The 53755-nt window shown below is 70.3% G+C and carries 69 protein-coding genes (2 of these 69 cut by a window edge); 59 read left to right on the forward strand and 10 right to left on the reverse strand.

Annotation, left to right across the window (positions count from 1 at the left end):
* The 6 genes in view from ACLJPY_RS38965 to ACLJPY_RS38990 are tightly spaced (at most 55 nt apart) and all read left to right on the forward strand, a layout consistent with a single transcriptional unit that may run on beyond the window.
* On the forward strand, positions 1-1629 hold the 3' portion of the coding sequence (locus ACLJPY_RS38965) for a hypothetical protein (RefSeq protein ID WP_410596000.1). 219 nt of this gene lie to the left of the window's left edge; only the last 1629 of its 1848 coding nucleotides appear in the window; its start codon lies beyond the left edge, outside the window; the stop codon is at positions 1627-1629.
* A 5-nt stretch (positions 1630-1634) separates the two neighbouring features.
* Positions 1635-3341 carry a hypothetical protein gene (locus ACLJPY_RS38970; protein WP_410596001.1) on the forward strand — a complete coding sequence of 569 codons (1707 nt, stop codon included), beginning with the start codon at positions 1635-1637 and terminating at the stop codon, positions 3339-3341.
* A 28-nt stretch (positions 3342-3369) separates the two neighbouring features.
* The gene (locus tag ACLJPY_RS38975) at positions 3370-3576 is read left to right on the forward strand and encodes a hypothetical protein (protein WP_410596002.1); all 207 of its coding nucleotides are present in this window, start codon (positions 3370-3372) and stop codon (positions 3574-3576) included.
* Positions 3577-3588: 12 nt separating this feature from the next.
* Positions 3589-3816 carry a hypothetical protein gene (locus ACLJPY_RS38980; RefSeq protein WP_410596003.1) on the forward strand — a complete coding sequence of 76 codons (228 nt, stop codon included), beginning with the start codon at positions 3589-3591 and terminating at the stop codon, positions 3814-3816.
* Between the two features lie 55 nt (positions 3817-3871).
* Complete coding sequence (locus ACLJPY_RS38985) at positions 3872-4339, forward strand: hypothetical protein (protein WP_410596004.1); 468 nt, start codon at positions 3872-3874, stop codon at positions 4337-4339.
* A gap of 44 nt (positions 4340-4383) precedes the next feature.
* Positions 4384-4608, forward strand: coding sequence for a hypothetical protein (locus ACLJPY_RS38990; RefSeq protein WP_103350700.1), 225 nt, complete (start codon positions 4384-4386; stop codon positions 4606-4608).
* On the opposite strand, the gene ACLJPY_RS38995 is transcribed toward ACLJPY_RS38990, so the two are convergent.
* From ACLJPY_RS38995 to ACLJPY_RS39010, 4 genes are read right to left on the reverse strand one after another with little or no spacing between them, the layout of a single operon-like run.
* Positions 4589-5206: a hypothetical protein gene (locus tag ACLJPY_RS38995; protein WP_410596005.1), complete on the reverse strand. Its 618-nt coding sequence runs from the start codon at positions 5204-5206 to the stop codon at positions 4589-4591. The two genes, ACLJPY_RS38990 and ACLJPY_RS38995, sit on opposite strands and share 20 nt — an antisense overlap.
* 2 nt (positions 5207-5208) lie before the next feature.
* Entirely contained in the window at positions 5209-6435 is a 1227-nt protein-coding gene (locus tag ACLJPY_RS39000) for a hypothetical protein (protein WP_410596006.1), read from the reverse strand.
* A gap of 10 nt (positions 6436-6445) precedes the next feature.
* On the reverse strand, positions 6446-6778 hold the full coding sequence (locus ACLJPY_RS39005; protein ID WP_410596007.1) for an ESX-1 secretion-associated protein: 333 nt from the start codon (positions 6776-6778) through the stop codon (positions 6446-6448).
* The gene (locus tag ACLJPY_RS39010; protein ID WP_410596008.1) at positions 6778-7314 is read right to left on the reverse strand and encodes a YbaB/EbfC family nucleoid-associated protein; all 537 of its coding nucleotides are present in this window, start codon (positions 7312-7314) and stop codon (positions 6778-6780) included. Before ACLJPY_RS39010 ends, ACLJPY_RS39005 begins: the two co-directional genes overlap by 1 nt.
* 157 nt (positions 7315-7471) lie before the next feature.
* Between ACLJPY_RS39010 and ACLJPY_RS39015 the strand changes: the two genes are divergently transcribed.
* From ACLJPY_RS39015 to ACLJPY_RS39215, 41 genes are all read left to right on the forward strand, one after another.
* A complete protein-coding gene (locus tag ACLJPY_RS39015) occupies positions 7472-7627 on the forward strand; it encodes a hypothetical protein (protein WP_003102117.1) in 156 nt (51 codons plus the stop codon).
* Positions 7628-8522: 895 nt separating this feature from the next.
* Positions 8523-8897 (forward strand): 30S ribosomal protein S12, encoded by a 375-nt coding sequence (gene rpsL, locus ACLJPY_RS39020; RefSeq protein WP_003102113.1) that lies wholly within the window; start codon positions 8523-8525, stop codon positions 8895-8897.
* On the forward strand, positions 8897-9367 hold the full coding sequence (gene rpsG / locus ACLJPY_RS39025; protein ID WP_003102106.1) for a 30S ribosomal protein S7: 471 nt from the start codon (positions 8897-8899) through the stop codon (positions 9365-9367). Before rpsL ends, rpsG begins: the two co-directional genes overlap by 1 nt.
* Positions 9368-9430: 63 nt before the next feature.
* A complete protein-coding gene (gene fusA, locus ACLJPY_RS39030; protein WP_410596009.1) occupies positions 9431-11530 on the forward strand; it encodes an elongation factor G in 2100 nt (699 codons plus the stop codon).
* A 129-nt stretch (positions 11531-11659) separates the two neighbouring features.
* Entirely contained in the window at positions 11660-12853 is a 1194-nt protein-coding gene (gene tuf / locus ACLJPY_RS39035) for an elongation factor Tu (RefSeq protein ID WP_043781921.1), read from the forward strand.
* Between the two features lie 409 nt (positions 12854-13262).
* Positions 13263-13568 (forward strand): 30S ribosomal protein S10, encoded by a 306-nt coding sequence (gene rpsJ / locus ACLJPY_RS39040; RefSeq protein ID WP_003102098.1) that lies wholly within the window; start codon positions 13263-13265, stop codon positions 13566-13568.
* A gap of 31 nt (positions 13569-13599) precedes the next feature.
* Positions 13600-14256: a 50S ribosomal protein L3 gene (gene rplC, locus ACLJPY_RS39045; RefSeq protein WP_043781926.1), complete on the forward strand. Its 657-nt coding sequence runs from the start codon at positions 13600-13602 to the stop codon at positions 14254-14256.
* On the forward strand, positions 14253-14942 hold the full coding sequence (gene rplD / locus ACLJPY_RS39050; protein ID WP_410596010.1) for a 50S ribosomal protein L4: 690 nt from the start codon (positions 14253-14255) through the stop codon (positions 14940-14942). The genes rplC and rplD overlap by 4 nt, the downstream gene beginning before the upstream one ends.
* Positions 14939-15250, forward strand: a complete 312-nt coding sequence (rplW, locus tag ACLJPY_RS39055; protein WP_003102087.1) for a 50S ribosomal protein L23 — start codon at positions 14939-14941, stop codon at positions 15248-15250. Before rplD ends, rplW begins: the two co-directional genes overlap by 4 nt.
* A gap of 15 nt (positions 15251-15265) precedes the next feature.
* Positions 15266-16102 carry a 50S ribosomal protein L2 gene (gene rplB / locus ACLJPY_RS39060; RefSeq protein ID WP_003102084.1) on the forward strand — a complete coding sequence of 279 codons (837 nt, stop codon included), beginning with the start codon at positions 15266-15268 and terminating at the stop codon, positions 16100-16102.
* An 18-nt stretch (positions 16103-16120) separates the two neighbouring features.
* Positions 16121-16402, forward strand: coding sequence for a 30S ribosomal protein S19 (rpsS, locus tag ACLJPY_RS39065; protein ID WP_003102083.1), 282 nt, complete (start codon positions 16121-16123; stop codon positions 16400-16402).
* Between the two features lie 29 nt (positions 16403-16431).
* The gene (rplV, locus tag ACLJPY_RS39070; RefSeq protein ID WP_410596011.1) at positions 16432-16866 is read left to right on the forward strand and encodes a 50S ribosomal protein L22; all 435 of its coding nucleotides are present in this window, start codon (positions 16432-16434) and stop codon (positions 16864-16866) included.
* Positions 16866-17705, forward strand: coding sequence for a 30S ribosomal protein S3 (gene rpsC, locus ACLJPY_RS39075; RefSeq protein ID WP_013222607.1), 840 nt, complete (start codon positions 16866-16868; stop codon positions 17703-17705). The genes rplV and rpsC overlap by 1 nt, the downstream gene beginning before the upstream one ends.
* 3 nt (positions 17706-17708) lie before the next feature.
* A complete protein-coding gene (gene rplP / locus ACLJPY_RS39080; RefSeq protein WP_004558864.1) occupies positions 17709-18128 on the forward strand; it encodes a 50S ribosomal protein L16 in 420 nt (139 codons plus the stop codon).
* Positions 18128-18376, forward strand: coding sequence for a 50S ribosomal protein L29 (gene rpmC / locus ACLJPY_RS39085; RefSeq protein ID WP_013222608.1), 249 nt, complete (start codon positions 18128-18130; stop codon positions 18374-18376). The genes rplP and rpmC overlap by 1 nt, the downstream gene beginning before the upstream one ends.
* Positions 18373-18651, forward strand: a complete 279-nt coding sequence (rpsQ, locus tag ACLJPY_RS39090; RefSeq protein WP_013222609.1) for a 30S ribosomal protein S17 — start codon at positions 18373-18375, stop codon at positions 18649-18651. Before rpmC ends, rpsQ begins: the two co-directional genes overlap by 4 nt.
* A gap of 93 nt (positions 18652-18744) precedes the next feature.
* Positions 18745-19113 (forward strand): 50S ribosomal protein L14, encoded by a 369-nt coding sequence (gene rplN, locus ACLJPY_RS39095; protein WP_004558867.1) that lies wholly within the window; start codon positions 18745-18747, stop codon positions 19111-19113.
* Complete coding sequence (gene rplX, locus ACLJPY_RS39100) at positions 19113-19427, forward strand: 50S ribosomal protein L24 (protein WP_013222610.1); 315 nt, start codon at positions 19113-19115, stop codon at positions 19425-19427. The genes rplN and rplX overlap by 1 nt, the downstream gene beginning before the upstream one ends.
* Positions 19427-19990 carry a 50S ribosomal protein L5 gene (gene rplE / locus ACLJPY_RS39105; protein ID WP_004558869.1) on the forward strand — a complete coding sequence of 188 codons (564 nt, stop codon included), beginning with the start codon at positions 19427-19429 and terminating at the stop codon, positions 19988-19990. Before rplX ends, rplE begins: the two co-directional genes overlap by 1 nt.
* A 4-nt stretch (positions 19991-19994) precedes the next feature.
* Positions 19995-20180: a type Z 30S ribosomal protein S14 gene (locus ACLJPY_RS39110; protein WP_004558870.1), complete on the forward strand. Its 186-nt coding sequence runs from the start codon at positions 19995-19997 to the stop codon at positions 20178-20180.
* Between the two features lie 90 nt (positions 20181-20270).
* Complete coding sequence (gene rpsH / locus ACLJPY_RS39115) at positions 20271-20669, forward strand: 30S ribosomal protein S8 (protein ID WP_004558871.1); 399 nt, start codon at positions 20271-20273, stop codon at positions 20667-20669.
* 16 nt (positions 20670-20685) lie between these two features.
* On the forward strand, positions 20686-21225 hold the full coding sequence (rplF, locus tag ACLJPY_RS39120; protein ID WP_410574179.1) for a 50S ribosomal protein L6: 540 nt from the start codon (positions 20686-20688) through the stop codon (positions 21223-21225).
* 2 nt (positions 21226-21227) lie between these two features.
* Complete coding sequence (rplR, locus tag ACLJPY_RS39125) at positions 21228-21626, forward strand: 50S ribosomal protein L18 (protein ID WP_410596012.1); 399 nt, start codon at positions 21228-21230, stop codon at positions 21624-21626.
* 31 nt (positions 21627-21657) lie between these two features.
* Positions 21658-22302, forward strand: a complete 645-nt coding sequence (rpsE, locus tag ACLJPY_RS39130; RefSeq protein WP_086675494.1) for a 30S ribosomal protein S5 — start codon at positions 21658-21660, stop codon at positions 22300-22302.
* A gap of 1 nt (position 22303) precedes the next feature.
* A complete protein-coding gene (gene rpmD / locus ACLJPY_RS39135) occupies positions 22304-22489 on the forward strand; it encodes a 50S ribosomal protein L30 (protein ID WP_410596013.1) in 186 nt (61 codons plus the stop codon).
* A complete protein-coding gene (gene rplO / locus ACLJPY_RS39140) occupies positions 22486-22932 on the forward strand; it encodes a 50S ribosomal protein L15 (protein ID WP_086842934.1) in 447 nt (148 codons plus the stop codon). The genes rpmD and rplO overlap by 4 nt, the downstream gene beginning before the upstream one ends.
* 128 nt (positions 22933-23060) lie before the next feature.
* Positions 23061-24065: a hypothetical protein gene (locus ACLJPY_RS39145; RefSeq protein ID WP_410596014.1), complete on the forward strand. Its 1005-nt coding sequence runs from the start codon at positions 23061-23063 to the stop codon at positions 24063-24065.
* A gap of 4 nt (positions 24066-24069) precedes the next feature.
* The gene (locus tag ACLJPY_RS39150) at positions 24070-24684 is read left to right on the forward strand and encodes a LysE family translocator (protein ID WP_410596015.1); all 615 of its coding nucleotides are present in this window, start codon (positions 24070-24072) and stop codon (positions 24682-24684) included.
* A 252-nt stretch (positions 24685-24936) separates the two neighbouring features.
* Positions 24937-26244 (forward strand): preprotein translocase subunit SecY, encoded by a 1308-nt coding sequence (gene secY / locus ACLJPY_RS39155; RefSeq protein WP_410596016.1) that lies wholly within the window; start codon positions 24937-24939, stop codon positions 26242-26244.
* Complete coding sequence (locus ACLJPY_RS39160) at positions 26241-26795, forward strand: adenylate kinase (protein ID WP_410596017.1); 555 nt, start codon at positions 26241-26243, stop codon at positions 26793-26795. The genes secY and ACLJPY_RS39160 overlap by 4 nt, the downstream gene beginning before the upstream one ends.
* Positions 26796-26839: 44 nt before the next feature.
* Positions 26840-27616 (forward strand): type I methionyl aminopeptidase, encoded by a 777-nt coding sequence (map, locus tag ACLJPY_RS39165; protein ID WP_410596018.1) that lies wholly within the window; start codon positions 26840-26842, stop codon positions 27614-27616.
* A 267-nt stretch (positions 27617-27883) separates the two neighbouring features.
* Positions 27884-28105 carry a translation initiation factor IF-1 gene (gene infA, locus ACLJPY_RS39170; RefSeq protein WP_004558881.1) on the forward strand — a complete coding sequence of 74 codons (222 nt, stop codon included), beginning with the start codon at positions 27884-27886 and terminating at the stop codon, positions 28103-28105.
* A 34-nt stretch (positions 28106-28139) separates the two neighbouring features.
* A complete protein-coding gene (gene rpmJ, locus ACLJPY_RS39175; RefSeq protein WP_004558882.1) occupies positions 28140-28253 on the forward strand; it encodes a 50S ribosomal protein L36 in 114 nt (37 codons plus the stop codon).
* A gap of 206 nt (positions 28254-28459) precedes the next feature.
* Entirely contained in the window at positions 28460-28840 is a 381-nt protein-coding gene (rpsM, locus tag ACLJPY_RS39180) for a 30S ribosomal protein S13 (protein ID WP_410596019.1), read from the forward strand.
* Positions 28837-29022 (forward strand): hypothetical protein, encoded by a 186-nt coding sequence (locus tag ACLJPY_RS39185; protein WP_004558884.1) that lies wholly within the window; start codon positions 28837-28839, stop codon positions 29020-29022. Before rpsM ends, ACLJPY_RS39185 begins: the two co-directional genes overlap by 4 nt.
* Before the next feature lie 18 nt (positions 29023-29040).
* Positions 29041-29448: a 30S ribosomal protein S11 gene (gene rpsK, locus ACLJPY_RS39190; RefSeq protein ID WP_004558885.1), complete on the forward strand. Its 408-nt coding sequence runs from the start codon at positions 29041-29043 to the stop codon at positions 29446-29448.
* A 23-nt stretch (positions 29449-29471) separates the two neighbouring features.
* On the forward strand, positions 29472-30077 hold the full coding sequence (gene rpsD, locus ACLJPY_RS39195; protein ID WP_410574172.1) for a 30S ribosomal protein S4: 606 nt from the start codon (positions 29472-29474) through the stop codon (positions 30075-30077).
* A gap of 106 nt (positions 30078-30183) precedes the next feature.
* Positions 30184-31254 carry a DNA-directed RNA polymerase subunit alpha gene (locus ACLJPY_RS39200; protein WP_091304679.1) on the forward strand — a complete coding sequence of 357 codons (1071 nt, stop codon included), beginning with the start codon at positions 30184-30186 and terminating at the stop codon, positions 31252-31254.
* Between the two features lie 41 nt (positions 31255-31295).
* Positions 31296-31862 (forward strand): 50S ribosomal protein L17, encoded by a 567-nt coding sequence (rplQ, locus tag ACLJPY_RS39205; RefSeq protein WP_410596020.1) that lies wholly within the window; start codon positions 31296-31298, stop codon positions 31860-31862.
* A 73-nt stretch (positions 31863-31935) separates the two neighbouring features.
* A complete protein-coding gene (gene truA, locus ACLJPY_RS39210) occupies positions 31936-32769 on the forward strand; it encodes a tRNA pseudouridine(38-40) synthase TruA (protein ID WP_410596067.1) in 834 nt (277 codons plus the stop codon).
* A 90-nt stretch (positions 32770-32859) separates the two neighbouring features.
* Entirely contained in the window at positions 32860-33054 is a 195-nt protein-coding gene (locus ACLJPY_RS39215) for a hypothetical protein (RefSeq protein ID WP_410596021.1), read from the forward strand.
* 61 nt (positions 33055-33115) lie between these two features.
* On the opposite strand, the gene ACLJPY_RS39220 is transcribed toward ACLJPY_RS39215, so the two are convergent.
* Positions 33116-33835 (reverse strand): hypothetical protein, encoded by a 720-nt coding sequence (locus ACLJPY_RS39220; protein ID WP_410574170.1) that lies wholly within the window; start codon positions 33833-33835, stop codon positions 33116-33118.
* The gene (gene eccE / locus ACLJPY_RS39225; protein WP_410596022.1) at positions 33832-35067 is read right to left on the reverse strand and encodes a type VII secretion protein EccE; all 1236 of its coding nucleotides are present in this window, start codon (positions 35065-35067) and stop codon (positions 33832-33834) included. Before eccE ends, ACLJPY_RS39220 begins: the two co-directional genes overlap by 4 nt.
* On the opposite strand from eccE, the gene ACLJPY_RS39230 reads away from it, so the two are divergent.
* The 4 genes from ACLJPY_RS39230 to ACLJPY_RS39245 all read left to right on the forward strand — a co-directional run bounded on the left by ACLJPY_RS39230 (position 35052) and on the right by ACLJPY_RS39245 (position 38665).
* Positions 35052-35495, forward strand: coding sequence for a hypothetical protein (locus ACLJPY_RS39230; protein WP_410596023.1), 444 nt, complete (start codon positions 35052-35054; stop codon positions 35493-35495). The two genes, eccE and ACLJPY_RS39230, sit on opposite strands and share 16 nt — an antisense overlap.
* 164 nt (positions 35496-35659) lie before the next feature.
* Positions 35660-37300, forward strand: a complete 1641-nt coding sequence (gene eccB, locus ACLJPY_RS39235; protein ID WP_410596024.1) for a type VII secretion protein EccB — start codon at positions 35660-35662, stop codon at positions 37298-37300.
* Between the two features lie 67 nt (positions 37301-37367).
* Complete coding sequence (locus tag ACLJPY_RS39240) at positions 37368-37688, forward strand: hypothetical protein (protein ID WP_410596025.1); 321 nt, start codon at positions 37368-37370, stop codon at positions 37686-37688.
* Positions 37685-38665 (forward strand): WXG100 family type VII secretion target, encoded by a 981-nt coding sequence (locus ACLJPY_RS39245; protein ID WP_410596026.1) that lies wholly within the window; start codon positions 37685-37687, stop codon positions 38663-38665. The genes ACLJPY_RS39240 and ACLJPY_RS39245 overlap by 4 nt, the downstream gene beginning before the upstream one ends.
* 174 nt (positions 38666-38839) lie before the next feature.
* Here the strand turns inward: ACLJPY_RS39245 and ACLJPY_RS39250 are convergent, their stop codons facing one another.
* Positions 38840-40468, reverse strand: coding sequence for a S8 family serine peptidase (locus tag ACLJPY_RS39250; protein ID WP_410596027.1), 1629 nt, complete (start codon positions 40466-40468; stop codon positions 38840-38842).
* A 20-nt stretch (positions 40469-40488) separates the two neighbouring features.
* On the reverse strand, positions 40489-41853 hold the full coding sequence (gene eccD, locus ACLJPY_RS39255) for a type VII secretion integral membrane protein EccD (RefSeq protein ID WP_410596028.1): 1365 nt from the start codon (positions 41851-41853) through the stop codon (positions 40489-40491).
* A gap of 305 nt (positions 41854-42158) precedes the next feature.
* Here eccD and eccCa point away from each other — a divergent pair, with 305 nt between their 5' ends.
* The 5 genes from eccCa to ACLJPY_RS39280 all read left to right on the forward strand — a co-directional run bounded on the left by eccCa (position 42159) and on the right by ACLJPY_RS39280 (position 49572).
* Complete coding sequence (eccCa, locus tag ACLJPY_RS39260) at positions 42159-46172, forward strand: type VII secretion protein EccCa (RefSeq protein WP_410596029.1); 4014 nt, start codon at positions 42159-42161, stop codon at positions 46170-46172.
* Positions 46173-46275: 103 nt separating this feature from the next.
* Entirely contained in the window at positions 46276-48282 is a 2007-nt protein-coding gene (locus ACLJPY_RS39265) for a type VII secretion-associated protein (protein ID WP_410596030.1), read from the forward strand.
* A gap of 14 nt (positions 48283-48296) precedes the next feature.
* Positions 48297-48644, forward strand: coding sequence for a hypothetical protein (locus tag ACLJPY_RS39270; RefSeq protein ID WP_410596031.1), 348 nt, complete (start codon positions 48297-48299; stop codon positions 48642-48644).
* A gap of 251 nt (positions 48645-48895) precedes the next feature.
* On the forward strand, positions 48896-49222 hold the full coding sequence (locus tag ACLJPY_RS39275) for a WXG100 family type VII secretion target (protein WP_013222638.1): 327 nt from the start codon (positions 48896-48898) through the stop codon (positions 49220-49222).
* A gap of 56 nt (positions 49223-49278) precedes the next feature.
* Complete coding sequence (locus tag ACLJPY_RS39280; RefSeq protein WP_410596032.1) at positions 49279-49572, forward strand: WXG100 family type VII secretion target; 294 nt, start codon at positions 49279-49281, stop codon at positions 49570-49572.
* 130 nt (positions 49573-49702) lie between these two features.
* Here the strand turns inward: ACLJPY_RS39280 and ACLJPY_RS39285 are convergent, their stop codons facing one another.
* Complete coding sequence (locus ACLJPY_RS39285; RefSeq protein ID WP_410596033.1) at positions 49703-50449, reverse strand: DUF4333 domain-containing protein; 747 nt, start codon at positions 50447-50449, stop codon at positions 49703-49705.
* 29 nt (positions 50450-50478) lie between these two features.
* Positions 50479-51372, reverse strand: coding sequence for a hypothetical protein (locus tag ACLJPY_RS39290; protein WP_410596034.1), 894 nt, complete (start codon positions 51370-51372; stop codon positions 50479-50481).
* A gap of 261 nt (positions 51373-51633) precedes the next feature.
* Between ACLJPY_RS39290 and rplM the strand changes: the two genes are divergently transcribed.
* The 3 genes from rplM to glmM all read left to right on the forward strand — a co-directional run.
* A complete protein-coding gene (rplM, locus tag ACLJPY_RS39295) occupies positions 51634-52086 on the forward strand; it encodes a 50S ribosomal protein L13 (protein ID WP_004560141.1) in 453 nt (150 codons plus the stop codon).
* Between the two features lie 14 nt (positions 52087-52100).
* Positions 52101-52622 carry a 30S ribosomal protein S9 gene (gene rpsI / locus ACLJPY_RS39300; RefSeq protein WP_364284751.1) on the forward strand — a complete coding sequence of 174 codons (522 nt, stop codon included), beginning with the start codon at positions 52101-52103 and terminating at the stop codon, positions 52620-52622.
* 283 nt (positions 52623-52905) lie between these two features.
* Positions 52906-53755: the 5' portion of a phosphoglucosamine mutase gene (gene glmM, locus ACLJPY_RS39305; RefSeq protein WP_410596035.1), read on the forward strand. The gene runs 485 nt beyond the window's last position; only the first 850 of its 1335 coding nucleotides appear in the window; it begins with the start codon at positions 52906-52908; its stop codon lies off the right edge, out of view.

Below are 53755 nucleotides of genomic sequence, written 5' to 3' on the forward strand. Positions count from 1 at the left end.
ACGCGCAAGAAGTGGCTGCTCGTCTGGGCCGGTGACGAGAACATCGCCGACACGCTGGTGAAGGACGTCAAGAACCTGCCGGGCACGCTCGGCGGCGGCCTGAACAAGCTCAAGAACGCCCTGCCCGGCCCGGACTTCCTCGCCGTGATCGACGCGACGCAGGGCTCGCCGACGTACGGCAAGGTCGTCAACACCGCCACGGTCGGCCCGCTGGTCGAGAACGAGCCGCACCACATGCAGTACGTGTGGCACAAGGGCGACACGATCTACGCCGGCGCGTTGTTCGCCGCCGCGACCTACGCCTTCGACGTCAGCGCGCTGCCGCAGCTGAAGCTCAAGGGCGTCAGCCTGCCGACGAACACCCTCGGCGGCAGCGTCCCGGACGCCTACTGGGTGCTCAAGGACGGCACCGCGTACGGCACGTACATGGGCGGCCCGGTCGCGCCCGGCCCGCACTCGTACGCCGACGGCTCCACCCAGATCGGCAACGGCTTCGCGGGCAGCCCCGGCGAGGTCGTCCACTTCGGACAGAACGCGCAGGTGCTTTCGGAGTCCCCGGCGGCCACGCCGCAGGGCGACAACGCCAAGCTCTGCGACAACCTGCCGCAGCTGGGCAAACCGACCTGCGCCAACCCGCACGGCATCCAGGCCCGCGAGGACCTGAACACGCTCGTCACGAGCGACTACGCCGAGCCGCGCAACATCATCCTCGACCCGGTGAAGCAGCCGTCGCCGTACCTGCGCCGGCCGACCGTGCGGACCTGGGACATCTCCGACCGCAACCACCCGAAGCTGAGGGCGGTGTCGTACCTGCAGGACGGCCCGCGCGCCGATCCGGCCGACCCGCTGCACGCCGAGAGCCGGGCGGTCATGGAGACGACCGTGACGAACCTGCCCGGCCACAAGGGCGCGTTCGCCCAGACCATGCAGGGCGGCGCGGTGTTCTACACGCCGGACATCACCGCGGCCGAGCCGCACTGGATCGAGGTGTTCGACGACGGCACCGCCAACAAGGCGATCTACGCGAACAACGACTCGAACGGCGCCAGCTCCAACGGCGGCTGGATCCAGACGAGCCCGGACGACAAGTACCTCTACCGCGCGATCGTCGGGCGGCAGAAGGGCACCCTCTCGGCCGACGACCCCGGCACCACCGGCGGCGTCTACGTCCTCGACATCCAAAAGCTGGTCAACGCCGGCGACCGGATCGAGGACATCGAGGGCCGGGTCGACACGAAGGCGAAGGCGCAGCAGGGCGGGGGCGGCGACCTGCCGACCGTCGTCGGCGCGGCCCCGATCAACCCGGGCACGCCGGGCGCGGGCCCGCACTGGGGCGCCTACGACAACCTCACGCTGGGCGACGACGGCTTCTACCACGAAACCACGTCGCCGCAGCACCTCGCGGTGTCGAACTACTTCGTCGCGCGGTCCGGGCTCGACGGTGACCACAAGGTCAACCTGCTGAACCTCGGGCCGGACGGGAAGGTCACGGTCGACCAGGACTTCCGGGACGAGTTCACCGGCCAGGTCGGCATCAACTTCAACCGCAAGTCGTGGCCGCACGGGGACTTCGGCAACGCCAAGCCGCACTCCGAGCTGTTCGTGGCCGCGGACGCGGACGTGAGGTAGGCACGATGGACCACCACCACGACCCGGGGACCGGATCGTCCACAGTGGACCTGCTCGCGCTCGGGCTCCGGCTGGCGCTGCTGCTGGCCACGGCGTTCCTCGCGGGCGGCGGGCTGCTGCGGCCGCTCGTGGGTGAGCTGACGCGCCCGCGGAAGCTCACGCTGTCCGGCCTCGGCGGGCTGTCCGCGCTGCTCGCCGTCGTGTCGGCGTTCGCGGTCGACGTCAACGTCGTCGCGCTCGCTGTGCACGTCGTGCTCGCGATGGCCGTGCCGCTCCTGCTGCGGTGGCCGCGGGCCGGGCGCTGGGCGTCGGTCGCGTTGCTGGCGCTGGTCGTCCTCGAAACCTCGCTCGGCGGCACGGGCGTCGGCTTCGCGCTCGACTCGGTGTTCGTCGCCGCGACGGCCGTGTGGTTCGGCTTCGCGCTGTTCGGTCCGGTGTCGACCTCGGCCGTCCGGCCGGGACCGCTGGCGATCACCCTCGGCGGGTTGTTCGTCGTCGCCGGGGCGGTGCGGTTCGGGTTGTCCGGGCTCGGGTTCGACCGGCGGCTGGGCACGACGGTCTTCGGGTTCGTGGTGGTGGCCGTGGTGGTCCTGCCCGTGGTGGTGAGCGGGCTCGCGGTCGTGCTGCGGGCCCGCGCCTACCGCCTCGGCGCGGCCGCCGTCGCGCTCGCGTTCGGCGCCTGGAGCGCCCTCGGCGCGGTCCCGGTGCCGCCGCCGCTGCCCGTGCCGGGCGTGCCGCTGCTGGCCGACGAGCCCGGGTTCCCGGTGCTGGTCAGCCCGCAACGGCCGGGGCACAACGTCGTGCACTTCCCGGCGAGCGCGGGCGGCGACCTCGCCGCCGGCGTCCGCGGCGGCCTGATCACCCAGGCCGTCGCGCGACCCGGCGCCGAGGGCACCTGGGCCGACGTCGACCTCCCGCCCGGTCGCAGCGAGCTGGAGATCCACCGCGGCGGCACGACGGCCGTCGTCGAGGTCGACGCGGGCACCGCGCCCGGGCCGCCGATCGACGGCGCGGACGCGCCGGAATGCGCGGCGGCGGCGCTCGGCGGCCTGGTCGCCGGCCGCGCCGACGTGCTGACCGCGTGCCCGGCCGACGCGCTCGCCCCGGAGGACGGGGGAGCGCTGGTCAAGCTGGTGGAGTTCCTCGCCGCCCGGAAGCCGGCCGCGCTCACGCTGGTGTCGGACGACTCGCCGCGCGGTGTCGCGGCGGCGAAGCTGGTGCGGGAAGCCGCGGCGCGGACCGGCTTGGCCGTCCGGCCGGACGCCGGTCCCGACACCGCGCTCGTCGTCGTCTCCGGCTGGAGCGCCGGGTACCTGGCGATGACGCGGGCGGCCGAGCTGCAGCGCCTGCAGCCCACCCACCAGTACGGGCTGTACCTGGCGCCGTGGCTGCTGAACGGGCCGATCGTCAACGCCGTGGCGAGCGCGTCCCTGCCGCTGCGGTTCGACCCCCGCGAAGCCACCGCGGTCGGGTACGCCGTGGCGGTCGGCAACCGCTTCGGCGGCGAAAGCCCGACCCTCGGCGGTTTCCGCAGCTGGCTCGGCGCGGGCGGGGCCGCGGGCGACGTCCAGATCTTCGCCGCGGCCCAGGTCAACGCCATGCCGATGTACCCCACCGAACCCCACGCCACCGGAATGGTGATGGACCGCGACTACGCGGGCCAGTGGGTCCCCGACGGAACCATCGTGCCGATCACGTCGGTTCTCCGCTGAAAAAACCCTTCAGAGGAAAGGAAAGCGCATGAAGCGTCTAGCTGCCCGCGTGCTGCTGCCGCTGGCCGCGGCGACGGCGTTCACCGGCCTGGCCGGCGGCGTCGCCGGTGCGGACCCGGTCCAGGGCCCGGTCTGGCTCGTCCCCGGCGTCGACCTCGGCAGCGTGCTCGGCCCGCTCGGCCAGCCGGTCGGCCTGCTCGCTCCCGTCTTCGGCCTCATCACCGCGGTTTCCTGAAAGGTGCCTGCCATGAAGAAGAACCTCGTCCGCGCGACCGCTGCCGCGGTCCTCGCCGGAGCGGCCCTGTTCGGCGCGGCGGCCCCCGCCCTGGCCGACACCCCGGGTGTCGTGGTGGTCGACGAGCCGGACACGAGCGGCCTGAACAACATCTGGACGTTCGCCCCGCTCGGCGTCCCGGTGCTCGGCCTGATCCAGTCGATCAACGGCGTGCCGGGCAAGATCCTGCCCTCCTTCTGATCCCCGCGGCGGCCCCTCCGCGCGAGGGGCCGCCACCTCTTCCCTGGGAGTCCCCGTGAACCGGCAGCTGCTGGGCAGGCTCGCCATCGCGCTCATCGCCATCGCGGCGGTGACCGCGGGCATCTTCATCCTCGGTGACGACGGGCCGCCGCCGCAGTCGCCGGTGGTCGCGGTGGTCGGCGAGCCGTCGCCGTCGTCGGTACCGCCGCGCACGATCCTCGCCACGGCGACCTACACCTCGGCCCCGCCGGCGCCTTCGGGCTACCAGGTGACGTACGAGCTGACGGGCTCCGGCACGGCGACGGTCGTCTACGACAGCAACGGCCTCGGCCTGGTCCACCAGGAACTCGACGTCCGCCTGCCGTGGCGGAAGGAGCTTTCCTGGGCGGCACCCGGTTCGGTCCAGCTGCTCGGCCAGGGCAGCGGCGCGGTCGGATGCCGCATCTCCCTGGCCGGCCGGGTGGTGACGGCGCAGAAGTCGGCCCCGGGCGAAGTGGCCGCGTGCACGGGACGCCTCGGCTGAGCCGCCGTCCGGCGGATCCGCGCGGTCCCGGGCACCATGAACGCATGACGCCCGTCACGAAACGCCTCACGGTGATCGCCGTCGTGCTGATCACCGCGGGCGCCGTCCTGCTGGCCGTCGGGGCGATCGGCTTCCGGGCCACGTCGGACCAACCCGACGCCAACATCGGCGCGGGGTTCGCCCTCCTCGCCGGGCCCTACGTCGTCGGCCTCGGTCTGGTCTTCGCGTTGTCGGCCGGCCTGACCCACCTCACGACGCGCCGCCGCTGACGTTCCACAGCGTGGCGGGCAGGTGATCGGCCAGGTCGGCGAGGTACCGGGCCTCCGCGACGACGTTCTCCCGCGTCGCGCAACCCGCTCCCCAGGTCCGCGCGGCGCCGTTCTCGACGACGACCTCCCGCTGCCCGAACCGCGGGTTCGCCGCCAGCCACCGCGCCAGCTCGCCGTCGAGCGGCGAGCCCGGGGGCAGCGTCGGCATCGACACCGGCCGGCCCGGGACGATCCGCAGCTGCGGGCCCGGCGGCACGCGCACCTGCGTGACGTGCAGGTCCCGGAAGTACGTGTGGTCGTCGAAGTGCCGGTAGGACTCCCGCGTGTCGATCGCGAGCACCGGCCGGTCGCCGAGGCGGAACTCGGCCCAGGGATCGCTCGGCGGTCCCGTCAGCGGTCGCCCGGTGGGGTGAACCACGCCGAAGGTGGGGCAGCCACCGCCGTCGCCGCTGCCGAACGTGCCGCCCCGCTCCGCGGCGAACGCCCGGAACCAGTGACCCGCGCGGCCCGCGGCGGCCCGCCGCTGCGACCGCCACCAGATCGCGCCGGCCACCGCGGCCACGACCACCAGGACACCGATCGTGAAGAGCGTCTGCATCGTCAGAAGTCCAGCTCTTCGCGGGTCTCTTCGACGGACTGGTCGCGGCCCGTCCCGTCGTAGTCGCTCGCCTTCTTCGCGTTCTTCACGTGGCTGGTGAGCTTGCCGAGGTGGTCGTTCACCGTCTTGGCCGGGTGGTCGCCGGGGGCGGCCGGGTTGTAGCCGAGGATGCCCTTGACCGCCGCTTCGCTGCCCTTCTTCAGCGCCTCGGTGGCGCCGGCCTTCAGCATCGTCTTCCGGTAGTCGACCTTGCCGGCCGCGTCGAGGACCGGGTTCTCGAACGCCTTCGCCCAGCGCTTGCCGATCAGGCCCTGGTCGCCGGCGGCCTTCTGGAGGAGGTCCTTGCCCTCGTTCTCTTCCGCGATCTTCGTCAGCGACTTGCCCAGCGTCGTCGAGGCGAACTTCTGCTGCAGCTTCCGGAGCCAGTCGAGCACCTTCTGCAGGAGCTCGCGCAGCTTGTTCACCTTCTGCGTGGTCTTGGCGGTCGTCTGGGCCGCCTTGACCTCGGTGACCGGCGCGGCGGCGGACAGCGAGGCCCCGCACGTCGGCACCGCGGCGGCCAGCGCCGGCACCCACAGCAGGATCAGCCAGGTCACGAACTCCGTGAGGATGGCTTTGATCAGGTCTTCGGCGAAGCTCATCAACATGCTGTTCAGCTGCAGCATCCGGGCGAGGTCGCCGGACTTGCCCGCGACGCCCTCGATGCCGTGCGCGAACTCGCCGAGCGCGGCCTTCGCCGCGTTGCTCGCGTCGCCCTCCCAGTCCTTCAGCGAAGCGTCGGCGACCTCGGCGAAGTTCTTCGCCAGCTCGTCGAGCCCGGTCGCGATCGCGCCGAAGTTCTCCGCCGCGACGCTCAGCGCGGGCCCGTCGCCGCTGACGAAGTGGATCGCGTCCTGGATCGGCTGAACGGCGTTGACCAGGAAGTTCAGCCCCTGCCCGACCAGCCAGCCGAGCGGGTCGGTCGCGATGTCGGTGATGGTGGCGGAGCTGGACTGGATGAAGCTCGCGGTGTCGGTGGCGATCGTGCCCAGTGCGAGGGTGATGTCCGCGCCGTCGGGGTGCGGCGCGAAGACGGCCTTCGTCACCGAGACCGCGTCCTTGCCGACGGCGACGGCGCCGCCCACGAACGGCGTCGCCTTGACCGCGTTGCCGACGTTGACGCCGAGCACGGTCTCCGGGTCTTCGGACTTGACGGTGATCCTGCTCGCGACGTCTTCGACCTCGGCCATGCGTTCCCCCTCAGTGCTTTCCCGGCCCGTCGAGCAGGGTCTCGACCTGGCCGAAGAAGGTCTTGTGGTCGTCTTCGACGCCTTGGTAGACGTTCGCCGCGTCGGTCAGCTTCGCCTGCGCCGAGGCGAGCCCGTCCGCGATCGACGCCAGCAGGGACTGCAGTTCGCGCAGGGTGTCGTCGTAGCCGCCCTTGGTGAAGACGCCGACCACGCCCCACGACTTGCCGCCGACGTCCGACTGGGCCACCTGCTCGGTGAGCTTCGCGCCCTGTTCACGGTATTTGCCCAGGTCACTGACGTACTCGTGCAGTGCGTCGACCTGGACGCGGTAACCGCCGCCCATCAGTCCACCTCGTCGAACAGGGAGCGCAGGAAGCGGTCACCCGCCGACGGGCCCGCCGCGGGCGGCGCCGGCGGCGGTTCGGCCGGGCGCAGCACCCGCTGCTCCGAGAAGTCCTCGGCCTGCGGCTGGTCTCCCGGCAGCTTCGACCGCAGTTCTTCGACGGTGGTTCCGAACGCCACGGCCTGCGTTTCGAGGACCTGGTCGACGAGGCCGAGGTCGTTGCCCATGTGCGCCTCGACGAGCACGGCCTGCCGTCGCGCCGCCTCGCCGACGGCCTCCCGCAGGGTGGCGAGCAGCGTGGCCGAGAGGGCCTGCGGCCCCTTGGCGAGCGCGGCCTCGGTGAACCGGACGTCCAGGACGGCCCCGCCGGGCCCGGTGACGACGGTGACACCCCCGTCCGCCGACGCGGCGCTCGCCCGCAGCTCGGTCAGCTCCTGCCGCATCGCCCCGAGCCCGCCGAACCGCTCGTCGGCGCTGCGGATGCCCGCCTGGAACCGCTCGAACTCGGCCACCAGGTGCTCGAACTCGCCCGACATGCGCCCGCCTTCCCGTTTCGGAGGACACCCATCGTGACCCCCCGACCGCACTGTGACGCACGGAACGGCCGATCCGATCCCACTGCATCACCCGACCGGGTAATGGGTAGGTTTCCGCCGGAGAGGGAAGCAGGGGACGAAGCGCGAGGAGTGTGTGATGACCAGCACCGAAGGGGCCGGAGGCCCCGCCGAAGAACCGAAGTCGACGGGCAGCCACGCGGCCCCGGAGGGTGCGGGAGTGCACCCGCTGATCGACCTGTCCCGGGACCCGAACCCGGGCAAGCCGGACCACGCCAAGCCGGACGAGGACTGAGGGAGAGGGGCGGCCGCCGCAGCAGGGGCGGCGGCCGCTCACCGGGCTGGCTTCGGCGGGATGACCGGGCGTTGCGCCCGGCGCCTGCCTGGCCCGCGGTCGCCCAGGTGAGGCACTGAAACCGCCGGCCGGGCTCGCCCGGCGCGGACGGGGGAGTGCCCGAGGTCGGCTGAGCCCGCCCAGCCCATCAGGTAATGCCGTGGCCGATGCAGCCCGCCCAGCCGCAGGTGGAAGCCCGCGGCCCGTCGAGTGACACGTGAACGCCGCCGTCGGCCGAGCCCCTGGCCCGCGCCGGGTTGGCTCCGGCGCCGGCCCAACCCGGGGAGCCCGCCGCTGGCCGAGCCTCCGGTCAGCCCGGGTTGGCCCCGCCGCCGGACCATCCGAGAGCCCGCCACTGGCCAAGCCCCGGCATGGCCCCGCCGCCAGCCCACCCGAGAGCGCCCGCCGCCGGTCAAGCCGCCGCCGGTCAAGCCACCGCCGGCCCAGGCCGGGAATGCCCCGCCACCTCCCCGCGTTGACTACGTCAGCGAACCCCGCCCCTGGCGGCCCGGACCACCGTGACCGGCCGCCGACCCGAGGCGTGGGAATGTCCCGCAGCGCGGGGGCGTTGAGAGGTACGCTGGAGGTTCGTCGACCTACAGACCCCCCGCCGCGCTCCTCCCGGACCCGGGCGGGTATCTTTGGAGACCGTGCCCGGCATGCGTCGGGCCGCTCCGCGTGCCGTGCGCATGGGCGGGGTGCTCAGGCACCCGGTCACCGGCTTCGGCAGGTCGGGGTTCCGACGGAAATCCCTCCGGGAAGTTACCGGTCGCGAGACCGTGACGCGGGCCGACACGCCCGACCGCGGGGGCCGGTGAAGACACGAAGAAGCAGATCACGACAGGAAGCTGGTCCATTGCCCACGATCCAGCAGCTGGTCCGCAAGGGCCGCCAGGACAAGGCTGCCAAGCAGAAGACGGCGGCCCTCAAGGGGAGCCCGCAGCGGCGCGGCGTGTGCACTCGCGTGTACACCACGACCCCCAAGAAGCCGAACTCGGCGCTGCGCAAGGTCGCGCGTGTGAAGCTGACCAGCGGCATCGAGGTCACCGCCTACATCCCCGGTGAGGGCCACAACCTCCAGGAGCACTCGATGGTGCTCGTGCGCGGTGGTCGTGTGAAGGACCTTCCGGGTGTCCGTTACAAGATCATCCGCGGTTCGCTCGACACCCAGGGTGTCAAGAACCGCAAGCAGGCGCGCAGCCGGTACGGCGCGAAGAAGGAGAAGAGCTAATGCCCCGCAAGGGTCCGGCCCCGAAGCGGCCGCTGATCTCCGACCCCGTCTACGCCTCCCCGCTGGTCACCCAGCTGGTGAACAAGGTGCTGAAGGACGGGAAGCGGTCCCTGGCCGAGCGCATCGTGTACGGCGCGCTCGAAGGCGCTCGCGAGAAGACCGGCACCGACCCGGTCGTCACGCTGAAGCGCGCCCTCGACAACGTGAAGCCCACCATCGAGGTGAAGAGCCGCCGCGTCGGTGGTGCCACCTACCAGGTGCCGATCGAGGTCAAGCCGGGCCGCTCCACCACGCTGGCGCTGCGCTGGCTGGTCTCCTTCTCGCAGGCCCGCCGCGAGAAGACGATGATCGAGCGCCTGCAGAACGAACTGCTGGACGCTTCCAACGGCCTCGGTGCCTCCGTGAAGCGTCGCGAAGACACGCACAAGATGGCCGAGTCCAACCGGGCCTTCGCGCACTACCGCTGGTGATCACCGCCCGGCTGTCGACCAAGCCATGCCGGGCCCCAAGCTTGAGAACAGGGGAACAGTCTCGTGGCACGTGAAGTGCTGACCGACCTCAACAAGGTCCGCAACATCGGCATCATGGCGCACATCGACGCCGGCAAGACCACCACCACCGAGCGGATCCTGTTCTACACCGGGGTCAACTACAAGATCGGTGAAGTCCACGACGGCGCCGCCACCATGGACTGGATGGAGGAGGAGCAGAAGCGGGGTATCACCATCACCTCGGCTGCCACCACCACCTTCTGGGACGACCACCAGATCAACATCATCGACACCCCCGGGCACGTTGACTTCACCGTCGAGGTGGAGCGCAACCTGCGGGTGCTCGACGGCGCGGTCGCGGTCTTCGACGGCAAGGAAGGCGTCGAGCCGCAGTCGGAGCAGGTCTGGCGGCAGGCGGACAAGTACGACGTCCCGCGCATCTGCTTCGTCAACAAGATGGACAAGCTGGGCGCGGACTTCTACTACACCGTGAAGACCATCGTGGACCGCCTCGGCGTGCGCCCGCTGGTCATCCAGCTGCCGATCGGCGCCGAGAACGACTTCGAAGGCGTCGTCGACCTGGTCCGCATGAAGGCGCTGACCTGGCGCGGCGAGGTCCAGAAGGGCGAGGACTACTCGATCGAGGACATCCCGGCCGACCTGGCCGAGAAGGCCGCCGAGTACCGCGAGAAGCTCGTCGAGACCGTCGCCGAGGCGGACGACGCGCTGATGGAGAAGTTCCTCGAGGGTGAGGAGCTGACGGAGGCCGAGATCAAGGCCGGCATCCGGAAGCTCACCATCAGCAGCCAGGTCTTCCCGGTGCTGGCCGGTTCCGCGTTCAAGAACAAGGGCGTGCAGCCCATGCTCGACGCGGTCATCGACTACCTGCCGACCCCGCTGGACGTCCCGGCCGTCGAGGGCCTGCTGCCCGACGGCGAGACCGTGGCGACCCGCAAGGCGTCGGTCGACGAGCCGTTCGCCGCGCTCGCGTTCAAGATCGCCGCGCACCCGTTCTTCGGCAAGCTGACCTACATCCGGGTGTACTCGGGCAAGGTCGCCGCCGGGGCGCAGGTCGTCAACGCGACCAAGGAGCGCAAGGAGCGCATCGGGAAGATCTTCCAGATGCACTCCAACAAGGAGAACCCGGTCGACGACGCCCAGGTCGGCCACATCTACGCGGTCATCGGGCTGAAGGACACCACCACGGGTGACACCCTGGCGGACCCGCAGAACCCGATCGTGCTGGAGTCGATGACGTTCCCCGAGCCGGTCATCCGGGTCGCGATCGAACCGAAGACGAAGGCCGACCAGGAGAAGCTGTCCCTGGCGATCCAGAAGCTGGCCGAAGAGGACCCGACGTTCCAGGTGAAGCTGGACGAGGACACCGGCCAGACGATCATCGCGGGCATGGGCGAGCTGCACCTCGAGGTGCTGGTGAACCGGATGAAGTCCGACTACAAGGTCGAGGCGAACATCGGCAAGCCGCAGGTCGCCTACCGTGAGACGATCAAGAAGACGGTCGACAAGCTCGACTACGTCCACAAGAAGCAGACCGGTGGTTCCGGCCAGTTCGCGAAGGTCATCGTGAAGCTGGAGCCGCTCGAGCGCACCGACGGCGCGCTCTACGAGTTCGACAACAAGGTGACCGGTGGTCGCGTGCCGCGGGAGTACATCCCGTCGGTGGACGCGGGCGCGCAGGACGCGATGCAGTACGGCGTCCTGGCCGGCTACCCGCTCGTCGGGTTGAAGTTCACCCTGTTGGACGGTGCTTACCACGAGGTCGACTCTTCGGAGATGGCGTTCAAGATCGCCGGTTCCATGGCGATGAAGGAAGCCGCGAAGAAGGCCGGCCCGGTGATCCTGGAGCCGATGATGGCGGTCGAGGTGACCACGCCCGAGGACTACATGGGTGACGTCATCGGTGACCTCAACTCCCGCCGTGGTCAGATCCAGGCCATGGAGGAGCGTGCGGGCATCCGCGTCGTGAAGGCGCTGGTCCCGCTGTCGGAGATGTTCGGCTACGTCGGTGACCTCCGGTCCCGCACCCAGGGCCGGGCGAACTACTCCATGTTGTTCGACTCCTACGCCGAGGTTCCCGCGAACGTCGCGAAGGAAATCATCGCGAAGGCGACGGGGGAATAACTCCCCCCGGCGCTCGCGGGCATTAGGGACTCTCCTGAACGTCCGCAGCACCGACGAAGGAACAATCGTGGGGCGGCAGCCACGCCGCCCCACGAGCACAAAGCGAAATCAGTCCAGGAGGACATTCCAGTGGCGAAGGCGAAATTCGAGCGGACCAAGCCGCACGTCAACATCGGCACCATCGGTCACGTTGACCACGGCAAGACGACTCTGACCGCGGCCATCACCAAGGTGCTGCACGACAAGTACCCGGAGCTGAACGAGTCGCGGGCGTTCGACCAGATCGACAACGCGCCGGAAGAGAAGCAGCGCGGCATCACGATCAACATCTCGCACGTCGAGTACCAGACCGAGAAGCGTCACTACGCGCACGTCGACGCCCCCGGTCACGCGGACTACATCAAGAACATGATCACCGGTGCCGCCCAGATGGACGGCGCGATCCTGGTCGTGGCCGCCACCGACGGCCCGATGCCGCAGACCCGTGAGCACGTGCTGCTCGCCCGCCAGGTCGGCGTGCCCTACATCGTGGTCGCGCTGAACAAGGCCGACATGGTCGACGACGAGGAGATCCTCGAGCTCGTCGAGCTGGAGGTCCGCGAGCTGCTGTCCTCGCAGGAGTTCCCGGGCGACGACGCGCCGGTCGTGCGCGTTTCCGGCCTGAAGGCCCTCGAGGGCGACGAGAAGTGGTCCGAGGCCGTTCTCGAGCTGATGAGCGCCGTCGACGACAACGTGCCGGACCCGGTGCGTGAGCTCGACAAGCCGTTCCTGATGCCGATCGAGGACGTCTTCACCATCACCGGTCGTGGCACCGTGGTGACCGGTCGCGTCGAGCGCGGCCAGATCAACGTCAACGAAGAGGTCGAGATCGTGGGTATCCGCGAGAAGTCGACCAAGACCACCGTCACCGGTGTCGAGATGTTCCGCAAGCTGCTCGACTCGGGCCAGGCGGGCGACAACGTCGGCCTGCTGGTCCGCGGTATCAAGCGCGAGGACGTCGAGCGCGGCCAGGTCGTCGTGAAGCCGGGCACCACCACCCCGCACACCGACTTCGAGGGCCGGGTCTACATCCTGTCGAAGGACGAGGGTGGCCGTCACACCCCGTTCTTCAACAACTACCGCCCGCAGTTCTACTTCCGCACCACCGACGTGACCGGCGTCGTGACCCTCCCCGAGGGCACCGAGATGGTCATGCCGGGCGACAACACCGACATCTCGGTCCAGCTGATCCAGCCGGTCGCGATGGACGAGGGTCTGCGCTTCGCCATCCGCGAGGGTGGCCGGACCGTCGGCGCGGGCCAGGTCACGAAGATCATCAAGTGACGTAGGCGCCCTGCGTCCGGGTAATACACCCCCGGGTGCAGGGCGTCAACTCACGTGTGCGACACTATTTTGGTTGCTCGTCCTGGGGCGGCCGATCCCTTTGGGGTCCGGCCGCCTCGGTGCGAGTGGCCACGGTCCGCGGAGCTCTTCCCTACGGGTGAGGCGAGCGGGCAAAGGCAGTGAGACGGCCACGCTTGCGAAGGCCCAGCCGGCTCATGGCCTCCTCACGTTGAGGAAGACCAGGCAAGACGACGATCCCGCGGGATCCGTCTGTGCGTCGGGCGCGACACGCCCGACCGCGTGGACCGGGGACAAGGCCGTTGAACTGCGGAAACCCAGGCTCAGGGTGGAAACACCCGGCGGGGTTTGTGAGATAGCGGCACGAGACGACAAGGAACGAGCAGCCACCATGGCGGGACAGAAGATCCGCATCCGGCTCAAGGCCTACGACCACGAGGCGATCGACACCTCGGCGCGCAAGATCGTGGAGACGGTCACGCGCACCGGCGCCCGGGTTGTCGGGCCGGTGCCGCTGCCCACCGAGAAGAACGTTTACTGCGTCATCCGCTCGCCGCACAAGTACAAGGACTCGCGCGAGCACTTCGAGATGCGCACGCACAAGCGTCTGATCGACATCCTCGACCCGACGCCGAAGACGGTCGACGCGCTCATGCGCATCGACCTGCCGGCGAGCGTCGACGTCAACATCCAGTAAGCGTTGGGCGAGCGGCGGAGATAAGAGACTCATGTCTGACAGGCAGATGAAGGGCATCCTGGGCACCAAGCTCGGCATGACCCAGGTCTTCGACGAGCAGAACCGGGTTGTCCCGGTCACTGTCGTGAAGGCCGGTCCGAACGTGGTCACCCAGGTTCGGACCCAGGAAAAGGACGGCTACAAGGCCGTGCAGCTGGCGTTCGGCGCGGTCGACCCGCGCAAGGTGAACAAGCCGCGCACGGGCCACTTCGACAAGGCGGGCGTGACCCCGCGCCGGTTCCTCGCCGAGCTGCGCACTACCGACGCCGAGACCTACGAGGTCGGCCAGGAGATCACCGCCGAGGTGTTCGCTGCCGGCGTCGAGGTCGACGTGACCGGGACCAGCAAGGGCAAGGGCTACGCGGGTGTCATGAAGCGCCACGGCTTCAAGGGCCAGGGCGCGAGCCACGGTGCCCAGGCCGTGCACCGCAAGCCGGGTTCGATCGGTGGCTGCGCCACCCCCGGCCGCGTCTTCAAGGGCCTGCGCATGGCGGGCCGGATGGGCAACGACCGGGTCACCACGCAGAACCTGACCGTGCACGCCGTGCGTGCCGACGACGGCCTGCTGCTGATCAAGGGCGCCGTGCCCGGTCCCAAGGGCGGCGTGCTGTTCGTTCGCAGCGCCGCGAAGGGTGGTAACTCCGAATGACAAGCGTCGAGCTGAAGACCCCGGCCGGTAAAGCCGACGGCACCGTGGACCTCCCCGAGGAGATCTTCGACGTGCAGGCCAATGTCGCGCTGATGCACCAGGTGGTGGTGGCCCAGCAGGCCGCCGCGCGCCAGGGCACGCACGACACGAAGACCCGTGGCGAAGTTCGCGGTGGCGGCAAGAAGCCGTACCGGCAGAAGGGCACCGGCCGTGCCCGCCAGGGTTCGACCCGCGCGCCGCAGTTCGCCGGCGGTGGCGTCGTGCACGGCCCCACGCCGCGCGACTACACCCAGCGCACCCCGAAGAAGATGAAGGCCGCCGCCCTGCGTGGCGCCCTCTCCGACCGGGCCCGCGCCGGCCAGCTGCACGTCGTCACCGAGCTGGTGACCGGCGAGAAGCCGTCGACCAAGGCCGCCAAGACCGCCCTCGCCGCCGTCACGGCCGCGAAGCGCGTGCTCGTGGTGCTGGACCGGGCCGACGAGCTGAGCTGGGTTTCCCTGCGGAACCTGCCCGAGGTGCACATCCTCTGGGCCGACCAGCTCAACACCTACGACGTGCTGGTCAACGACGACGTCGTGTTCACCAAGGCCGCGTACGACGCGTTCGTCGCCGGCCCCGTCCGCGGCAAGTCCGTCAAGGCTTCCGCGCGGTCGGGCGAGGTCACGGAAGGGAGTGACGAGAAGTGAGTTCGGTCGCCATTCCGGACCCCCGCGACATCCTGCTCGCGCCGGTCATCTCCGAGAAGTCCTACGGGCTGCTCGAGGACCACAAGTACACGTTCATCGTCCGCCCGGACGCCAACAAGACCCAGATCAAGATCGCGGTCGAGAAGGTGTTCGGCGTCAAGGTGGTCAGCGTCAACACGGCCAACCGCCAGGGCAAGCGGAAGCGGACTCGCGCGGGCTTCGGCAAGCGCAAGGACACCAAGCGCGCCATCGTGACTCTTTCGCCCGAGAGCAAGGCGATCGAGATCTTCGGCGGACCCACCGCGTAAAGGACTGAGCTGACAATGGGCATCCGCAAGTACAAGCCGACGACCCCCGGTCGTCGCGGTTCGAGCGTCTCGGACTTCGCCGAGATCACCCGCTCCACCCCGGAGAAGTCGCTGCTTCGTCCGCTGAGCGGTTCGGGCGGTCGCAACTCGTCCGGCAAGATCACCACCCGGCACAAGGGTGGCGGCCACAAGCGCGCTTACCGCGTCATCGACTTCCGTCGCAATGACAAGGACGGCATCCCTGCCAAGGTCGCGCACATCGAGTACGACCCCAACCGGTCCGCTCGCATCGCGCTGCTGCACTACGCCGACGGCGAGAAGCGCTACATCATCGCGCCGGAGAAGCTGAAGCAGGGCGACACCGTCGAGAACGGCCCCCGGGCCGACATCAAGCCGGGCAACAACCTGCCGCTGCGCAACATCCCGGTCGGCACCGTGATCCACGCGATCGAGCTCCGCCCCGGCGGCGGCGCGAAGATGGCGCGGTCCGCCGGCGCGAAGGTGCAGCTCGTCGCCAAGGACGGTCCGTACGCCCAGCTGCGTCTCCCCTCGGGTGAGATCCGCAACGTGGACGTGCGCAACCGCGCCACGGTCGGCGAGGTCGGCAACTCCGAGCACGCCAACATCAACTGGGGCAAGGCCGGCCGCAACCGCTGGCGCGGCAAGCGCCCCACGGTCCGCGGTGTCGTCATGAACCCGGTCGACCACCCGCACGGTGGTGGTGAGGGCAAGACCTCCGGTGGTCGCCACCCGGTCAACCCGAACGGTAAGCCCGAGGGCCGCACGCGTCGCCGCAAGGCGTCCGACGCCCTCATCGTCCGCCGCCGGCGTACCGGCAAGAACAAGCGCTGAGCAGGGAGGTAGAACAACATGCCACGTAGCCTCAAGAAGGGCCCGTTCGTGGACGACCACCTGCTCAAGAAGGTGGACGCGCTGAACGAATCGGGCAAGAAGACGGTCATCAAGACCTGGTCGCGGCGCTCGACGATCATCCCGGACTTCCTGGGTCACACGATCGCCGTGCACGACGGCCGCAAGCACGTCCCGGTGTTCGTCACCGAGGCCATGGTGGGTCACAAGCTGGGCGAGTTCGCCCCGACGCGGACCTTCAAGGGCCACATCAAGGACGACCGCAAGTCGCGCCGCCGCTGAGCGGGCACGAAACCAGACAGGAAGTAGCGATGAACGCCCAGAACGACGTGACGACCGAGGCTGAACTGCCTACGGCGTACGCGCGGGCTCGCTTCGTCCGGGACTCGCCGACCAAGGTGCGCCGGGTGATCGAGCTCATCAAGGGACGTAGCGCCGCCGACGCCTTGGCCGTGCTCCGGTTCGCCCCCCAGGCGGCCAGCGAGCCGGTCGCGAAGGTGCTCGCCAGCGCCGTGGCCAACGCCGAGAACAACCTTCAGCTGGACCCGGAGACGCTCTGGGTCAAGAACGCGTACGCCGACGAGGGCCCCACCCTCAAGCGCATCCGCCCGCGGGCCCAGGGCCGCGCGTACCGGATCCGCAAGCGGACCAGCCACATCACCGTCGAGGTGGAGTCGCGTCCGGTCGTCGCGCAGAAGGCCGGCGCGCAGAAGGCTCAGAGCAAGAAGAAGGCAGGTGGCCGGTAGTGGGCCAGAAGATCAACCCGCACGGTTTCCGCCTGGGTATCACCACGGACTGGAAGTCGCGCTGGTACGCCGACAAGCAGTACGCCGAGTACGTGGCCGAGGACGTCAAGATCCGCAAGCTCCTCGCCACCGGCATGGAGCGCGCGGGCATCTCCAAGGTCGAGATCGAGCGCACCCGTGACCGCGTCCGCGTGGACATCCACACCGCCCGGCCGGGCATCGTCATCGGCCGCCGCGGCGCGGAGGCCGACCGGATCCGCGGCGCGCTGGAGAAGCTGACCAAGAAGCAGGTCCAGCTGAACATCCTCGAGGTCAAGAACCCCGAGGCCGACGCCCAGCTGGTCGCCCAGGCGGTCGCGGAGCAGCTCTCCAACCGCGTGGCGTTCCGCCGCGCGATGCGGAAGGCGATCCAGACCTCCATGCGCTCGCCGCAGGTCAAGGGCATCCGCGTGCAGTGCGGCGGTCGTCTCGGCGGTGCCGAGATGTCCCGCTCCGAGCACTACCGCGATGGCCGCGTCCCGCTGCACACGCTGCGCGCCGACATCGACTACGGCTTCTTCGAGGCCAAGACGACGTTCGGTCGCATCGGCGTCAAGGTGTGGATCTACAAGGGTGAGCTCGTCGGTGGCCTGAAGGCCCGCGAAGCCCGCGACGCCGCCGAGCGCGCGCCGCGCGGTGGCCGCGACCGCGACCGCAGCGACCGGCCGTCCCGCCCGCGTCGTTCCGGCGCCTCGGGCACGACCGCCACCTCGACCGAAGCCGGTCGTGCGGCCGCCGCCGCCACGACCGAGGCCCCGGCGGCCCCGGCCACCGAGACCGCAGAAAAGACGGAGGGCTGAGACGTGCTCATCCCGCGCAGGGTCAAGCACCGGAAGCAGCACTCCCCGAAGCGCCACGGCGCCGCCAAGGGTGGCACGAAGGTCAGCTTCGGCGAGTACGGCATCCAGGCGCTTGAGCACAGCTACGTGACGAACCGGCAGATCGAGTCCGCTCGTATCGCCATGACCCGTCACATCAAGCGTGGTGGCAAGGTGTGGACGACCATCTACCCGGACCGCCCGCTGACCAAGAAGCCGGCCGAAACCCGCATGGGTTCCGGTAAGGGTTCGCCGGAGTGGTGGATCGCGAACGTGAAGCCGGGCCGCGTGATGTTCGAGATCTCGTTCCCGAACGAGGAGACGGCTCGCGAGGCGCTGCGCCGCGCGATCCACAAGCTGCCCATGAAGTGCCGCATCGTGACCCGTGAAGGTGGTGAGTTCTGATGGCTAACGCAGGTGCCGCTCAGGCATCGGAGCTGCGTGAGCTCACCGCGGAAGAGCTCGTCCTGCGTCTGAAGGAATACAAGGAGGAGCTGTTCAACCTCCGCTTCCAGATGGCGACCGGGCAGCTCGACAACAACCGCCGTCTGCGCACCGTCCGCACGGACATCGCGCGGATCTACACGGTCATGCGCGAGCGCGAACTCGGCCTGTCCGTTGCCCCCGACGCCGAGAGTGAAGGTGCCGCATGAGCGAGCCCACCACCGAGACGCCGGCCCGGAACGACCGCAAGGTCCGCGAGGGCTACGTCGTCTCGGACAAGATGAACAAGACGATCGTGGTCGAGCTCGAGGACCGCAAGAAGCACCCCCGTTACTCGAAGGTCGTCCGCTCCACCACCAAGGTGAAGGTGCACGACGAGAACAACGAGGCGGGCGTGGGCGACCGGGTCACCCTGATGGAGACCCGCCCGCTGTCGGCGACGAAGCGGTGGCGCCTGGTGCAGATCGTGGAGAAGGCCAAGTAAGCAGGGCTCTTCGGAGTTCTTAGTTCCGCAAGGCTCGCGGACTGCGACTCGTTCGCAGACACGCGAGAACCGGCGCGACATACAGGAGTAGACGTGATCCAGCAGGAGTCGCGGCTTCGGGTAGCCGACAACACGGGTGCGAAGGAAATCCTCTGCATCCGGGTTCTCGGTGGCTCCGGGCGGCGCTACGCCGGCATCGGCGACATCATCGTCGCCACCGTGAAGGACGCCATCCCGGCTGCCGGGGTGAAGAAGGGCGACGTCGTCAAGGCCGTCATCGTCCGCACGGTCAAGGAGCGCCGTCGTCCGGACGGTTCCTACATCCGGTTCGACGAGAACGCCGCCGTGCTCATCAAGAACGACAACGAGCCCCGCGGCACCCGCATCTTCGGCCCGGTGGGCCGCGAGCTGCGCGACCGAAAGTTCATGAAGATCATTTCGCTCGCGCCGGAGGTGCTGTGATGAAGGTGAAGAAGGGCGACACGGTCGTCGTCATCGCCGGCAAGGACAAGGGCGCCAAGGGCAAGGTCATCCAGGCTTACCCCGAGCGCGAGCGCGTGCTGGTCGAAGGCGTGAACCGGATCAAGAAGCACACGCGGATCAGCCAGACCCAGCGCGGGGCGCAGTCCGGCGGCATCGTCACGCAGGAGGCGCCCATCCACGTCTCGAACGTGATGGTCGTCGACTCGGACGGCAAGCCGGCCCGGGTGGGTTACCGCATCGGCGAGGACGGCAAGAAGGTCCGGATCTCGCGCCGGAACGGTAAGGACATCTGATGACCACCGCAGAGAAGACCTCTCCGCGCCTCAAGGTGCGGTACCGCGAGGAAATCAAGGGCCAGCTGCAGGCCGAGTTCTCCTTCGCCAACGTCCACCAGATCCCGGGCGTCGTGAAGGTCGTCGTGAACATGGGCGTCGGCGACGCCGCCCGCGACAGCAAGCTGATCGAGGGCGCGGTCCGCGACCTCGCCGCGATCACCGGCCAGAAGCCGGAGGTCCGGAAGGCCCGCAAGTCCATCGCGCAGTTCAAGCTGCGTGAGGGGCAGCCGATCGGCGCGCGCGTCACGCTGCGCGGCGACCGGATGTGGGAGTTCCTCGACCGGCTGCTGACCATCGCGCTGCCGCGTATCCGCGACTTCCGCGGGCTTTCGCCGAAGCAGTTCGACGGCCACGGCAACTACACGTTCGGTCTCAACGAGCAGTCGATGTTCCACGAGATCGACCCCGACTCCATCGACCGCCCCCGCGGCATGGACGTCACCGTCGTCACGACCGCCACGAACGACGACGAGGGCCGGGCGCTGCTGCGCAAGCTCGGCTTCCCGTTCAAGGAGAACTGAGCCGATGGCCAAGAAAGCGCTGGTCCACAAGGCCGCGAAGAAGCCGAAGTTCGCCGTGCGCGCCTACACCCGCTGCCAGCGGTGCGGCCGCCCGCACGCCGTGTTCCGCAAGTTCGGGCTCTGCCGGATCTGCCTTCGCGAGATGGCGCACGCGGGCGAGCTGCCCGGCGTCCGCAAGTCCAGCTGGTAAGAGCTTCTTTTTAACTCCAGATTCGCCACAGGCCCTGCCGCCCGTGTACCGGGCGGCGGGGAACCAGGCGAGAAAGGTTGACAGGTCACCATGACGATGACCGACCCCATCGCAGACTTCTTGACGCGTCTGCGCAACGCGAACTCGGCGTACCACGACGAGGTCAAGCTCCCGCACTCGAAGCTCAAGGCGAACATCGCCGAGATCCTCAAGCGCGAGGGCTACATCGCGGGTTACCACGACGAGCCGGGCGAGAAGCACAAGAACCTCGTCGTCGAGCTCAAGTACGGCCCCAACCGCGAGCGGAGCATCGCCGGCCTGCGCCGCGTCTCCAAGCCCGGTCTGCGGGTCTACGCAAAATCGACCGAACTGCCGTCCGTGCTCGGCGGACTGGGCATCGCGATCATTTCGACGTCCGGTGGCCTGCAGACGGACCGGCAGGCCAAGCGCAACAGCGTGGGCGGCGAAGTCCTCGCCTACGTCTGGTAAGGGAAGGGGTAAAGGCATGTCACGCATCGGAAAGCTGCCGGTCGCCGTCCCTTCCGGGGTCGAGGTGACCATCGATGGTCAGCACATTCAGGTCAAGGGGCCCAAGGGCACCCTCGAGCACACCATCTCCGAGCCGATCACCGTCGAGCGCGACGAAGACGGCACGCTGCTGGTCAAGCGTCCGGACGACGAGCGCACCTCCAAGGCGCTGCACGGGCTCACCCGGACGCTGGTGAACAACCTCGTCGTCGGCGTCACCGCCGGCTACGAGAAGAAGATGGAAATCCACGGCGTGGGTTACCGCGTGCAGGCCAAGGGCTCGGACCTCGAGTTCGCCCTCGGCTACTCGCACCCGGTCAAGATCGAGGCCCCCGAGGGCATCACCTTCAAGGTGGAGTCCCCGACCCGGTTCTCGGTCTCGGGCATCGACAAGCAGAAGGTCGGCCAGATCTCGGCCGTCATCCGCAGGCTGCGGCGCCCGGACCCGTACAAGGGCAAGGGCCTGCGCTACGAGGGTGAGAAGATCCGCCGCAAGGTCGGAAAGACGGGTAAGTGATCATGAGCGACACGACTACGAAGCGCAAGCCGGTGGGCAAGGACATCTCGACCCGCCGCCGCGTCGCGAAGGCCCGTCGGCACTTCCGGCTCCGCAAGAAGGTCTCGGGCACCGAGCAGCGCCCGCGCCTGGTCGTCAAGCGGTCCTCGCGGCACATCGCCGTGCAGGTGATCGACGACCTGGCCGGCCGCACGCTGGTGTCGGCGTCCACCCTCGAGGCGGACGTCCGGTCGGCCGACGGCGACAAGAAGGCGAAGGCCGCCAAGGTCGGCGCCCTCGTCGCCGAGCGGGCCAAGAACGCCGGGATCTCGGCTGTGGTGTTCGACCGCGGGGGCAACGCCTACCACGGCCGCATCGCCGCGCTCGCCGACGCCGCCCGTGAGGCGGGGTTGGAGTTCTGATGCAGATGCTCGTTAATGGAAGGAAAGCCTGATGCCGGGACGTACACGGCAATTCGGCGGCGGCCAGGGTGGACCCGGCGGGCAGGGCGGCAACGACCGCGGTGACCGTCGCGACCGCCGCGACCGGCGCGACAGCGGCCGTGGCGGGGCGGCCCAGGACAAGACCCCGCACCTCGAGAAGGTCGTGACGATCAACCGCGTCGCCAAGGTCGTCAAGGGTGGTCGTCGCTTCAGCTTCACCGCCCTGGTGGTCGTCGGCGACGGCGACGGTCAGGTCGGCGTCGGCTACGGCAAGGCCAAGGAAGTTCCCGCGGCCATCGCCAAGGGCGTCGAGGAAGCGAAGAAGAACTTCTTCCGCGTCCCGCGCGTCGGCGGCACCATTCCCCACCCGATCACGGGTGAGGAAGCCGCTGGTGTCGTCCTGCTCCGCCCGGCTTCCGCCGGTACCGGCGTCATCGCCGGTGGCCCGGTGCGTGCCGTGCTGGAGTGCGCGGGTGTCCACGACGTGCTGTCGAAGTCGCTCGGCTCCGACAACGCGATCAACATCGTGCACGCGACCGTGGCGGCCCTGAAGGGTCTGCAGCGTCCCGAAGAGGTGGCGGCCCGCCGTGGCCTGCCGCTCGAGGACGTCGCTCCGGCCCGGATGCTGCGCCAGCGTGCCGGCCAGGGGGTCTGACATGGCTCAGCTCAAGGTCACCCAGGTCAAGAGCAAGATCGGCACGAAGCACGCTCACCGCGAGTCGCTGCGCACCCTCGGGCTGCGCAAGATCCGCCAGAGCGTCGTGCGTGAAGACAGCCCCCAGGTGCGCGGCCTGATCCACACCGTCCGCCACCTGGTGGAGGTCGAGGAGGTGCAGGCATGACGGCCATCAAGATCCACCACCTGCGTCCGGCTCCGGGCGCCAAGCGCGACAAGATCCGCGTGGGCCGTGGTGAGGGTTCGAAGGGCAAGACGGCCGGTCGCGGTACGAAGGGCACCAAGGCCCGGAAGAACGTGCCGGCCCGGTTCGAGGGTGGGCAGATGCCCATCCAGATGCGGCTCCCGAAGCTTCGCGGCTTCAAGAACCGCTTCCGCACCGAGTACCAGCCGGTGAACGTGGGCGACATCGCCCGCGTCTTCCCGGACGGCGGCACCATCGGTGCCGACGAGCTGGTCAAGGGCGGTCTGGTCCGCAAGGGCAAGCTGGTGAAGGTCCTCGGCAACGGCGACGTGAACGGCGTCAAGCTGAACGTCACCGCCGACGCGTTCTCCGGCTCGGCCAAGGAGAAGCTCGAAGCGGCCGGTGGCTCCGCCACCACCAACTGAGGTCGTTGAGGTCGAAGGCCCGTCTGGCTCCGCCAGGCGGGCCTTCGCCGTTTCCGAGCGCGGCTGACCCCGGAGCCCGGGACGGGACGTCCTTGCCGGAACAGGCATCCGCACGGAGGATCAACGGGGTGGAGAGACCGTCGCAGGAGCCCGACACCCCGCCCGACGGTGCCGAGTCGCCGCTGAGCTTCCCGGCCCGGCCGCCGGCCGGCCTCGACCCGGTCGTGCCGCAGGCGGAGCCGTTGCGGTTCCCCGCGGAGGCTTCCCGGTCGGAGTCGCCTCTGGTGCCGGGCGAACCTCGAGCCGAGCCGCTCGGGATCCCTGCTGAAGCGCCGAGTCCCGAACCCCTGCCGCCCGTCACCGGCCCGCCGCCCCAGGACCACCCCCGGCCGTTCCCCGCCGCCGTCCCGCCCCTCCAGCCCGTCGCCCGGCTGCCTTACCCCGTCGCGCACATCCCGGGCGCCGCACCTGCCGCCGAGCCGGCCACCGAACCGCCCGCGGACCCGCCCCCGGTCACCGCCACCGCGCCCGCTCTCCTCCGGTTCGTCTCACCCGCGCTCGCCATCCTCTCCGCTCTCCTGACCGCGCTCGGCGTCTTCCTCCCGCTCTTCCTGATCCGGGAGACCCTCGGCGGCGACCGGTCCTTCGACGCCGAGGTCTCCATCACCGAAACCGCCTGGGGCCACATCTTCGAGCTCCCCGGCCAGGAAGCGACCGAGCAAGCGGGCTCGCCGCTCGGGCTCCCGCTGCTCTGCGCGGCCGTCCTCCTGGTCGTGGCCGCGGTCGTCGCCCTCCTCCGGCCGGATCGGCCGCTCGGGCGGTGGCTGGTGGCGGCCGGCGCCGTCTTCGGCGCCGGGGTCGTCTTCACCATCGCCACCGACGGGATCGGGTGGGGCGCCGGGCCGGCCGGGGCCGGGGTCGATGTGACCGTCGGGCCGGGCATGTGGCTGGCGGTCGCCGGCACCGTCGCCGCCGTGGCCGCCGCGGTGCTCGCGCACCTGCCCCGGCGGCCCGGCTGGGCCGATCCCGCCGTCGCCTACGCCGACACCCCGACGCCGCCCTCCGGGGTCGCCATCACCGTGCTGCCGCCGGACGAGGACGGCGACGAGCACCCCGGGCCGCCGCTACGGTGAACACGTGTGGGTCTTCTTCGGCGCGTCCGTGCTCGTCGCGCTTACGCCAGGGGCGAACAACCTGCTCGGTCTCCACCACGGCATGACGCACGGTGTCCGCCGCGGCCTCGCCGGGCTCGGCGGCCGGCTGGCCGCCTTCACCCTGTTGATCGCCGCCGTCGCGGCCGGGCTCGGGCAGCTGCTGGCCGCGTCCGAGACCGCCTTGACGATCATCAAGTGGGCCGGCGCCGCCTACCTGCTCTACCTCGGTGCCCGCCTGCTCATCGCCACGTTCCGGGGCGAAACGGGCACTGCGGAGCTGCCGAAGGGCCCGACGACGGCCTGGCGCGTCACCCGCAAGGAGTTCGGTGTCGCGATCACCAACCCCAAGGCGATCCTGATCTTCACCGCCTTCGTCCCGCAGTTCATCGACCCAGGTCAAGGTGCATTTCCGACGCAGATCGCGCTGCTCGGCGCGGTCTACCTGCTGGCCGAATTCCTGGCCGGGTCGGTCTACGTCGGCGTCGGCGCCGCGGTGAAGACGGCCCGGCTGTCCCGGCGGGCGCGGCGCAACGTCGACCGGGGCACCGGCGTGGTCCTCCTCGGCCTCGCCGGCGTGCTCGCGACGTCGAACGCGTGAGCCGTTCTGTCAAGGAATACCGCCGAGACGGCGATGTGGATCAACCCGCCGGAGCAACCTTGGTACGGAAAACGCACACGGACTGCGGACACGCCCTGTGAAGCTGTTAGAGTCAGCGACACGCTTCGGGACGAGTGTGCCCCGAAGCGTTCCTGGCTTGCGTGCCAGTAGTGCTGTGTGTTCCCGCCGGCCCCGTGCCGGCCAAGCCGATCGTCGGTTAGGACAGCCGACGACGCCGAGGAGGTCCCCCGCGTGCTCAGCGCCTTCCGCTCGGCTCTCGCGACGCCGGATCTACGCAAGAAGATCCTGTTCACGCTAGCCATCGTCGCGGTTTACCGAATCGGTGCGACCATTCCGGCGCCCGGCATCTCGTACGGTGCCGTACAGGCCTGTAGCTCCCAGGCGCAGCAGGAGGGCGTCTACCAGCTGCTGAACCTGTTCAGCGGTGGTGCGCTGCTGCAGCTGTCGCTCTTCTCGACCGGCATCATGCCGTACATCACGGCGAGCATCATCATCCAGCTGCTCACCGTGGTCATCCCGCGGTTCGAGGAGCTGAAGAAGGAAGGGCAGTCCGGCCAGGGCAAGCTGACCCAGTACACCCGGTACCTGACGGTCGCGCTGGCGATCCTGCAGGCCACCGGCGTGGTCGCGCTCGCGGACCGCAAGCAGCTCTTCCCCGACTGCCAGTCGCCGATCATCCCGGACAACAGCGTCTACTCGCTGGCGATCATCGTCATCACCATGACCGCGGGCACCGCCGTCATGATGTGGCTGGGCGAGCTGATCACCGAGCGCGGCGTCGGCAACGGCATGTCCGTCCTGATCTTCCTGAACATCGCCGCCCGCATCCCGTCCGAGGGCGGCAACATCCTCAGCAACGCGGGTGGCCTCGGCCTGGCGATCGTCTGCGTCTTCGGCCTGGTGATCATCGCCAGCGTCATCTTCGTCGAGCAGGGGCAGCGCCGGATCCCGGTGCAGTACGCCAAGCGCATGATCGGCCGCCGGATGTACGGCGGCACGTCGACCTACCTGCCGATCAAGGTCAACCAGGCCGGTGTCATCCCGGTCATCTTCGCGTCGTCCCTGCTGTACCTGCCGGACCTGATCAGCCGCCTCGTCGGCGACCAGAACAGCAACTCCGGCTGGCAGGTGTTCATCAAGAACTACATCGTGAACCAGTCCAGCTGGGTGCACATCGCGCTGTACTTCGGCCTGATCATCTTCTTCACGTACTTCTACATCACGATCACGTTCAACGTGGACGAGCGTGCGGAAGAGATGAAGAAGTTCGGTGGCTTCATCCCGGGCATCCGCCCCGGCCGCCCGACCGCCGAATACCTGAGCTTCGTCCTCGGCCGGATCACCCTGCCGGGCTCGCTGTACCTGGGCATCATCGCGATCCTCCCGAACTTCTTCCTGTCGTTGACCGGTAGCGGGAACAACCAGAACTTCCCGTTCGGTGGCACGGCTGTGCTGATCATGGTCGGTGTCGGCCTCGACACCGTAAAGCAGATCGAAAGCCAGCTGATGCAGCGCAACTACGAAGGGTTCTTGAAGTGACGCGTCTGGTTCTCGTGGGTCCGCCCGGCGCGGGCAAGGGTACGCAGGCGGTGGCCCTGTCGGAGCAGCTGCGTGTCCCGCACATCTCCACGGGTGACCTGTTCCGCGCGCACGTCGGCCAGGAGACCCCGCTGGGGCAGGAGGCGAAGCGCTACCTGGACTCGGGTGAGCTCGTGCCCGACTCGGTGACCAACGAGATGGTCCGCGAGCGGCTCGCCGAGCCGGACGCCAAGGCCGGCTTCCTGCTCGACGGCTTCCCCCGCAACACCAAGCAGGCCGAGGTCCTCGGCGAGGTCCTGGGTGACGCGGACGTCGCGCTCGACGCGGTGATCCAGCTCCAGGTGCCGGAGGACGTCGTCGTCGCGCGGCTCATGTCGCGCGGCCGTGCGGACGACACCGAAGACGTCATCCGCCGCCGTCAGCAGATCTACGTGTCGGACACCGCGCCGCTGCTCGAGTACTACGCCGACATCCTGGTGACCGTCGACGGTGTCGGCAGCGTCGAGGAGATCTCCGGCCGGGTGCTGGAAGCGCTGCGCGACCGCACGTGAACCTCGGAGGATTGCGTGTTTTGCAAGTGCTCCGGCGTGGGCGCATGATCGAAGTCAAGACCCCGGACGAGCTGCAGGCGATGCGGGCCGCGGGCCTGGTCGTCGCCCGCACGCTCGCGGCGGTCCGCGCGGCGGCGAAGCCCGGCGTCAGCACGGCCGAGCTCGACGAGCTGGCCGAGCAGACGATCCGGGACGCCGGCGCGGTGCCGTCGTTCAAGGGCTACCACGGGTTCCCGGCGTCGATCTGCGCGTCGGTGAACGAGCAGATCGTCCACGGCATCCCGGCCGAGTCCCAGGTGCTCGCCGACGGCGACATCATCTCCGTCGACTGCGGCGCCATCCTGGACGGCTGGCACGGCGACTCCGCGGTGACGCTGGCCATCGGCCAGGTCTCCGACGCCGACCTGGCGCTGTCCGCGGCGACCGAGGCGGCGATGTGGGCCGGCATCGAGGCGGTCAGCGCCGGCGGCCGGCTCACCGACATCTCCTACGCCGTCCAGTCCGCCGCCGAGCGCGCGGGCCGCGACGACGGCGTCGAGTACGGGATGATCGTCGAGTACGGCGGGCACGGCATCGGCCGCCAGATGCACATGGACCCGTTCCTGCCGAACGTCGGCAAGCCCGGCAAGGGCCCGCGGCTCAAGCCCGGCATGGCGCTGGCGATCGAGCCGATGCTCACCGGCGGCGGCGGCGAGACCCGCGAGCTGGACGACGGCTGGACGGTCGTCACGGCCGACGGCTCCCGCGCGGCCCACTGGGAGCACACCGTCGCGATCACCGAAGACGGCCCCTGGGTGCTGACCGCTCCCGAGGACTCCTGACCTGCGCATTCACCCACAAGCGGTGATCGCCATCACGTCCACCTGCACATGCCTTTAGCATGGTCACCCCCGGTTTGGGGGTCGCGACACGACATGCGTACACTGTCAAGTCGGCGCACTTATCGCGCCCGGATCCTGCGCGCTCGTGAATTCACGGTCTTGGGAGCCGGGCACCAGTGTGCCACGCACCACCCCAACCCGGCACTAGTGCTCGGAGTTGATCACGGGTGTGGCGGCCGACGTTGCTGACAAGGAAATGCGGAGGACATGGCGAAGAAAGACGGGGCCATCGAGGTCGAAGGCCGCGTAGTCGAGCCGCTCCCCAACGCGATGTTCCGCGTCGAGTTGGAGAACGGTCACAAGGTCCTGGCACACATCAGCGGCAAGATGCGGCAGCACTACATCCGCATCCTGCCCGAGGACAGGGTTGTCGTGGAGCTCTCGCCCTACGACCTCTCTCGTGGTCGCATCGTTTACCGCTACAAGTGATCACGAGCAGCTCAGAAGCAGGAGAGCAGAAGACGTGAAGGTCCAGCCGAGCGTCAAGAAGATCTGCGACAAGTGCAAGGTGATCCGCCGTCACGGCCGGATCATGGTGATCTGCGAGAACCTGCGGCACAAGCAGCGGCAGGGCTGATCACCAAGCACTCGAGCAGAGTGGATTGACGGCTACACAACCTCCCCGCACCTGCCGGGCCACGCGAGTGGTCCGGTTCACCCCCGGACTTCAGGCCGGGGCCGGGACACCCGAAGCGCAAGCCGAGGGCACGACAAGCGAGTCGGTCCCGGAACCGGACGGGGAGCAGACCTGAAGATGAATTCAATGAAGGAGCATCAGCGCCAATGGCACGACTCGCTGGCGTAGACCTCCCCCGCGAGAAGCGGTTGGAGATCGCGCTTACCTACATCTACGGCATCGGCCGTACCCGCTCGAAGCAGCTCATCAAGGCTGCCGAGCTCAACGCGGACACCCGCGTCAAAGACCTCAACGATGACGACCTCGCGAAGCTGCGTACGTACATCGAAGAGAACTTCAAGGTCGAGGGTGACCTTCGCCGCGAGGTGAACGCCGACATCCGTCGGAAGATCGAGATCGGGTGCTACGAGGGCCTTCGCTGGCGTCGCGGACTTCCCGTCCGCGGTCAGCGCACCAAGACGAACGCCCGCACCCGCAAGGGTCCGAAGAAGACGGTCGCCGGCAAGAAGAAGGCTGGCAAGAAGTGAGCGTCCAGGGCAAGAAGGTCGTGCAGATGGGTGGCGTTCACCGCCGCGGCTCGGCTTGTGTCTCGCCCAAGGCGCTCTACGCCCGCCCGATGGCGCTCCGCAACCTGTACACCGACGCCGGTTCGATCATCCGGCGCGGCCAGGCCGAAGCGGTCGCCGCTCACCAAGAGAACGCGCGCTAACAGGAGAACCCTCAGAACATGCCACCGAAGTCTCGTACTGCGGCCGGGGCCAAGAAGGTCCGCCGCAAGGAAAAGAAGAATGTCGCGCACGGTCACGCGCACATCAAGAGCACCTTCAACAACACCATCGTCTCGATCACGGACCCGACCGGTGCCGTGATCGCGTGGGCGTCGAGTGGGCACGTGGGCTTCAAGGGCTCGCGCAAGTCGACTCCGTTCGCCGCGCAGATGGCCGCCGAGAACGCTGCCCGCAAGGCCGCCGAGCACGGCATGAAGAAGGTCGACGTCTTCGTGAAGGGCCCGGGTTCGGGCCGCGAGACGGCGATCCGCTCGCTGCAGGCGGCCGGCCTCGAGGTCGGCACCATCCAGGACGTGACCCCGCAGCCTCACAACGGCTGCCGCCCGCCCAAGCGGCGCCGGGTCTGAGGAACGGGGAGGAGTAAGAAGAAATGGCTCGTTACACCGGCCCCGCGACGCGTATTTCGCGTCGCCTCAAGGTTGACCTCATCGGCGGCGACCAGGCTTTCGAGCGTCGCCCCTACCCGCCGGGCCAGCACGGCCGCGGGCGCATCAAGGAGTCCGAGTACCTCCTGCAGTCGCAGGAGAAGCAGAAGGCTCGCTACACCTACGGCGTTCTCGAGCGTCAGTTCGTCCGGTACTACAAGGAAGCCGTCCGGCGTCCGGGCAAGACCGGTGAGAACCTGCTCCAGATCCTCGAGTCCCGCCTGGACAACGTGATCTACCGCGCCGGCATCGCCCGCACCCGCCGTCAGGCGCGTCAGCTGGTGAGCCACGGCCACTTCCTGGTCAACGGCCAGAAGGTGAACGTCCCGTCGTTCCAGGTCTCGAAGTGGGACATCATCGACGTGCGGCCGAAGTCGTTCTCGATGCTGCCGTTCGTCGTGGCCAAGGAGTCCTTCGGCGACCGCCCGATCCCGGCGTGGCTGCAGGTCGTCCAGTCCAACCTCCGCGTGCTGGTCCACCAGCTCCCGGAGCGTGCGCAGATCGACGTTCCGGTTCAGGAACAGCTGATCGTCGAGCTCTACTCGAAGTAGTCCGGCCCCGGCTGGAGTACGGGCGGCGGTGCAACAGGTGCACCGCCGCCGCGCCATCCCTTCGACGTCATATGGCGGGCGTCGTCTGGAAAGGAACTAGGAAGAAATGCTGATTTCCCAGCGGCCGGCTCTCGGCGAAGAGACGGTCAACGAGACCCGCTCCCGGTTCACCATCGAACCGCTGGAGCCCGGCTTCGGCTACACGCTCGGCAACTCGCTGCGTCGCACGCTGCTGTCGTCCATCCCGGGCGCGGCCGTGACGAGCATCCGCATCGACGGCGTGCTGCACGAGTTCACCACCGTTCCCGGGGTGAAGGAAGACGTCACCGACATCATCCTGAACCTCAAGGAGCTCGTGGTGTCCTCGGAAGAGGACGAGCCGGTCACCATGTACCTGCGCAAGCAGGGCCCCGGTGAGGTCACGGCGGCCGACATCGTGCCGCCGGCGGGTGTCACCGTGCACAACCCGGACCTGCACATCGCGTCGCTGAACGGCAAGGGCAAGCTCGAGATCGAGCTCGTCGTCGAGCGCGGCCGCGGTTACGTTCCGGCCCTGCAGAACAAGCAGGCGGGCGCGGAGATCGGCCGGATCCCGGTCGACTCGATCTACTCGCCGGTGCTCAAGGTGACCTACAAGGTCGAGGCCACCCGTGTCGAGCAGCGCACCGACTTCGACAAGCTGATCCTGGACGTCGAGACCAAGCCGTCGATCACGCCGCGCGACGCGGTCGCGTCGGCCGGCAAGACGCTGGTGGAGCTGTTCGGTCTCGCTCGCGAGCTGAACGTCGACGCCGAGGGCATCGAGATCGGCCCGTCGCCGCAGGAGGCGGACACCATCGCCGCCTACGCGATGCCGATCGAGGACCTGGACCTCACCGTCCGGTCGTACAACTGCCTCAAGCGCGAAGGCATCCACACGGTGGGCGAGCTGGTCTCGCGCAGCGAGGCGGACCTGCTCGACATCCGCAACTTCGGCGCCAAGTCGATCGACGAGGTCAAGCTGAAGCTCGTCGGCCTCGGCCTCGCGCTGAAGGACAGCCCGCCCGGGTTCGACCCGACCGCCGCGGCTGCCAGCTACGACGGTGAAGGCTGGTCGGAGGGTGTCGGCAGCATCGCCGACGGGATTTCGGACGGCCACGACGATGGCCAGGACTACGCAGAGACCGAGCAGCTCTGAGGCTCTGTGCCCGGACGCTGTGAGCTGAACTAGGAGAACCAATGCCCACCCCTACCAAGGGAGCCCGGCTCGGCGGGTCGTCCGCGCACGAGCGGCTGATCCTGGCCAACTTGGCCACGCAGCTGTTCGAGCACGGCAAGATCACGACCACCGAGGCGAAGGCCCGCCGGGTCCGCCCGCTGGCCGAGAAGCTGATCACGAAGGCGAAGCGGGGCGACCTGCACAACCGCCGTCAGGTGCAGAAGGTCGTCCGTGACAAGGACGTCGTGCACAAGCTGTTCGCCGAGATCGGTCCGCACTTCGCGGAGCGCGCCGGTGGCTACACCCGGATCACCAAGACGATGCCGCGCAAGGGCGACAACTCGCCCATGGCCGTCATCGAGCTGGTGGCCGAGAAGACGGTGACTTCGGAAGCCGAGCGCGCTCGCAAGACGAAGTTCGCCAAGGACGAGAAGGCCGCCGCCCCGGTTGCCGAGGAGACCACCACCGAGGCGCCCGCCGCTTCGGAGGAGGCTCCGGCTGCCGAGGAGGCCAAGGCCGAGGACACCGCCGCCGAGACCGAGGCCCCGGCTTCGGACGACGCGGACGCGGACGCCAAGAAGGACTGACGTCCTGACGGCCGCTTCGACATCGGACGAGCCCGCCACTCCCTTCGGGGAGGGCGGGCTCGTTCGTCTGCGCCTGGACGTCTCCTACGACGGCACGGACTTCTCGGGCTGGGCCCGCCAGCCGGGCCGCCGGACCGTCCAGGGGCTCCTAGAGGAGGCGCTGCAGCGCCAGCCACCGGGGGCCGCCGTGCCGAAGTCCGTCGTCGTGGCGGGCCGCACGGACGCCGGCGTGCACGCGACCGGCCAGGTCGTGCACGTCGACGTGGTGCCCCTTTCCGCGCCCTCAGGCCGCATTCCGGTGTCCCCGGAAGGCATCCCGGATCTGGACCGCATGGTGGGCCGCTGGAACCGCCTGCTGCCGGGTGACGTCCGCGTGCTGGGCGCCCGGATCGCTCCGGCGGGCTTCGACGCCCGGTTCTCGGCGATCCGCCGCCACTACCGCTACCGGGTCTCGGACGCGCCCTGGGGCGTGGACCCGTTGCGCCGCCACGACACCCTGGCCTGGAACCGTCCACTGTCGACGGACGCGATGAACGCGGCCGCGGCGGAACTGCTGGGCCTGCACGACTTCGCGGCGTACTGCAAGCAGCGCGAAACGGGCACGACGATCCGCGAGCTGCAGCGCCTGGAGTGGACGCGGGTGGACGACCACCTGCTGGAGGTCCGCGTCTCGGCGGACGCGTTCTGCCATTCGATGGTCCGCAGCCTGGTGGGCGTGCTGTTGCTGGTCGGCGACGGCCGCCGCACCGACGGGTGGCCGTCGAAGGTCCTGGAGAGCGGCATCCGCGACAGCGCGGTGGCCCCGGCCCACGGCTTGACGCTCCTGGGCGTGGACTACCCGCCGGACGCCGAGCTGGCCGCCCGTGCCGAACAGACCCGCAACGTCCGCACCTCCTCCGACCTCTGACCACACGATTCGACGGCGAGATCCTGTCGCAGCCCGGTCGAGCCCTCTCAAGGGGTGGAGGATGACCTGCTACCGAGAGGACGAGCCGCGATGCTGCTCAACGAGAAGCCCTTGCGACACCGCGATGGGGTCCGCCTGACCCAAGCCGTGGTCGATCAGGCGCTCGCCGATGTCGACCCGACTGATGTGGTCGGGCGCAGCGATGCGCTCGCCGCGCTGGAACGGCGGCTGCTGGCCGCCCGTGCCGAGCAGACCCGCAACGTCCGCACCTCCTCCGACCTCTGACGAAACGAAAAGCGGGTGGCTCCCCCAGGGGAACCACCCGCTTCCGCGTGTCAGGAGGAACTCAGTCGCCGCGGCGGACCGGGCCGAGGAGCTGCTGCTCCTTGCCCGTCGTCACCAGCCGCAGCGGGCGCCACAGGTTGCGGCCCAAGGCCACCACCTGGTCGTCCTGCAACGTCGTCAGCTGGCGCATCATCTGGGGCGGCAGGCGCCAGATGCGGGCCGCCAGCTCGGCCTGGCCCGCCGGGAGGCGCTGCATCAGCACCAGGTCCGCCGCGTTGGCCGTCGCGCCCGCCTGCGGGTGCAGGTACGGGAGCACGTAGACCGTCGTCTGCCACGGCGAGCGGGGCGGGAACAGGTCCTGCGGGGTCGGGCCGCCGTCGGTCACCACCAGCAGCGGTGCGTCCTCCGACGGGCGCGGCAGCTCGACCGGCGACAGCCGGCGGATCTGCACCAGCGGTGACGGCCGCCCGTCGCGGCTGCCCGCCGCGCGGGACAGCACCTGCCACTCGGTCGGGCGCCCGGTCGCGACCACGACCCACGCGCCGACCGCCATCGCCCGCATGGCCACCTGGCGGGCCAGGTACAGCCCGCCCACCAGGACGATCCGGGTCGGCGTCGAGCGCAGCGCCGAGATCGTCAGCGGCTCACCCTTCAAACCCGAACCGAGCACGATGCCGCCGCGGTCACCCGACGGGCTGATCGCGTCGAGCATCGCGGGGTCCACCGTGAACTCCGGTGCGACGCCGCTGTTCTGCCCGGCGTCACGGACGCGGGAGCTCATGCTGTGCCTCCGATCGGCAAGGTCGCGGCGAACGCGGAGACCTGCAGCCCGCGCAGCGGGGTCAGGTCCACCCCCAGCCGCTCGGACAGCCCGTGCAGCCGCTGGTCGGCGGCGTCGAGCTCACGCGGGTTCCGTGCGCTCACCCGGACCACGCCGCGCAGCCCGATCTTGCCCTCGTCGGACGCCGGGGAGATCGACATCGCGAGCGTCGCCGACAGCGCGCGGACGCTCGTCAGCGCGTTCAGGGTGCCGGTGATCTTGCCCTTCGGCCAGCCGGTGATGGCGTAGCTCGCGTGCCCGATGCCGGCCGCCGTCACGCCGGACCAGCGTTCCTGCAACGTCACCTTGGCCGGCGAACCGGCCACCGAAGTCAGCTCCGCGGCCGAAATCCCGGCCCGCAGCAGCTCGTCCGGGTCGAGCGGCCGCGTCGGCACGCCCTGCGACTCCAGGGCGTTGCGCACCCGCGACAGCGCGCCGATCAGCGCGCGGTGGGCGCCGACGACGCCGCCGCCGCGTTCCCGGATCGCGGCCGGGCACCGCTTGGGGTCGAGCCGGATCGCCACCCACGTCGTCCGCCGCGCCGCCGCGGGCAGTGGCCCCAGCACCTCCATGTAGGAGCTCAGCGCCGGCGAGTCCGACGGCAGCGCCGCGCTGCCCGGGTAGCAGTGCCAGATCATCTGGATCGAGTCGAGGACCACGCCGCGGTCCTCGAGGCAGGGCGCCAGCGCCGACAGCGGCAGGCTCGGCGCGCCGTCGGCCTGGGTGATCAGCGCCGGGGTGGGCTCGACGAGCAGCACCGCCGTCCACGTGCCGTCGTTCCAGGCCAGCCCGACCTGCTGGCGCTCGTGGTCGACGCCGTGGGCGACGACGAGGTCCGGCACGGCGATGCGGAGCAGGTTGACGCGGGCGTCGTCGGGCCCGGTGACCGAGGTTTCCTCGGCGGCCAGCTCCTCGACGGTGCTCGGCGGCAGCGGGTTCGCGACGCGGTCGTGCGAGCGGAACGAGTAGCGCAGCGTCAGGCCGACCCACTGGGTGAACCAGCGGCCGCGCCAGCGCAGCAGCGCGACGATGAGCGCGAAGCCGGCGATGCCGATGGCGACCCACTTGAGCGACATGTCGATCGCCAGCAGGACCAGGCCGATCGCGAGGCCGACCTCGAGCACGACGAGGTTGGCGACGGGCAGCGGGCCGAGGGTGACGCCGGAGGAGCGCCGCCGTGCCGGCGGGGCCATCCGGGCCGGGGCGGGCGGGGGAGTGGCGGGTCCGCTGTCGTCGGGTCCCTGCGGACCACCCGAGCCGCCACCGCCGGGGCCGCCGGGCCCACCCGGACCGCCACCGCCAGGGCCGCCGGGCCCACCCGGACCACCGGGTCCGCCCCCGGGGCCACCAGGACCGCCCGGACGTCCGCCAGGGCCACCGGGGCCGGGACCGGGGCCACCCGGACCACGCGGCGGCATGCCGGGACCGCCGGGTCCGCCACCTGGTCCGCCGGGAACGCCACCGGGACCGCCCGGTCCGCCGGGAACGCCACCGGGTCCGCCGGGAACACCACCCGGGCCACCGGGTCCACCTGGTCTGCCCGGCCGCGGCGGCGGGCCCGGCGGACGGCCACCGGGCGGCGGGGGCCCGGGCGGGCCAGGCGGACGTGGAGGAGTGGTGACGGACATCCGCGCTTTCTCTTCCCCTCGTGCTTGCTGCGTACCCGGAAAGCCGGGTCCCGGGGTGCCCGACACTAGCTTGAGTTGGTAGAAACCCCACACCAGACGGTCCCCGTACGGCTATCCTGCGGAACCGTACCGCGACGGGGAGAGCTGTAGGTCGAGAATGCCATCAACACCCACGACTAAGTCTCAGGTCCAGGCGTACCAGTTCGTCCTGCGGCGGATGCAGTCGGCGCTGGTCCGGCGGGACGCCGTGATGCTGCACGACCCGATGCGCACCCACACGCGGGCCACCATCGTGGGGGTGGTGCTGGGTGCGCTCGGCATGATCGTCTTCGTCGTCTGGGGCCTGCTCAGCCCGGCGCCTTCGGTGCCCGAGGCCGGGAACATCGTGATCGGCGAACAGTCCGGCACGGTCTACGTGGTGATGGGGAACCCGAAGACCCTTGTCCCGACGTTCAACTTGGCGTCGGCGAGGCTTCTTCTCCTGGCCCAGCAAAAGTCATCGAGCGCGGGAAACGCGGGCGGAGCGGCACCGTCGCCGGCACCGGCTGCAGCCAGCGCGGCGAGTGTGAAGAATCCCACGGTCGTTTCCGACGAGCAGCTGAAGGACATTCCGCGCGGAAAACTGACCGGGATTCCGGACGGACCACAGCTGATTCCGACGGATTCCCAGCGGATTTCCCCCAACTGGGCGGTGTGCGACCAGGTTCTGCTCGACCCGACGCTGCCGGTGCCCGACAGCGTGAACCAGACCAACACCTACGTCTTCGGCGGTGTCGCCCCGAGCGCGCTGGGCACCGAACTGGGGGAGAAGGAAGCGCTGCTGGCGAAGGCGGACAACGGCAAGACGTACCTGATCTACCGGCTGCCGAGCACGCAGAACCGCCCGAACGCCAACACCGTCCGCGCCGAGATCGACACCAGTGACACGCACAACGCGGTCTCGACGGCGCTGCAGCTGAACCAGAAGCCGCGCAAGATCACCCAGGGCCTGCTGAACGCGATCCCCGAGGTGTCGCGCCTGACGCCACCGCAGATCCCGGACGGCGCGGCCCCGGGCAACTTCGGCGACCTGACCACGGGCGACGTCTTCGCGACGCAGCCGGCCGGTGCGGACCCGGAGTTCTGGGCGATCACGCCGAGCGGCATCCAGAAGGTGTCCAACGCCGTCGCCGACATCATCCGCGTGGCCAAGAACGGCAGCTCCGGCCGGATCCAGACGCTGGGCCTCGACAAGCTGAACGGCGTCCGCGTCCTGCAGCCGACCGACCCGGACTACATCAAGGTCGACGACTTCCCGCGTTCGGTGCCGACGGTGCTCGACGCGACGAAGAACTCCGCGGTCGCCTGCCTCGGCTGGTCGGTCGTCGGTGACGGCGACAACCGCGACGGCCACACGTCGGTGTACATCGACACCCAGCTGCCGGGCCAGAACAGCCACGGCGGCAAGTTCGCCACGATCAAGGTCACCACGCCGGGCCCGAACCGCGTGCCGATCAACGGCTTCTACCTCCCGCCCGGCTTCGGCGCGGTCGTCCAGTCCGCGACCGGCAAGGCCAGCTTCGGCAAGGGCGCCATCCAGCTGATCTCCGACCGCGGGATCCGGTACAGCGTCCCGGACGCGGCGACCGCGGACGCGATCGGGCTGACCAACCGGCAGCCGGCGCCGGAGTCGATCATCGGCCTGCTGCCGACCGGGGCTTCGCTGAACACCCAGGACGTGCTCAAGCAGTTCGACTCCGTGCCGATCGACCCGAACGCCGGCGCGTTCCCGGCCCAGACGCAGCAGGCGGGCGGCTGAGGCGGAACCGGCGGGCGCCCGCGGACGTCACACACCGGACGGGTTCCCGGCTGAGCGGAGAGAGGCCATGGCCGGCTTGAGGATGGACGCCGCGGTCGTCGCGGACTACGCCGAGACGGCCGAGGAGGCCGCCGGCGAGCTCCACGCGGCCGCGGCGGAGCTGGGCGGCGAGGGCGTGTCCGGTGAGTCCTTCTGCGCGCTGGGGGCGCAGGTGGGCCTCGGCGAGTCGTACGGCCGCGCGGCGGGGGCGTTGCGGCGTCAGCTGGCCGACGGCGCGGCGGCGCTCGAGTCGGCGGCCGAGGCGCTGCGGCAGGTCGCGGTCCGCCACGGCGGGCAGGACGCGGAGGCGGCCGAGCTCATCAAACGGGCCGGGCGGCTCGACGGATGAGGGCCGGGAACGCGACCGCGCCGGTGGCCGGGGGCGAGGACGTCACGGCGGCGGCCGAACCGTACCTGGAGTACCTCACCCACCTCTCGCGCGAGCTCGGCGTCATCGACCCCGTCGAGACGTACTTCCGCCCGCTGGTCGGCCGCTGGGCCGACCTCGGGGCCGAGGCGGACAGCCTGCGCCGAGCCGCCTCCGTCGCGGCGGAGGTCTCGGCGCGTCTCGACGACCGGCTCGGCCGGCTCGACGCGGGCTGGGAAGGCCGGGACGCGGACTCGTTCGTCGCGTACATCCGCGCGATCGGCGTGGCGGGCGGCGACCTGCGCGAAGCGCTCGAAGCCCTCGCCGGCGCGCTGGACGAGGTGGTGACGACCCTGCGCCACCTCGTCGTCGACCTGGCCGAGGTGCTGGTGGACGCGGCGGAGCTGACGTCGGAGACGATGCTCCTCCCGAGCGGCGGCGCCAAGCGGGCCCGTGCGCAGCTGCAGGAGACGCAGGACTCGGCGAAGTCGCTGCACGAGACGGCGCGCGACGTCCTGGAGGCGTTCGACCGGCTGTGCAACGGCGTCGACGACCCCGACGCGGCGTCCCGCACCATCGAGATCCGGCACCGGTACCCCGCGGAGCGCTTCAAGCTGCACGACGACGCGTTGAACGAAGGGGATCCCGAGGAGGTCATGACCCCCTCTTCGGCCGCCGAGCCGAAGCAGACGGGCGCGGCCGCCCCGGACGACGCCAAGCCCGCCGACGCGCCTGCCCCGCCCCCGCCCGCCGACGACCACCAGAGCACGTCGGGCGGCGTCCCGATGATGCCGATGATGGGCTTCGGCGCGTTCGGCGGCGGCGGGGGCGGCGGCCGCCGCCAGTCGAAGACCCGCCCGACGACGAAGCCGTCGGAGCTGCTGGGCGAGCCGGGCCTGGTCGCCCCACCGGTGATCGGCGAGGACGAAACCCCGCCGAAGAAGCCCCCGGCAAAGTGACCCCAGGGGCATCACGCGTGTCCAGAGGGGCATCACGCGTGATTGCAGGGGCATCACGTGTGTTCGGAGGGGCAGCACGCCGATGCCCGCTCGATCACGAGAGATGCCCCTCCCGTCACGCGTGCTGCCCGCTCGAGCACGCGTGATGCCCGTTTCCGCACGGGCCGGCGGCGGTCAGCGGCGGGTGGGGCCGGTCTCGGCCGGGCGGTTGCGGCGGATCGTGCGCATCACGAACAGCGTGATCAGCAGGGCCACCAGGCCGCCGCCCGTGCCGGCCAGTGCCACGACCATCGGGGTCGTGTTGTGGTCGTTGGCCGGCGGGAGCTGGGCTGCCTGCGGGGGCGGGATCGGGGCCTGGTTGCCCACCTCGGACGGGAGGCTCTGGGTCAGCGCGGCCACCGGGTCGATGACGCCGTAGCCGACGAAGTTGTCGCGACCGCCCGGGGCCGCCGGGTGCTGGGCCGTCTCCTTGATGCGGTTGACGATGCCCTTCGCGTCCAGCTTCGGGAACTTCGCCTTGACCAGGGCCGCGAGGCCCGCCACGTACGGCGCCGCGAAGCTCGTCCCCTGGATCGGGCTGGCCTTGTCGCCGTTCTCGAACGTCAGGTTCGCCAGGCTGTCGGAGCCTTCGGCGGGGTCCAGCGAGATGATCTGCGTCCCCGGCGCCGCGACGCCGACCCACGGGCCGTGGACGCTGAAGGACGCGACGCTGCCGAACTCGTCGATGGCGCCGACGGACAGCACGTCGTCGGCGAACCACGGCGGCGTCACGATCGTCTTCGGCTTCCGGGCGTCCGGCTGGTCGTTCTGCGGGCAGGTGTCCGTCGCGTTGCCCGCGGCGGCGACGATCACGATGCCCGCCTGCGCCGCGAAGTGCACGGCCGCCTGGACCTGCTGTTCGCCTTCGGTGATCGAGCCCGTGGCCGGACGGCAGTTGTCGACCGACATGTTGATGATGTCGGCTTCCTTCCGCTCGGCGATGCCGTGGATGATCTCGGCCAGCGTCTTCAGCGTGCCCGCCGTGCCGGCCTTTTCCAGCTGCCGCCCGCCGTTCGACTGCCCGGGCGACGTCCGGTCGCCTTCGCCGGAGCCGCCACCGCCGCCTTCGGTGCTCGGCGGCGCCGAGGACTCGGACCCGGCGGGCGGGTTGGTGCTCGACGACGGCGTCCCGCTCGACGTGCCGGTGGGCGGGGTCGGGGTCGACGTGTCGGGCTCGTAGTTCTCGCTCAGCTGGCGGTAGGAGACGATCGTGGCGTCCGGGGCGACGCCGACGAACCCGACCTCCGGGTTGTCCGGCTTGCCCGCGATGATGCCGGCGACCTCGGTGCCGTGGCCGTCGCAGTCCTCGAGGCCGTCGGGCTTGCCGCCGTTCGGCTTCGCGACGTAGTCGCCGCCGGACTTGACCCGGTTCTGGAACCACGGGTGCGGGGTCACGCCGGTGTCGACGACGGCGACCCGGACGTTGCCGCCGGCGCTCCCGGTGGCCGCCTTGACGATCTCCTGCGCCTTCGAGATCTGCAGGTAGTCCTGGCCCCACGGCCGGTTCTTCAGCACGATGTTCTGGCCGAGCGTGCTGCGCTGGACGCAGCCCTTCGACTGCTTGTACCTCTTGTCCGGCTGCCGGGAGTCCGGGATCAGCTTGCTCGTGTCCACCGGCGGCGGGGTCGCGAAGTAGCCGTCGGCCGGGGCGGTCTGGGCCTGCCCCGGTACCGCGACGGCGACCGAGGCCAGGACGCCGATCGTGCCGGCGAACAGGGCCGTCGTGGCGCGCCGGGCCGGGCCGAAGGGGCGTCCTGCTGACATCCGAGATTCACCCGATCCGGTCACTTGAAGTTCAGGTGCCGCAGGGTGGTGTAGAGGTCCATCACACCCAGGGCGAGCGGGAGCACGGAGGCGATGCAGATCGCCTCGATGATCTCCACCGTGCGCCGCAGCGGCGGCGAGAACCGCTGGTTCGGGAAGATCACGCCGACCACGAGCGCGCCCGCGGCGAGCAGGATCAGCGCGCCGAAGATGTAGAGCAGGCGGTTCTGGGCGCTCGCCGTGACCAGCCAGCCGACGGCGATGCCGGTCGCCGAGACCAGGCCGGTGGTGAGCAGGGCGATCGCCTGGCTGCCGTTGGCGTACGCGCGGGCGCGCAGGAGCAGGACGAGCGTCGCGACCACGCCCAGGATGATCCCGAACGCGCCGGGCGCGGTGGCGGCGATGATCGCGGACACCGCGACCGTGGCCCCGCAGCCGACCATCAGGCCGGTCATGTAGTTGTGCGCGACGGCCGTGCGGCGCTCGATCGCCCGGTAGTCCGGGAACCCGGAGTCTTCCTTGAGCTCTTCGGCGTTGCTCGGGACGTGCGGCAGCGGCAGCTTCGCGAGCCAGATCGTGGCGCGGGGCAGGATCGAGATGCAGGCGAGGGCGACCGCGACCGTGCCCGCCGCGATGCCGGGCGCGGGGTGCGCGACGAGCGTGCCGAAGAGGAAGGCCAGCGCGCCGAAGGTGCCGGCGGTGGCGGCGGCGATGAACGTCGTGATGCCGGCGCCGATGACCATGATGCAGACGGACGCGACGATGATCACCAGCACCGCGCCGAGGAGCAGGTTCGCCCGCAGGGACAGCCCGGGCACGATGTAGAACCCGCTGACGAACGCCAGTGGCAGGCCACCGGCCGCGGCGATCAGGACGCCGGTGGCTTCGGCCTGGTAGGCCTTCGCGAGCGTGGCGCCGACGGCGACGCAGGCGATGGCCGCGATGCCGCCGGCGATGGCGGCACCGAGCGCGCTGCCGCCGTAGAACGAGCCGCTCATGAACAGCGCGACGGCGGCGGCGAACAGCGCCAGGCCGCCGGCGACGTGCCCGAAGCGGTTCGCCGTCTCCTTGGTCCACGGGCGGAAGCTGTCGGGGGAGGACTCGGCGATGGCGTCGACGACGTCGTCGTACAGCGGCGGCGGCGGGTTTTCGTTGCGCTTGCGCAGCTGGAGCAGTTCACCGTCGACGACGCCGAGCGAGGCCAGGGTGCGGCTCGGGTCGAGGGGAGCGTCCCCGAGCTTCGCGAGCGCCCAGCCGCCGTGGCGGGCGCCGCCGTCGGGGGAGGTCTCCTTGGCCATGTCCAGCAGCATCGGCAGCAGATCGGCCACCGCGACGTCGGCGGGCAGCGCGACGTCGATCCGGGTGGACGGCGCGACGACCGTCACCCTGCTGAAAACTGTCGTGCCCGTAGCCACTGCACTGCCCCCGCTCGGTCGATGCTGCTCCCGCAGGAACTTATACCGGACCCCGTCGCGGCCATCACCGAACGTCCGAAATTCACCGGCATTCCAGCTCGGCGCGACGAACGCGGCATTGCTGCCGGTGCCGGCCCGTACACTCGGACGACGAGGGCAAACGCGCGTTCACGAGGGGTTTCCGAGCATCCGGCGAAATTCCCGCGGGGCGTTCGATAGGTTGTCCGCACACCTTGCGGTGGCCGCCATCGTCGAGTTTGAAGAGGGGTCCTTCGATGAGCACGCTGCAGTTCAAGAAGTCGCCGCGGCTGGCGGCACCGCGGCCGCCGGGCGGTGAGGTGCACCTGGAGCCGCCACCCGAGGTGCCCCGCGTCATCCCCGGCAACATCGTCATGAAGGCGCTTCCGGTCGTCATGATCGTCGCCTCGCTCGGGATGATGGTCTTCATGTTCCAGGCCAGCAACCGGAACCCGATGATGATGGCCATGGGCGGCATGATGGTCGTCGGGACGCTCGGGATGATGGCCGGCGGTGGCGGCAAGGGCGGCGGCGCCAAGCGCGCCGAGATGGACGAAGACCGCAAGGACTACCTGCGTTACCTGGGCCAGATGCGCGACCGCGCCCGCGAAGCCATGGTCGACCAGCGCGCCGCCCTGGAGTGGGTCCACCCCGACCCGCAGTCCCTCTGGTCGCTGGCCGCCAGCCGCCGGATGTGGGAACGCCGCCAGAACGACCAGGACTTCCTGCACCTGCGCGTCGGGCGCAGCTCGCACCGCCTCGCGACGCGGCTGGTCCCGCCGCAGACCGGGCCGGTCGACGAGCTGGAGCCGATCGCCACCCTCGCGCTGCGCCGGTTCGTGCGCGCGCACTCGATCGTGCCGGACCTGCCGACCCAGATCACCCTCCGCGGGTTCGCCGCGGTCAGCATGCAGGGCGACCGCGCGCTGACCCGCGGCCTCACCCGCGCGATGCTCGCGCAGCTGGTCACCTTCCACAGCCCCGACGACGTGCTGGTCGCGGTCGCCACCGCGGGCCGCGCGAAGGAGGAGTGGGAATGGGCGAAGTGGCTGCCGCACGCCCAGCACCCGACGCTGTCGGACGGCATCGGCCAGCTCCGCATGATGGCCGGTTCGCTGGCGCAGATCGAAGACTGGCTCGACGAAGAACTCCGTGACCGCCAGCGCTTCTCCCGCAACGCCACGCCCGCGCCGGACCAGCCGCACGTCGTCATCATCATCGACGACGCCGAGGTCACCCGCGAGGAGCAGATCGTCCTCGAGGAGGGCCTGGTCGGCGTCACGCTGATCGACCTGTCCGACTCGCTCGGCAACCTCGCCGCCCGCCGCGGCCTCCGCCTGGTCGTGGAGCCGGACAGGCTGGGCGCCCGCAGCGCCGGCGGCGTCGAGTGGTTCGGCAAGCCGGACACCCTCAGCCTGGTCGAAACCGAGTCGCTGGCCCGGCTCATCTCGCCGTACCGCGTCGGCGGGGCCGCCGGTCAGGACGTCGGCGACGAAGAGCCGCTGCTGTCCAACCCGTCGCTGCTGGAGCTGCTCGGCATCCCGGGCGACCCGATGACCTTCGACGTCCAGCAGGCGTGGCGGCCGCGGCCGATCCGGGACCGCTACCGCGTCCCGTTCGGGGTCGGTGAGTACGGCCAGCCGGTGGAGCTGGACATCAAGGAAGCCGCCGCGGAAGGCATGGGCCCGCACGGCCTGTGCATCGGCGCGACCGGTTCGGGCAAGTCGGAGTTCCTCCGCACGCTGGTGCTGGGCATGCTCGCCACGCATTCGTCGAGCACGCTGAACTTCGTCCTCGTCGACTTCAAGGGTGGCGCGACCTTCCTCGGTCTCGACAAGGCCCCGCACGTCTCCGCGGTCATCACCAACCTCGCGGACGAGGTCACGCTGGTCGACCGGATGAAGGACGCGCTGGCCGGCGAGATGAACCGGCGTCAGGAAGCGCTGAAGAACGGCGGCAACTTCAAGAACGTCTGGGAATACGAGAAGGCGCGCGAAAACGGCGCGGACCTCGACCCCCTGCCCGCGCTCTTCATCGTCTGCGACGAGTTTTCCGAGCTGCTGAGCGCGAAGCCGGACTTCATCGACCTGTTCGTCGCGATCGGCCGGCTGGGCCGGTCGCTGCAGATGCACATGCTGCTGGCCTCGCAGCGCCTCGAAGAAGGCAAGCTGCGCGGCCTGGACTCGCACCTGTCGTACCGGATCGGCCTGAAGACGTTCTCGGCGGCGGAATCCCGCGCCGCGATCGGGGTGCCGGACGCGTTCGAGCTGCCGTCGGTCCCCGGCGGCGGGTACCTCAAGTACGACACCTCGACGCTGGTGCGGTTCAAGGCGTCCTACGTCTCGGGCCCGTACCGGCCGGCCGGCCTCAAGGCGGCAGGCCCGGCGGCGACCGTGGTCCGCGCGGACAAGCGGCCGCAGCTGTTCGTCCCGGACTTCGTCGAACTGCCGAAGGAGCCGGAGCCGCAGATCGTCGAGGCGGCGCCGAAGGAAGAGCAGCGGCAGTCCGAAGAGGCGGTCGAACCCAGCGAGCTGGACGTCATCGTCTCGCGGCTGGTGGGCCAGGGCCCGCCGGCGCACGAGGTGTGGCTGCCGCCGCTGAAGGACCCGAACTCCCTCGACACGCTGCTGCCCAACCTGAACCCGACCGACGACCGCGGCCTGTCCCCGGTCGGCTACTTCGGCAACGGGCGGCTGCAGGTGCCGCTGGGCATCATCGACCGGCCGTACGAGCAGCGCCGCGACCCGCTCTGGGCGGACTTCTCCGGTGCGGCGGGCCACGGCGTGATCGTCGGCGGCCCGCAGACGGGCAAGTCGACCATGCTGCGGACGCTGATCATGTCGATGGCGCTGACGCACACGCCGGAAGAGGCGCAGTTCTACTGCCTGGACCTCGGTGGCGGCACCTTGGCGGGTCTGGCCGACCTGCCGCACGTGGGTGGCGTCGCGGTGGCCCGGCGCGAGCCGGACAAGGCGCGGCGGATCGTGGCCGAGCTGACCACCCTGCTCACCGAGCGGGAAGGCCGGTTCGGGGCGATGGGCATCGACTCGATGACCGAGTTCCGCAACCGCAAGCGCCGCGGCGAGATCCGCCCCGAGCAGGACCCGTTCGGCGACGCGTTCCTGGTCGTGGACAACTGGCGGGCCCTGCGGGACGACTTCGAAGAGCTCGAGACCACGATCACCCGGCTGGCCACGCAGGGTCTGTCCTACGGCGTGCACGTCATCATCGCCGCCAACCGGTGGGCCGACATCCGCCCGGCGATCAAGGACATGCTCGGCACCCGGTTCGAGCTGCGCCTGGGTGACCCGACCGAGTCCGACATCGACCGGCGCATCGCGGTCAACATCCCGGCCGGGCGGCCGGGCCGCGGCCTGACCCGGGACAAGCTGCACATGCTGGGCGGCCTGCCGCGGATCGACGGCTCCAGCGACCCGGAGACGATCGCGGCCGGCGTGGCCGACGCGGTCGCGAAGATCAAGGGCGCCTGGCGCGGCCGGGTCGCGCCGCAGGTGCGCCTGCTGCCGGAGCTGATCACCTACGAGGAGGTGCTCAAGCTCGACTCCGCCCGGGACTCCAAGCTCATCCCGATCGGCGTCAACGAAGAGGACCTGCAGCCGATCTACCTCGACTTCAACGCCGAGCCGCACTTCTACGCCTTCGCCGACGGCGAATCGGGCAAGACCAACCTGCTGCGGCAGATCGCCCGGGGCATCTCCGAGCGCTACACCGCCAAGGAAGGCCTGATCCTGCTGGTCGACTACCGGCGCACGATGCTCGGGTTCATCCAGGGCGACTCGCTGCTCGGGTACGCGGTGTCGGCGGCGCAGCTGGAAAGCATGATCGGGGACGTCTTCAACTCGATGACGCGGCGCCTGCCGGGCCCCGACGTCACGCAGGAGCAGCTGAAGACGCGGTCCTGGTGGAAGGGGCCGGAGCTGTTCATCCTCGTCGACGACTACGACCTGGTCGCCACGTCGAGCAACAACCCGCTGCGGAAGATTTCCGACTTCCTGCCCCAGGCCAAGGACGTCGGCCTGCACCTGGTGGTCGTGCGGCGCACCGGTGGCGCGTCGAAGGCGATGTACGACCCGATCATCGGCAAGCTCAAGGAGATCGCGGCGCCGGGCATGGTGATGAACGGTTCCCGCGACGAGGGCGCGCTGGTCGGCAACATCAAGCCGGCCGCGATGCCGCCGGGCCGGGGCAACATGCTCACCCGCAAGTACGGCAAGCAGCTCATCCAGGTGTCGTGGATCCAGCCGGACTGAGCACGACGGCGGGGCGCCGCGCACCGGGCGGTAGGTTCCTCCCGGTGGACGCGCCCCGCAGGCGGGGCGCGGGGGAGCGCGACGAAATGTGCGGGAGCTGCTGGTGACGGTCCGGGTTGCGGTGGACTTCGGGACGTCGAGCACCTGCGTCGTCGCCTCGGTGAACGGGCGCGAGCCGCAGGTCGTGGTGATCGACGGCCAGCCGCTGATGTCCTCGGCGGTGTACGCGGCGGCCGACGGCACGCTGTTCGTCGGCCAGGAGGCCGAGCGGCAGGCGGCCGTCGACCCGTCGCGGTACGAGCCGAACCCGAAGCGGCGGATCGACGAGGGTGAGCTGCTGCTCGGCGAGAACGTCCTGCGCGTCACCGACGTCGTGCACGCCGTGCTGGGCCGCGCGGTGGCCGAAGCCCGCCGGCTGGCCGGGGACGCCGAGGTGGACCTGCTGGTGCTGACCCACCCCGCCGACTGGGGCGCGATCCGCACGCGGCTGCTGCGGCAGGCCGCGGGCGGTCTGGCGCGCGAGGTCGCGCTGGTGCCCGAGCCGGTCGCGGCGGCGGTCTACCACGCGGCGACGTTCGCGCCCCAGGACGTGACGAACGACCGCACCGTCGAGTTCAGCGGCCGCCCCGGCGACGCGCTCGCGGTGCTGGACCTCGGCGGCGGCACGGTCGACGTCAGCGTGGTGCGGCGGCTGCCGCCGGAGACCGCGCGGGACCGGGCCGGCCGTCCGCAGCGCGGCGGGTTCCAGGTGCTGGCCACCCGGGGCGACCCGGGGTTCGGCGGTGCGGACATCGACCAGGCGCTGCTCGAGCACATCGGTTCCCTGGTGTCCGCGGCCGATCCGGCCGCCTGGCGCGAGCTCGTCGAAGGCCGCGAGCTGGCCGACCGGCGGCGGCGCCGGGTGCTGCGCCAGGACGTGCGGGGCGCGAAGGAGACGCTGTCGCGGCACGCCTACACCGACGTGCCGATGCCACCGCCGTTCGCCGACGCGCACGTGACCCGCGAGGACCTCGAACGGCTGATCGCGGCGCCGCTGGGCCGGGCCGTCGAACTGACGGTCGCCGCGATCGGCGACGCCGGCCTGCGCCCGAAGCAGCTGACGGCGATCTTCCTGGTCGGCGGGTCGAGCCGGATCCCGATGATCTCGCGGCTGGTGCACGAACGCACCGGCGTCGTGCCGACGAGCCTCGACCAGCCCGAGACGGTCGTCGCGCGCGGCGCGCTGCGCGCGGTGCTGGTGGACCCGGACCGCACCGGCGCGCTGCCCGGTGAAGCGATGGCCCGGCTGGCGGCCGCCCCGGGCGGCGCCAACGGCCCGGCGGCGCAGCGCACGGAGGTCGTCCGCCCCGGCGACGTCGCCCCGCGCCCGGCGCCGCCGCGCACCCCGCCCGCGCCGGGCGGGTTCGGGAACCGGCCGGTGCCCCCGCCGTCACCGCCGTCCGGCCAGCCGGTGGCCCGGCCCTGGACACCGCCCGCCGGGCAGCCCGTCCGGCCTAGCCCGCCGAACCAGCCGAACCCGGGCTCCGGTGGCCGGCCCGCACCTGAGCCGGCCGGGAAGAACCGCCGCAAGCTGTGGGGCGTGCTCGCGGTGGCGGTGGTCGTCGTGGCCGCGCTCGTCGTCGCCGGCGTCTTCGTGTTCCGCAGTTCCGGCAACCAGGTCGAGAGCGGCCGGACCCTCTCGCAGTACGACTTCAGGTTCGTCGCCCCGGACGACTGGGTGCAGACCGACGACCGGGTCGCCGACAAGCAGGTCGTGATCCACCCGCAGGAGTCCCGCGACGGCAACGACCTCGTGGTCGCGCAGGAGTACGTGATGGACTACGACGCGACCGCCGACCCGCAGAAGCTGATCGACCAGCTGAGGCACAGCGCGGACCAGGAGCCCGAGCGCTACAGCGCGTTCAACCCCAGCCTGTCCTACGCCGGCAAGACGGTGCTCGGCTACCACGAGAGCAAGCCGGACCGGCCCGACCTCCAGGTCGACTGGTACGTCGTCGCGAAGGGCCGGATCCGGGTCCACATCGGCTGCCAGTACGCCACCCCGCCGCTGCGCGACCGGGTCGGTACCGCGTGCGCGCAGGCCGTGCGCACCGTCGAAATCCTCAACTGAGAGGCGGGCACGCGGTGCCGTCCGGAGAGTTCGAAAGCGCCGCGGCGTCGTTCCGGCGGCTCGGCCAGGACGCGGTGACGCATTCCCGGCGCGTGGCCGGGAACGCGCTCGCGCGCAGCCGCCGACGGCACAGCGAGAACGCCGAACTGCTGAAGCAGAGCGGGCGCGGCGCGAAGTCCGGCGATCCGACGCCGGGCACGCTGCGCGCGGCCGCCGAACGATTCCGCCGCGCCCGCGGGCTCGCGCTTCCCGCAGTTCACGATCCGGTTCCTTCGCGTTCGCAATCTTCCGCGCCATCCACTCGACCGGGTGATGACGACGAAGACTTTTCCCAGATGCGAATCATGCAACGCGACCGCTGAATCCGGGCCGGCGCTCGCTGTGCGCGTGCTAATTCCGCTGGTGGGGAAGGTGTTTCCGCGTGCGGCGTCGCCGGTTCGGGGTGTTCCGCGGATACCGGCGGCGATCGGTTCCCGGCGCGGGCGTTAACGCAAGCAACTACTTCCGGAAGAACCACGACAAGGGGGAACCGGACATGGCAGTGTCTGCGTCGTAGGGCCGTACGAACAAGCTTGGTACGGACAACCACCACTCTTCTGAAGGGGGTACCGGTATGAGCGCCGGACAGGGATTCCAAGGGACAGTTGCCCAGTTCACCGACGCCGAGGGCAAGGTCACCGAGGTTCGGGCCCAGATGGACCAGAACCTCTCGACCCTGCGCGACCGCATCGAGGCCACCCGCGCCGGCTGGCAGGGCGAGGCGCAGAAGGCGTTCGACCACGTGATGATGCGCTTCGACGAGGACGCCCGCGGCATGAACCAGGCGCTGCAGCGCATCGGTGAGCTGCTCCGCGAGGCCGGCTCCAAGTACGAGCGTTCCGAGCAGCAGCAGCAGGAGATCCTCGGCGCCGTGAACCGCGGCTTCGACGCCCTCGGCTGAGCACCTCCCGAAGCATTTCCTCCCACCCATCATCTTTCAGCTCAAAGGAGTAAGCCATGCCTGATGGCGCCGGCATTGTCGTCAATTACGCCACCATCCGCGCGGCCGCGGACGACTGCACGCAGACCGGGGGTGAGCTGCAGTCCGCGTTCGACCGCCTGAAGGACGACCTGCGCCCGCTGACCACCACCTGGACCGGTTCCGCCAAGGAGCAGTACGACGCCGCGCAGCGCACCTGGGACCAGAAGTTCGAGGACCTGAAGCAGGTTCTGGCGCAGATCGCCGCCGCCCTGCCGCAGATCGCCGACGGCTACCAGTCCACGGACAACGCCGTCGAAGGCCTGTTCTGAGCCGGTAACCGCGGAAACCACGGCGGGCTCGCACTTCGGTGCGGGGCCCGCCGTTTTCGTTTGCGCAGCACCGAACCGCTCGCGGAAACCGCTTCCGAACCGCCGGTGAACGCGCGGGGTACCGGGAATCTCAGTGCGGGGCGCCGACCTCGTACTCGGGGCGGTCGTTGAGCACCCGCACGGTCACCTTCTTCTGCTGGCCGCCGATGGTCACCGTGCAGTCGAACGTCGTGCCGTTCTGCGCAGCCTCGTTCGCCGGGCACTGCGCGTTCTTCACGTCCGGCTCGCCGTAGTTCTCGTTCAGGACCTTGACCACACCGTCCTGAAGGGACTGTTGCTCGAGCACGTCCCCGCGGAACGCCCCCAGCAGCCACGCCGCGCCGCCGCCGAGCGCGAGCACGAGGACCGCGGCGGCGGCGATCAGCAGCGGCTTCTTCGACTTCGGCCGCTTCGCCGGCTCAGCCGGGAACGCACCGAGGCCGCCGTACTGCCCCGGCCGGAACCCGCCGCCGTACTGCTGCGGCTGCCCGTGCCCCGGCGTGGGAACCGGCGTCGGCTGGGACGGCGGCTGCCACGGACCGCTCGGCCCGCCCGGCTGCCACGGCCCGGAGAACGAGCCCGACGGCTGTCCCGGGTTCCACGCGCCGGTGTAGGAGCCGGTGCCGGGGTCGGCGTGCTGCTGCCACTGCCCGGCGTGCGGGCCGGTCGCCTGCTGCTCGGGCTGCCACGCGCCGGGCTGCGGTGCGCCGGGCTGGGGTCCGCCGGGCTGCGGTGCGACGCCGGGAGCAGGCGGCTGCCACCACTGCGGCTGCCGCGGGTCGGCAGGCTGGGACGGTTGCGGAGTCGGCGGTGTCGGCGGTGTCGGCGGTGTGGTCATCGGAGCTCACCTCGGGTCGTGGTCACGCCTCAGCTCCCCTGCGCTTCGCCGAGCCGCCGGTAGAACTCGTCCATCGCCGCCCGGTCCGGCAGCACCGTGATCTGGCTCGCGTCCGGCAGCTTCGGCATGTCCTGCGGGCTGGCCTTGCCGGTGAACCGGAACTCGTACTTGAGCTCGACCTGGTGGCCGTCTCCGGCGAACTTCGCCTCCATCGCGAAGGACACGAGGCTGCCGTCCGGGTTCAGCGTGATCGTGGCCGGGACCGCGGCCTTCTTCAGCTCCGGCCCGACCTGGCTCGTGATGCTCGGCGGCAGGATCTCGACCTTGTTCTCGACGAAGACCCCGAAGGGCACGTTCACCGCCAGCGCCGTCTTGCCGTCGCCGAGGCTCTTCGCGCCGCGGACGGCCCGCTTGTCGGCCTTGTAGGCGTCGAGCGTGGAGTCCGCCATCCGACACGGCGTGAGCACCCCGCCCCAGGCGCACGGCACGACCAGCCCGCCCTCCGGCTTCGGCATCGACACCCACGCCGTCGGCGAGACGCCCTTCTGCACGTACATCGGCCCGAGGTAGGTGTACTCGACCGTGCCGTCCGCCGGTGTGTACGTGTCGATGATCTCGTCCGGGTTCTTCTGCGAGCGGTGCCGCACCGCCCGGCTCTCCGGGCTGCCGGTGCGCGCCGACGTCACCGTGCTGTGCACCCACTTGTCGTCGAACTTGAAGTACGCGTCGAGCGAGTTGGTGACGTCGCGCGAGTCGGTGATCGCGTCGGACAGCTTGCCGATGACCTGCTCGAACTTGGCGCCGACGTAGTCCGCGGCGTCGTCGCCCTTCGGCAGCGCGGTGCCCGCCTTCGCCGTGCCGCAGGCGCTGACCAGGGCCAGCAGGGCGCCCAGGACGAAGATCGCCGTCGGTCGTTTCCTCATGCCGTCCCCTGCTCGACTGGTGCCGTCCGGATGGCCCCATCCTCGCGTGTCGCGGTGACGCGTGCAGGCGGTTCGGCGGGGAAATCCGGTAGGGTCCCGGCTGCGCCCGGGCCGCTCGGAGCCTAATATGGGCGCTTCCACCACCCCCCATGCGCGGGTGCGGTGACCGTGGGGGTATCTTCATATGTCGTTGTGCGCTGCGGCGCGTAAGCGCTAGGCCCGCACAGAACCCACACGCAATGTTGACGACGAGGTAGACCCTTGCCCACGTACAGCCCCAAGCCCGGCGACGTCACTCGTGCCTGGCACGTGATCGACGCCGAGGATGTCGTGCTCGGACGGCTGGCGACCGAGGTCGCCACGCTGCTGCGCGGCAAGCACAAGCCGACCTACGCCCCGCACGTGGACACCGGTGACTTCGTCATCATCGTCAACGCCGAGAAGGTCGCGCTCACCGGTAACAAGCGCGAGCAGAAGTTCGCCTACCGGCACAGCGGTTACCCGGGCGGCCTGCGGAAGCGCTCGTTCGGCGAGCTGCTGGACACCAAGCCCGAGCACCTTGTCGAGAAGGTCGTCAAGGGCATGCTGCCGAAGAACAAGCTCGGCCGCGCCCAGGCGAAGAAGCTGAAGGTGTACGCCGGCCCGCAGCACCCGCACGCCGCGCAGCAGCCGCAGGCGCGCGAGATCACCAAGATCGCGCAGGTCGCGCAGTGAGTGAGGAACAGTCTGTGACCAGCACCGAGACCGAGACCCCCGAGGTCGTCGAGGCCACCGAGGCGACCGAGACCGGCGCCGTCGCGACCAGTGAGACCCCGGTCGCCACCAGCGAGTCCGCTGCCGCGCCGCGTCCGTCGCGTGCCGCCGGCGGCAACGCCCAGACCGTCGGCCGCCGCAAGGAAGCCGTCGTCCGCGTGCGGGTCGTCCCGGGTACCGGTCAGTTCAAGCTCAACGGCCGCACCCTCGAGGAGTACTTCCCGAACAAGGTGCACCAGCAGCTCATCAAGGACCCGCTGGTCCTGGTCGAGAAGCCGGACTCGTTCGACATCTTCGCCAACCTGCACGGTGGCGGCGTCTCGGGTCAGGCGGGCGCGCTGCGCCTGGCGATCGCCCGTGCGCTCATCGAGGTCGACGCCGACGACCGCCCGGCCCTCAAGAAGGCCGGCTTCCTGACCCGTGACGCCCGCGCCACGGAGCGGAAGAAGTACGGCCTCAAGAAGGCCCGCAAGGCCCCGCAGTACAGCAAGCGCTGATCGCGCCCCTGGCGCAACCCACCGGAGCGCCCATCCGTCCATCGGATGGGCGCTCCGGCGTTTTTACCGGGGTACCCATCCGGCCAAAGCAGGCTGCCCCAGGCGGCAGGTGACCGTTGCTCCGAAATCGTCCGGCCGTGGCTGTGGTCGGATGGGTAGCCATCAGCACTGTGTCGTTTCCGCCGGTCGGAGCGACACTCAGGGGTGGGGGAAGGCGGCCCGGAAGGGTCGCTAGGTTGTCGTGGTGGTCACGCGGTCGTGACCGCACAGAGGAGGTCGATCGATGGCACGCCTGTTCGGTACCGACGGGGTACGTGGCCTGGCCAACGCCGAGCTGACGCCGGAGCTGGCACTGGCGCTGGCGGCCAGCGCCGCCCGCGTGCTGGCCGCGCACGACCGCTCGCACCGGCCGGTCGCCGTCGTCGGCCGTGACCCGCGCGCCAGCGGCGAGATGCTCGAAGCCGCGGTCGTCGCCGGCCTCACCTCCGCGGGGGCCGACGTCCTGCGCGTCGGCGTGCTGCCGACGCCCGCCGTCGCCTACCTGGTCGGCGCGCTCGAGGCCGACCTCGGCGTGATGATCTCCGCGTCGCACAACCCGATGCCCGACAACGGCATCAAGCTCTTCGCCGCGGGCGGGCACAAGCTCCCCGACGGCATCGAAGACGAGATCGAGGCCGGCCTCGCGGACGGCAAGATCCGCCCGACCGGCGCCGGGGTGGGCCGCGTCACCGATGTCGAGGACGCCCTCGACCGCTACGCCACCCACCTGGTCGACGCGACGCCGCACCCGCTCGCCGGGCTGAAGGTCGTCGTCGACTGCGCGAACGGGGCCTCGTCGGCCGCCGCGCCCGAGATCTACCGCCGGGCGGGCGCCGAGGTCGTCGCGCTGTTCGCCGAGCCGGACGGCATCAACATCAACCAGCACTGCGGCTCCAACCACCCGGAGAAGCTGCGCGAAGCGGTCGTCGCCCACGGCGCCGACCTCGGCATCGCGCACGACGGCGACGCCGACCGCTGCGTGGCCGTCGACTCCGCCGGCGAGCTGGTGGACGGCGACCAGATCATGGCCGTCCTGGCGCTCGCGCTGGCCGAGGCCGGCGAGCTGACCAAGGACACGCTGGTGGCGACCGTGA

The sequence above is a fragment of the Amycolatopsis sp. lyj-23 genome (assembly GCF_046549135.1).
Taxonomy (GTDB): domain Bacteria; phylum Actinomycetota; class Actinomycetes; order Mycobacteriales; family Pseudonocardiaceae; genus Amycolatopsis.

Excerpts from the sequence above, each read along its gene's own strand:
- ACLJPY_RS38970 (WP_410596001.1), top strand. The coding sequence starts at position 1,635 with ATGGACCACCACCACGACCCGGGGACCGGATCGTCCACAGTGGACCTG.
- ACLJPY_RS38975 (WP_410596002.1), top strand. The coding sequence starts at position 3,370 with ATGAAGCGTCTAGCTGCCCGCGTGCTGCTGCCGCTGGCCGCGGCGACG.
- ACLJPY_RS38980 (WP_410596003.1), top strand. The coding sequence starts at position 3,589 with ATGAAGAAGAACCTCGTCCGCGCGACCGCTGCCGCGGTCCTCGCCGGA.
- ACLJPY_RS38990 (WP_103350700.1), top strand. The coding sequence starts at position 4,384 with ATGACGCCCGTCACGAAACGCCTCACGGTGATCGCCGTCGTGCTGATC.
- ACLJPY_RS38995 (WP_410596005.1), bottom strand. The coding sequence starts at position 5,206 with ATGCAGACGCTCTTCACGATCGGTGTCCTGGTGGTCGTGGCCGCGGTG.
- ACLJPY_RS39000 (WP_410596006.1), bottom strand. The coding sequence starts at position 6,435 with ATGGCCGAGGTCGAAGACGTCGCGAGCAGGATCACCGTCAAGTCCGAA.
- ACLJPY_RS39005 (WP_410596007.1), bottom strand. The coding sequence starts at position 6,778 with ATGGGCGGCGGTTACCGCGTCCAGGTCGACGCACTGCACGAGTACGTC.
- ACLJPY_RS39010 (WP_410596008.1), bottom strand. The coding sequence starts at position 7,314 with ATGTCGGGCGAGTTCGAGCACCTGGTGGCCGAGTTCGAGCGGTTCCAG.
- ACLJPY_RS39015 (WP_003102117.1), top strand. The coding sequence starts at position 7,472 with ATGACCAGCACCGAAGGGGCCGGAGGCCCCGCCGAAGAACCGAAGTCG.
- rpsG (WP_003102106.1), top strand. The coding sequence starts at position 8,897 with ATGCCCCGCAAGGGTCCGGCCCCGAAGCGGCCGCTGATCTCCGACCCC.
- rpsJ (WP_003102098.1), top strand. The coding sequence starts at position 13,263 with ATGGCGGGACAGAAGATCCGCATCCGGCTCAAGGCCTACGACCACGAG.
- rplC (WP_043781926.1), top strand. The coding sequence starts at position 13,600 with ATGTCTGACAGGCAGATGAAGGGCATCCTGGGCACCAAGCTCGGCATG.
- rplD (WP_410596010.1), top strand. The coding sequence starts at position 14,253 with ATGACAAGCGTCGAGCTGAAGACCCCGGCCGGTAAAGCCGACGGCACC.
- rplB (WP_003102084.1), top strand. The coding sequence starts at position 15,266 with ATGGGCATCCGCAAGTACAAGCCGACGACCCCCGGTCGTCGCGGTTCG.
- rpsS (WP_003102083.1), top strand. The coding sequence starts at position 16,121 with ATGCCACGTAGCCTCAAGAAGGGCCCGTTCGTGGACGACCACCTGCTC.
- rplV (WP_410596011.1), top strand. The coding sequence starts at position 16,432 with ATGAACGCCCAGAACGACGTGACGACCGAGGCTGAACTGCCTACGGCG.
- rpmC (WP_013222608.1), top strand. The coding sequence starts at position 18,128 with ATGGCTAACGCAGGTGCCGCTCAGGCATCGGAGCTGCGTGAGCTCACC.
- rpsQ (WP_013222609.1), top strand. The coding sequence starts at position 18,373 with ATGAGCGAGCCCACCACCGAGACGCCGGCCCGGAACGACCGCAAGGTC.
- rplX (WP_013222610.1), top strand. The coding sequence starts at position 19,113 with ATGAAGGTGAAGAAGGGCGACACGGTCGTCGTCATCGCCGGCAAGGAC.
- rplE (WP_004558869.1), top strand. The coding sequence starts at position 19,427 with ATGACCACCGCAGAGAAGACCTCTCCGCGCCTCAAGGTGCGGTACCGC.
- ACLJPY_RS39110 (WP_004558870.1), top strand. The coding sequence starts at position 19,995 with ATGGCCAAGAAAGCGCTGGTCCACAAGGCCGCGAAGAAGCCGAAGTTC.
- rpsH (WP_004558871.1), top strand. The coding sequence starts at position 20,271 with ATGACGATGACCGACCCCATCGCAGACTTCTTGACGCGTCTGCGCAAC.
- rplF (WP_410574179.1), top strand. The coding sequence starts at position 20,686 with ATGTCACGCATCGGAAAGCTGCCGGTCGCCGTCCCTTCCGGGGTCGAG.
- rplR (WP_410596012.1), top strand. The coding sequence starts at position 21,228 with ATGAGCGACACGACTACGAAGCGCAAGCCGGTGGGCAAGGACATCTCG.
- rpsE (WP_086675494.1), top strand. The coding sequence starts at position 21,658 with ATGCCGGGACGTACACGGCAATTCGGCGGCGGCCAGGGTGGACCCGGC.
- rpmD (WP_410596013.1), top strand. The coding sequence starts at position 22,304 with ATGGCTCAGCTCAAGGTCACCCAGGTCAAGAGCAAGATCGGCACGAAG.
- rplO (WP_086842934.1), top strand. The coding sequence starts at position 22,486 with ATGACGGCCATCAAGATCCACCACCTGCGTCCGGCTCCGGGCGCCAAG.
- map (WP_410596018.1), top strand. The coding sequence starts at position 26,840 with ATGATCGAAGTCAAGACCCCGGACGAGCTGCAGGCGATGCGGGCCGCG.
- infA (WP_004558881.1), top strand. The coding sequence starts at position 27,884 with ATGGCGAAGAAAGACGGGGCCATCGAGGTCGAAGGCCGCGTAGTCGAG.
- rpsM (WP_410596019.1), top strand. The coding sequence starts at position 28,460 with ATGGCACGACTCGCTGGCGTAGACCTCCCCCGCGAGAAGCGGTTGGAG.
- rpsK (WP_004558885.1), top strand. The coding sequence starts at position 29,041 with ATGCCACCGAAGTCTCGTACTGCGGCCGGGGCCAAGAAGGTCCGCCGC.
- rpsD (WP_410574172.1), top strand. The coding sequence starts at position 29,472 with ATGGCTCGTTACACCGGCCCCGCGACGCGTATTTCGCGTCGCCTCAAG.
- ACLJPY_RS39200 (WP_091304679.1), top strand. The coding sequence starts at position 30,184 with ATGCTGATTTCCCAGCGGCCGGCTCTCGGCGAAGAGACGGTCAACGAG.
- rplQ (WP_410596020.1), top strand. The coding sequence starts at position 31,296 with ATGCCCACCCCTACCAAGGGAGCCCGGCTCGGCGGGTCGTCCGCGCAC.
- ACLJPY_RS39215 (WP_410596021.1), top strand. The coding sequence starts at position 32,860 with ATGCTGCTCAACGAGAAGCCCTTGCGACACCGCGATGGGGTCCGCCTG.
- ACLJPY_RS39220 (WP_410574170.1), bottom strand. The coding sequence starts at position 33,835 with ATGAGCTCCCGCGTCCGTGACGCCGGGCAGAACAGCGGCGTCGCACCG.
- eccE (WP_410596022.1), bottom strand. The coding sequence starts at position 35,067 with ATGGCCCCGCCGGCACGGCGGCGCTCCTCCGGCGTCACCCTCGGCCCG.
- eccB (WP_410596024.1), top strand. The coding sequence starts at position 35,660 with ATGCCATCAACACCCACGACTAAGTCTCAGGTCCAGGCGTACCAGTTC.
- ACLJPY_RS39240 (WP_410596025.1), top strand. The coding sequence starts at position 37,368 with ATGGCCGGCTTGAGGATGGACGCCGCGGTCGTCGCGGACTACGCCGAG.
- ACLJPY_RS39245 (WP_410596026.1), top strand. The coding sequence starts at position 37,685 with ATGAGGGCCGGGAACGCGACCGCGCCGGTGGCCGGGGGCGAGGACGTC.
- ACLJPY_RS39250 (WP_410596027.1), bottom strand. The coding sequence starts at position 40,468 with ATGTCAGCAGGACGCCCCTTCGGCCCGGCCCGGCGCGCCACGACGGCC.
- eccCa (WP_410596029.1), top strand. The coding sequence starts at position 42,159 with ATGAGCACGCTGCAGTTCAAGAAGTCGCCGCGGCTGGCGGCACCGCGG.
- ACLJPY_RS39275 (WP_013222638.1), top strand. The coding sequence starts at position 48,896 with ATGAGCGCCGGACAGGGATTCCAAGGGACAGTTGCCCAGTTCACCGAC.
- ACLJPY_RS39280 (WP_410596032.1), top strand. The coding sequence starts at position 49,279 with ATGCCTGATGGCGCCGGCATTGTCGTCAATTACGCCACCATCCGCGCG.
- ACLJPY_RS39285 (WP_410596033.1), bottom strand. The coding sequence starts at position 50,449 with ATGACCACACCGCCGACACCGCCGACACCGCCGACTCCGCAACCGTCC.
- ACLJPY_RS39290 (WP_410596034.1), bottom strand. The coding sequence starts at position 51,372 with ATGAGGAAACGACCGACGGCGATCTTCGTCCTGGGCGCCCTGCTGGCC.